General features: G+C 69.5%; 42 protein-coding genes and 1 tRNA gene. 14 read left to right on the top strand and 29 right to left on the bottom strand.

What is annotated here, in order from left to right; translation table 11 throughout:
- The 4 genes from DDE23_RS24080 to hrpB all read right to left on the bottom strand — a co-directional run.
- Positions 1–114: GTP-binding protein (locus tag DDE23_RS24080; RefSeq protein ID WP_157958049.1), on the bottom strand; the 114-nt coding region annotated here is incomplete at its 3' end.
- Between the two features lie 222 nt (positions 115–336).
- On the bottom strand, positions 337–1,029 hold the full coding sequence (locus DDE23_RS25245; RefSeq protein ID WP_157958116.1) for a hypothetical protein: 693 nt from the start codon (positions 1,027–1,029) through the stop codon (positions 337–339).
- 95 nt (positions 1,030–1,124) lie between these two features.
- Positions 1,125–3,437 (bottom strand): DNA topoisomerase IV subunit A, encoded by a 2,313-nt coding sequence (parC, locus tag DDE23_RS24070; protein ID WP_107755102.1) that lies wholly within the window; start codon positions 3,435–3,437, stop codon positions 1,125–1,127.
- Positions 3,438–3,667: 230 nt separating this feature from the next.
- Entirely contained in the window at positions 3,668–6,112 is a 2,445-nt protein-coding gene (gene hrpB, locus DDE23_RS24065) for an ATP-dependent helicase HrpB (protein ID WP_107755103.1), read from the bottom strand.
- A 315-nt stretch (positions 6,113–6,427) separates the two neighbouring features.
- Here hrpB and aroC point away from each other — a divergent pair, with 315 nt between their 5' ends.
- Both aroC and DDE23_RS24055 read left to right on the top strand, forming a co-directional pair.
- A complete protein-coding gene (gene aroC, locus DDE23_RS24060) occupies positions 6,428–7,531 on the top strand; it encodes a chorismate synthase (protein WP_107755104.1) in 1,104 nt (367 codons plus the stop codon).
- Positions 7,528–8,325 carry an HTD2 family dehydratase gene (locus DDE23_RS24055; protein ID WP_107755105.1) on the top strand — a complete coding sequence of 266 codons (798 nt, stop codon included), beginning with the start codon at positions 7,528–7,530 and terminating at the stop codon, positions 8,323–8,325. Before aroC ends, DDE23_RS24055 begins: the two co-directional genes overlap by 4 nt.
- A gap of 195 nt (positions 8,326–8,520) precedes the next feature.
- On the opposite strand, the gene DDE23_RS24050 is transcribed toward DDE23_RS24055, so the two are convergent.
- From DDE23_RS24050 to DDE23_RS24015, 7 genes are all read right to left on the bottom strand, one after another.
- Entirely contained in the window at positions 8,521–9,006 is a 486-nt protein-coding gene (locus tag DDE23_RS24050) for a GNAT family N-acetyltransferase (RefSeq protein WP_238150101.1), read from the bottom strand.
- A 36-nt stretch (positions 9,007–9,042) separates the two neighbouring features.
- Complete coding sequence (gene rpmB / locus DDE23_RS24045) at positions 9,043–9,324, bottom strand: 50S ribosomal protein L28 (RefSeq protein ID WP_107755107.1); 282 nt, start codon at positions 9,322–9,324, stop codon at positions 9,043–9,045.
- A 104-nt stretch (positions 9,325–9,428) separates the two neighbouring features.
- Positions 9,429–10,433: a methylmalonyl Co-A mutase-associated GTPase MeaB gene (meaB, locus tag DDE23_RS24040; protein WP_107755108.1), complete on the bottom strand. Its 1,005-nt coding sequence runs from the start codon at positions 10,431–10,433 to the stop codon at positions 9,429–9,431.
- A gap of 159 nt (positions 10,434–10,592) precedes the next feature.
- The gene (locus tag DDE23_RS24035; RefSeq protein WP_107755109.1) at positions 10,593–11,735 is read right to left on the bottom strand and encodes an LCCL domain-containing protein; all 1,143 of its coding nucleotides are present in this window, start codon (positions 11,733–11,735) and stop codon (positions 10,593–10,595) included.
- A 99-nt stretch (positions 11,736–11,834) separates the two neighbouring features.
- Positions 11,835–14,846 (bottom strand): LCCL domain-containing protein, encoded by a 3,012-nt coding sequence (locus DDE23_RS25460; RefSeq protein ID WP_202863319.1) that lies wholly within the window; start codon positions 14,844–14,846, stop codon positions 11,835–11,837.
- A 156-nt stretch (positions 14,847–15,002) separates the two neighbouring features.
- Positions 15,003–15,938, bottom strand: a complete 936-nt coding sequence (locus tag DDE23_RS24020) for a DMT family transporter (protein WP_238150100.1) — start codon at positions 15,936–15,938, stop codon at positions 15,003–15,005.
- Complete coding sequence (locus DDE23_RS24015) at positions 15,935–16,804, bottom strand: LysR family transcriptional regulator (protein WP_107755110.1); 870 nt, start codon at positions 16,802–16,804, stop codon at positions 15,935–15,937. Before DDE23_RS24015 ends, DDE23_RS24020 begins: the two co-directional genes overlap by 4 nt.
- Positions 16,805–16,938: 134 nt before the next feature.
- On the opposite strand from DDE23_RS24015, the gene pncA reads away from it, so the two are divergent.
- Positions 16,939–17,547 (top strand): bifunctional nicotinamidase/pyrazinamidase, encoded by a 609-nt coding sequence (gene pncA / locus DDE23_RS24010; protein ID WP_107755111.1) that lies wholly within the window; start codon positions 16,939–16,941, stop codon positions 17,545–17,547.
- Positions 17,548–17,751: 204 nt separating this feature from the next.
- On the opposite strand, the gene DDE23_RS24005 is transcribed toward pncA, so the two are convergent.
- The 4 genes from DDE23_RS24005 to metF form a co-directional block, all read right to left on the bottom strand.
- Positions 17,752–18,798 (bottom strand): HesA/MoeB/ThiF family protein, encoded by a 1,047-nt coding sequence (locus DDE23_RS24005; protein WP_107755112.1) that lies wholly within the window; start codon positions 18,796–18,798, stop codon positions 17,752–17,754.
- Positions 18,798–19,265, bottom strand: coding sequence for a dUTP diphosphatase (gene dut, locus DDE23_RS24000; protein ID WP_107755113.1), 468 nt, complete (start codon positions 19,263–19,265; stop codon positions 18,798–18,800). Before dut ends, DDE23_RS24005 begins: the two co-directional genes overlap by 1 nt.
- Positions 19,262–20,467 carry a bifunctional phosphopantothenoylcysteine decarboxylase/phosphopantothenate--cysteine ligase CoaBC gene (gene coaBC, locus DDE23_RS23995; RefSeq protein ID WP_107755114.1) on the bottom strand — a complete coding sequence of 402 codons (1,206 nt, stop codon included), beginning with the start codon at positions 20,465–20,467 and terminating at the stop codon, positions 19,262–19,264. Before coaBC ends, dut begins: the two co-directional genes overlap by 4 nt.
- Positions 20,468–20,638: 171 nt before the next feature.
- Positions 20,639–21,508, bottom strand: a complete 870-nt coding sequence (gene metF, locus DDE23_RS23990) for a methylenetetrahydrofolate reductase [NAD(P)H] (protein ID WP_107755115.1) — start codon at positions 21,506–21,508, stop codon at positions 20,639–20,641.
- Between the two features lie 90 nt (positions 21,509–21,598).
- On the opposite strand from metF, the gene DDE23_RS23985 reads away from it, so the two are divergent.
- The 4 genes from DDE23_RS23985 to DDE23_RS23970 all read left to right on the top strand — a co-directional run bounded on the left by DDE23_RS23985 (position 21,599) and on the right by DDE23_RS23970 (position 24,505).
- The gene (locus DDE23_RS23985; protein WP_107755116.1) at positions 21,599–22,504 is read left to right on the top strand and encodes a LysR family transcriptional regulator; all 906 of its coding nucleotides are present in this window, start codon (positions 21,599–21,601) and stop codon (positions 22,502–22,504) included.
- Between the two features lies 1 nt (position 22,505).
- Positions 22,506–23,192 carry an NAD-dependent deacylase gene (locus DDE23_RS23980; RefSeq protein ID WP_107755117.1) on the top strand — a complete coding sequence of 229 codons (687 nt, stop codon included), beginning with the start codon at positions 22,506–22,508 and terminating at the stop codon, positions 23,190–23,192.
- A gap of 78 nt (positions 23,193–23,270) precedes the next feature.
- Positions 23,271–24,110 (top strand): cyclase family protein, encoded by an 840-nt coding sequence (locus DDE23_RS23975; RefSeq protein WP_107755118.1) that lies wholly within the window; start codon positions 23,271–23,273, stop codon positions 24,108–24,110.
- Positions 24,110–24,505: a carboxymuconolactone decarboxylase family protein gene (locus DDE23_RS23970; protein WP_107755119.1), complete on the top strand. Its 396-nt coding sequence runs from the start codon at positions 24,110–24,112 to the stop codon at positions 24,503–24,505. The genes DDE23_RS23975 and DDE23_RS23970 overlap by 1 nt, the downstream gene beginning before the upstream one ends.
- A 99-nt stretch (positions 24,506–24,604) precedes the next feature.
- Here DDE23_RS23970 and DDE23_RS23965 read toward each other — a convergent pair whose 3' ends face one another.
- From DDE23_RS23965 to purE, 3 genes are all read right to left on the bottom strand, one after another.
- A complete protein-coding gene (locus DDE23_RS23965) occupies positions 24,605–25,576 on the bottom strand; it encodes a quinone oxidoreductase family protein (protein ID WP_107755120.1) in 972 nt (323 codons plus the stop codon).
- Between the two features lie 62 nt (positions 25,577–25,638).
- Positions 25,639–26,709: a 5-(carboxyamino)imidazole ribonucleotide synthase gene (locus DDE23_RS23960; RefSeq protein WP_107755121.1), complete on the bottom strand. Its 1,071-nt coding sequence runs from the start codon at positions 26,707–26,709 to the stop codon at positions 25,639–25,641.
- Positions 26,702–27,181, bottom strand: coding sequence for a 5-(carboxyamino)imidazole ribonucleotide mutase (gene purE, locus DDE23_RS23955; RefSeq protein WP_107755122.1), 480 nt, complete (start codon positions 27,179–27,181; stop codon positions 26,702–26,704). Before purE ends, DDE23_RS23960 begins: the two co-directional genes overlap by 8 nt.
- 111 nt (positions 27,182–27,292) lie before the next feature.
- Here purE and DDE23_RS23950 point away from each other — a divergent pair, with 111 nt between their 5' ends.
- Entirely contained in the window at positions 27,293–28,390 is a 1,098-nt protein-coding gene (locus tag DDE23_RS23950; RefSeq protein WP_107755123.1) for a THUMP domain-containing class I SAM-dependent RNA methyltransferase, read from the top strand.
- A 1-nt stretch (position 28,391) separates the two neighbouring features.
- On the opposite strand, the gene DDE23_RS23945 is transcribed toward DDE23_RS23950, so the two are convergent.
- From DDE23_RS23945 to DDE23_RS23935, 3 genes are all read right to left on the bottom strand, one after another.
- A complete protein-coding gene (locus tag DDE23_RS23945) occupies positions 28,392–28,931 on the bottom strand; it encodes a hypothetical protein (RefSeq protein ID WP_107755124.1) in 540 nt (179 codons plus the stop codon).
- 137 nt (positions 28,932–29,068) lie between these two features.
- Complete coding sequence (locus DDE23_RS23940; protein WP_107755125.1) at positions 29,069–29,500, bottom strand: hypothetical protein; 432 nt, start codon at positions 29,498–29,500, stop codon at positions 29,069–29,071.
- Positions 29,497–29,715 (bottom strand): YdcH family protein, encoded by a 219-nt coding sequence (locus DDE23_RS23935; RefSeq protein WP_107755126.1) that lies wholly within the window; start codon positions 29,713–29,715, stop codon positions 29,497–29,499. Before DDE23_RS23935 ends, DDE23_RS23940 begins: the two co-directional genes overlap by 4 nt.
- Positions 29,716–29,879: 164 nt before the next feature.
- Between DDE23_RS23935 and DDE23_RS23930 the strand changes: the two genes are divergently transcribed.
- Positions 29,880–30,293, top strand: a complete 414-nt coding sequence (locus tag DDE23_RS23930; protein WP_107755127.1) for an Hsp20 family protein — start codon at positions 29,880–29,882, stop codon at positions 30,291–30,293.
- Between the two features lie 12 nt (positions 30,294–30,305).
- The gene (locus tag DDE23_RS23925) at positions 30,306–30,527 is read left to right on the top strand and encodes a DUF1150 family protein (protein ID WP_107755128.1); all 222 of its coding nucleotides are present in this window, start codon (positions 30,306–30,308) and stop codon (positions 30,525–30,527) included.
- A 505-nt stretch (positions 30,528–31,032) separates the two neighbouring features.
- On the opposite strand, the gene DDE23_RS23920 is transcribed toward DDE23_RS23925, so the two are convergent.
- From DDE23_RS23920 to DDE23_RS23910, 3 genes are all read right to left on the bottom strand, one after another.
- The gene (locus tag DDE23_RS23920; protein ID WP_107755129.1) at positions 31,033–32,478 is read right to left on the bottom strand and encodes an aldehyde dehydrogenase; all 1,446 of its coding nucleotides are present in this window, start codon (positions 32,476–32,478) and stop codon (positions 31,033–31,035) included.
- Between the two features lie 32 nt (positions 32,479–32,510).
- Positions 32,511–33,296 (bottom strand): thiamine pyrophosphate-dependent enzyme, encoded by a 786-nt coding sequence (locus DDE23_RS23915; RefSeq protein WP_107755130.1) that lies wholly within the window; start codon positions 33,294–33,296, stop codon positions 32,511–32,513.
- A gap of 89 nt (positions 33,297–33,385) precedes the next feature.
- Positions 33,386–33,460: transfer RNA gene (locus tag DDE23_RS23910), tRNA-Phe, on the bottom strand.
- A gap of 142 nt (positions 33,461–33,602) precedes the next feature.
- Here DDE23_RS23910 and DDE23_RS23905 point away from each other — a divergent pair.
- The gene (locus tag DDE23_RS23905) at positions 33,603–34,520 is read left to right on the top strand and encodes a DMT family transporter (protein WP_107755131.1); all 918 of its coding nucleotides are present in this window, start codon (positions 33,603–33,605) and stop codon (positions 34,518–34,520) included.
- A gap of 49 nt (positions 34,521–34,569) precedes the next feature.
- Here DDE23_RS23905 and DDE23_RS23900 read toward each other — a convergent pair whose 3' ends face one another.
- The 4 genes from DDE23_RS23900 to serB form a co-directional block, all read right to left on the bottom strand.
- A complete protein-coding gene (locus DDE23_RS23900; protein WP_107755132.1) occupies positions 34,570–35,556 on the bottom strand; it encodes an alpha/beta hydrolase family protein in 987 nt (328 codons plus the stop codon).
- A gap of 108 nt (positions 35,557–35,664) precedes the next feature.
- Entirely contained in the window at positions 35,665–36,021 is a 357-nt protein-coding gene (locus tag DDE23_RS23895) for a glyoxalase superfamily protein (protein ID WP_107755133.1), read from the bottom strand.
- Complete coding sequence (locus DDE23_RS23890; protein ID WP_107755134.1) at positions 36,021–37,583, bottom strand: helicase HerA-like domain-containing protein; 1,563 nt, start codon at positions 37,581–37,583, stop codon at positions 36,021–36,023. Before DDE23_RS23890 ends, DDE23_RS23895 begins: the two co-directional genes overlap by 1 nt.
- 91 nt (positions 37,584–37,674) lie before the next feature.
- Positions 37,675–38,553 carry a phosphoserine phosphatase SerB gene (gene serB, locus DDE23_RS23885; protein WP_107755135.1) on the bottom strand — a complete coding sequence of 293 codons (879 nt, stop codon included), beginning with the start codon at positions 38,551–38,553 and terminating at the stop codon, positions 37,675–37,677.
- Between the two features lie 154 nt (positions 38,554–38,707).
- On the opposite strand from serB, the gene DDE23_RS23880 reads away from it, so the two are divergent.
- From DDE23_RS23880 to DDE23_RS23870, 3 genes are all read left to right on the top strand, one after another.
- Complete coding sequence (locus DDE23_RS23880; protein ID WP_107755136.1) at positions 38,708–39,865, top strand: phosphoserine transaminase; 1,158 nt, start codon at positions 38,708–38,710, stop codon at positions 39,863–39,865.
- A 99-nt stretch (positions 39,866–39,964) separates the two neighbouring features.
- On the top strand, positions 39,965–41,572 hold the full coding sequence (gene serA, locus DDE23_RS23875; protein WP_107755137.1) for a phosphoglycerate dehydrogenase: 1,608 nt from the start codon (positions 39,965–39,967) through the stop codon (positions 41,570–41,572).
- A 543-nt stretch (positions 41,573–42,115) separates the two neighbouring features.
- Positions 42,116–42,718, top strand: coding sequence for a dimethylsulfonioproprionate lyase family protein (locus DDE23_RS23870; RefSeq protein WP_107755138.1), 603 nt, complete (start codon positions 42,116–42,118; stop codon positions 42,716–42,718).
- A 3-nt stretch (positions 42,719–42,721) separates the two neighbouring features.
- On the opposite strand, the gene DDE23_RS23865 is transcribed toward DDE23_RS23870, so the two are convergent.
- The gene (locus DDE23_RS23865) at positions 42,722–43,678 is read right to left on the bottom strand and encodes a formylglycine-generating enzyme family protein (protein WP_238150099.1); all 957 of its coding nucleotides are present in this window, start codon (positions 43,676–43,678) and stop codon (positions 42,722–42,724) included.
- Positions 43,679–43,910: the final 232 nt, after the last annotated feature.

Raw genomic sequence — 43,910 nt, 5'->3', positions numbered from 1 at the left:
ATCGCCGAAGTATTTCGTGATCGCCGCGGTCAGCGTGGTCTTGCCGTGGTCAACGTGGCCGATCGTGCCGATGTTAACGTGCGGTTTCGTCCGTTCAAACTTTGCCTTCGCCATGATGGCTTCTCCTCGAGTCTAGGTCGGCGCGGCGGGGGGACCCCGCCCGTTCAGGTGTCGATCGCGGCGGGGATTACCCCGCGTTTCGGCGGGCCGCGTCGCGCGCGTCCTACTGGCCGAAACCGGAAAAATCAAGCGGGTTGGGACATTTCGGGCCGAGATTCCGCCTGTCCCGGGGCCCCGCCCGCCTGCCTGCCGGGACGGGGCCGGGGCGACGTCGCGTCAGCGCCGCCCGCAGGTCGCGGTGGCCCCGGTTTCAGCCCCCGCCGCGGCCGCGGTCGTGCCGGGCGCGGTGGGCGCGGCCGCCGGGGTCGGGGCGGGCGCCGTCGGTCCCGTGGTCTCGCGGGTTTCGGGCAGATCCCCGGGCTGGGTGAACCATTCGGGATGCTCGGCCAGCCAGGTTTCGATCCTCAGTGCCGCGTTCTGCGACAGCATGGTCATCTGTTCCTCGGCACTCATCGTCAGGCCGGAGCCGACGATGGCCGAGCCGCCCGCGCTTTCCAGCACGGTGAATTGCTGGGGTTCCTCGTTCAGCGGCCGTCCCAGCGCATCGTCCCAGACATTGGCCGAGACGATCAGCGCCGAGCGGGGCGAGGCGACCAGCGGGATGCCCGGCACGGCCAGCACATAGGCATCGAGATGCAGCGCCAGGTGATAGAGGCGGTCGCCCTCGTAGCGGCTGAAGCGGCGGTCGATCTCGTCGCGGATCCGGTCGGCGAAGACCTCGACATCGGCCTCGCGCGAGAGGGGGCCCTGCACCGCGTCATTGGTGGTGACGATGTTGTAGCACAGCCGGAAATCGCCCAGTTCAGGACGCATCACGCCGACATCCTCGCCACTGGCCGAACAGCCGGCGATCAGCGCCGCCAGGCCCAGCGGGGCCAGGGTTTTCGTCAGGAAGTGCGCAATCGCCATGGGAATCCCTTTCCTCGTCGGCAAAGGCTTAGCGGATCGGGGGTTTCATGGCAACGCCGGGGGGCGGACCCCCCGACTGCCCCGAAGCAGGACGCCTAGAACCTGTTGTCACGCGGGAAGCCGCGCGGGGCCATGCGTCCGGCGGTGGCGCGCTTGGCCAGCCATTCGCCGAGGTCGGTCTCGGTCCGGGTGCGCCCGGCCGGGTCCTTCCAGCTCAGCCCCTGGGCCAGGGTCAGCGTCGTCAGGTCCGACAGGCCGCCGTCCTTGAACTTCTGCAGCCTGACGCCCTTGCCGCGATTCATCTCGGGCAATTCGTCCAGCGCGAAGACCAGCATCTTGCGGTTCTCGCCGACGCAGGCGACGTGATCGCCCGAGACCGGCTTGCAGACCAGCGCCCGCGCCCCCTCGCGCAGGTTCAGCACCTGCTTGCCCGCCCGGGTCTGGGCCAGCAACTCGTCGCCGGGCACGATGAAGCCGTCACCATCGGTCGAGGCGACGATCATCCGCACCCCCGGCTGATGCACGAAGAGGTCGAGGATCTGCGCCTCGTTCGGCAGGTCGACCATCAGCCGCACCGGCTCGCCCATCCCCCGCCCGCCGGGCAGATTGGCGCCCAGCAGCGTGTAGAAGCGCCCGTTCGAGCCGAAAATGACGATCTTGTCCGTCGTCTCGGCATGCAGGGCGAAAGAGCCCTCGTCGCCGTCCTTGAACTTGAACTCGGTATCCAGCGCGACATGGCCCTTCATCGCCCGGATCCAGCCCATTTTCGAACAGACCACGGTGATCGGCTCGCGCTCGATCATCGCTTCGGGCGCCAGCACCTCGGCCTCGGCCGCCTCGGCGAAGGTCGAGCGCCGGGCACCCAGCCGCGTGCCCATGCCGAACTGGTCGCGCACCTTCTCCAGCTCCTGGGCGATGCGGGTCCATTGCAGGCCGGGATCGTCCAGCAGGTCCTGCAGCTCCTGACGTTCCTTCATCAGCTCGTCGCGCTCGCGCCTGAGCTCCATCTCCTCCAGCCGGCGCAGGCTGCGCAGGCGCATGTTGAGGATGGCTTCGGCCTGCACCTCGGTCAGTTCGCCATCCGACGCCGGGGGCGACTTGTAATCGGCCTCCGAGGTGGCGCGCTTGAATTTCCGGTCCCATTCCTCGCGCATCAGCGCGGCCTTGGGATCCTCGTCATAGCGGATGATGTCGATCACCCGGTCGAGGTTGAGGAAGGCGATGATGAAGCCTTCCAGCACTTCCAGCCGGTGGTCGATCTTGTCCAGCCGGTGCTGCGAGCGGCGCTGCAGCACCTCGCGCCGGTGGTCGAGGAAGGCGCGCAGCACTTCGCGCAGCGAACAGACCTTGGGGGTCCGGCCGTCGATCAGCACGTTCATGTTGAGCGAGAAGCGGATCTCCAGATCCGTCACCCGCATCAGCATGCCCATCATCTGTTCCGCGTCCACGTTCTTCGAGCGCGGCTCCAGCACGATGCGCACGTCATCGGCCGATTCGTCGCGGACATCGGCCAGAAGCGGCACCTTCTTCAGCTGGATGACCTCGGCCAGTTTCTCGATCAGCTTCGACTTCGGCACCTGATAGGGGATCTCGGTGACCACGACCTGCCAGGTGCCGCGGCCCAGATCCTCGACATTCCAGCGGGCGCGCAGGCGGAAGGCGCCGCGGCCGGTGCGATAGCTTTCCAGGATCGAGGCGCGCGGCTCCACGATCACCCCGCCGGTGGGGAAATCGGGGCCGGGGATCATCTCGACCAGATCCTCGTCGGGCAGGTCCGGGTTGCGGATCAGCGCCTGACAGCCGGTGACAAGCTCATCGAGGTTATGCGGCGGAATGTTGGTCGCCATGCCGACCGCGATGCCGCTGGAGCCATTGGCCAGCAGGTTCGGGAAAGCCGCCGGCAGGACGATCGGCTCTTCCAGCGTGCCGTCATAGTTCGGGCGGAAATCGACCGCGTTCTCGGCCAGGCCCTCCAGCAGCGCCTCGGCGGCGGCGGTCAGGCGGGCCTCGGTGTAGCGGCTGGCGGCGGGGTTGTCGCCGTCGATGTTGCCGAAGTTGCCCTGGCCATCAACCAGCGGATAGCGGACGTTGAAATCCTGCGCCAGACGCGCCATCGCGTCATAGATCGCCGCATCGCCATGGGGGTGATAATTGCCCATCACATCGCCCGAGATCTTGGCGGATTTGCGGAACCCGCCGCTGGCGGTCAGCCGCAGTTCCCGCATGGCGAACAGGATCCGCCGGTGGACCGGCTTCAACCCGTCGCGGGCATCGGGCAGCGCCCGGTGCATGATCGTCGACAGCGCGTATTGCAGATAGCGCTCGCCGAGGGCCCGGCGCAGGGGCTCGGCCAGGGGCGCGTCAAGCGGGGTCTCGATGGGGGGTTCTTCGGGGGGCGTATCGGTCATGGATCGGGTTTACCGCAGTCGCACGGCGGGGGAAATCGCGAATGACACGACGCCCGCCCCTCGTGTCATCTTTGTTCTCCAAATATCCTCGGGAGGATTTTCAAGGAGGGTGGAAAACCCTCCTTGAAGCAGGGGGTGCGGGGGGCGGCAGACCCCCGCCCTTTGCGTTCTCTGGGGGCGGTCGCACCCCGGTTCCGGTCGCCCGAGGGAACCGAGGGCGAAACCCCTCCCTACTTCCGCGGCTTCGCCCTGAGCGTGGGGTCCGCCTCGCGCGGGTTCTCCGGCCAGGGGTGGCGCGGGTATTGGCCGCGCATGTCCTTCCGCACATCGGCATAGGAGGTGTCCCAGAACCCCGGCAGATCGGTCGTCACCTGCACCGGCCGCTGCCCGGGGCTGAGCAGCGTGACCTTCAGGGGCAGCCGCTTCGGCCCGATCGCCGGATGCTCGGTCACGCCGAACATCTCCTGCAACCGCACGGCGATCTCGGGCTGGCCGCCCGAGTAATCAATCGGCACCCTGCGATCCAGCGGCGTCACGAAATGCGCGGGCGCCAGCCGGTCCAGCCGCTGCTGCTGCTCCCAATCCAATGCCTGCCGCAGGGCCTCGGTCAGGTCGAGCGCCTTCAGATCCTCGGCATTGCGCACCTTGGTCAGGAAGGGCAGCAAGATCGCCTCGCCCCGCGCCAGGATCCCCGCATCCGAGAGGTCGGGCAGATCCTCGCCCTCGGCCCGCAGCAACTCGACCCGGGCCTGCAGGCGGCGCGCGGCGGGCGACATCGCGCCCAGCCCCAGCGCCCTCAGCCCCTCCAGCGCGGCCCGGGCCCGGGCCTCGGCCGGGGCCTCCCAATGCCGTTCGGCCAGCACCAGCGCCCCCAGCATCTCGCGCGAGCGGGCCAGCACCCGCCCCTCGCGCGCCGACCATTCGCAGAGGTCGTGCCAGCGGATCTGCCCGGGGAACAGCGCCCTCAGCGCGGATTCCGGGATCGGCAGGGCCTGCCGGATCCGCGCCTCCCGCGAGTCGCCGTCCAGATCGGTCGCCACAATCAGCCGGGTCTGCGCCAAGGGATCGGCGGCGTCGAAGACCGCGCCCTTGCCGCCCGAGAGCAGGTAGCGCGGCGCTTCGCCCTTGCGCCTCAGGCCGATCCGGTCCGGGTAGGCCAGCGCCGCCATCTCGGCCGGATCCAGCCCCTGATCTCCGGGCGCCATGCGGGCGAGCCGCTTCGCCTCCACCCGGATGCGTTCCAGGGCCTCGCGCCTGAGCGGATACGAATGGTCGCGCTGATAACCCTTCGGGTCGTCGATGGCCTTCAGCCGCAGCGCCAGATCCGCGGGCGCCCCCTGCAAAGGGTCGCGGTCGGCGATCAGCGCGGCCAGCGGCGCCGCGCCCTTGCCCGCGCTGAGCAGCATATGCGCCAGCCGTGGATGCAGCGGCAGCGCGGCCATGGCCCGGCCGTGGCCGGTGATCCGCCCCGCCCCGTCCAACGCGCCCAGCTCCTGCAACAGCACCCGCGCCTCGGCCATCGGCCCGGGCGGCGGCGGGGTCAGAAAGGCGAGATCGGCCGATCCCCAGAGCGCCAGTTCCAGCGCCAGCCCGGCCAGATCCGCCGTCTCGATCTCGGGCGGCGCGAAGGCTTGCAGGGCGCCCTCCTGTCCCCGGGTCCAGAGCCGGTAGCAGATCCCCTCGGCCACCCGCCCGCCCCGGCCCCGCCGCTGCTCGGCCTCGGCGAGGCTGACGCGCTCCGTCACCAGCCGCGCCATGCCGGAATTGGGGTCGAACCGCGCCCGCCGCGCTTGCCCCGCATCGACCACGACGCGAATGTCGGGGATGGTCAGCGAGGTCTCGGCAATCGCCGTCGCCAGCACCAGCTTTCGACCCGAGGTCAGGGGCGCCAGCGCCGCCCGCTGCAGCGCGAAATCCATCGCGCCGTAGAGGGGCTGCAAGGCGACCCCCGGGGCGAGCCGCGGCGCCAGCAGGGCCGCCACCCGCCGGATCTCGCCCTCGCCAGGCAGAAAGACCAGCATCCCACCTTCGGTCTCGGCCAAGGCCCTCAGGGTCAGATCGGCCACCGCCTCGGGCAGCCGCGCCTTGGGCGGCAGCGGCGCGTCGAGCCAGCGGGTTTCGACCGGATAGGCCCGCCCCTCGGCGGTGAGCAGCGGCGCCCCGCCCAGCAGGGCGGCCACCGGCGCCGCGTCCAGCGTCGCCGACATGACCACCAGCCGCAGATCCTCGCGCAGCGCGCCCCGCGATTCGAGGACCAGCGCGAGGCCGAGATCGGCGTTGAGGCTGCGCTCGTGGAATTCGTCGAAGATCACCGCGCCGATTCCGTCGAGCGAGGGGTCGGATTGCAGCATCCGGGTCAGGATGCCCTCGGTCACCACCTCGATCCGGGTGGCCTTCGAGACCTTCGCCTCGCCCCGGATGCGGTAGCCGACCCGCTGGCCGACGGGCTCGCCCAGCGTCTCGGCCAGCCGCTCGGCCGCGGCCCGCGCCGCCAGCCGTCGGGGTTCCAGCATGACGATCCGGCCGGGCGTGTTGTCCAGCAAGGCAAGCGGCACCCGCGTCGTCTTCCCCGCCCCGGGCGGCGCCTGCAACACCGCCATGCCGCGCGCCGCCAAGGCCGCGACCAGATCGGGCAGCAGGGGGTCGATGGGCAGGGGCGGGCCGGGAAAGCGCATGGTCCGGTTATGCGCAGCGTGGGGACGGAAGGGAAGAGGCGGCGGGGCGCAGCCTCCCACCCGCCCACCCCGGCTGCGCCCCGCCGCCGGAACCGTCGCGCCCGTGGCAGGCCCCGGGGGGCCAGCCCCCCGGACCCCCCGGGATATTTGAAGAACGAAGATAACGGTTAGTGAATCCCTAACGCCCTTCTTTGTTCTCCAAATATCCTCGGGGGTCCGGGGGCAGACGGCCCCCGGGGCCGCCACAAGCGCCCACTTCACCCTTGAGCGCCGCCCCCCCGCCGGTTAGACGAAACCCGACCTGAGGGAGCCGCCATGTCGTTCAACACTTTCGGCCATCTGTTCCGCGTCACCACCTGGGGCGAATCGCACGGGCCGGCGCTGGGTGCCACCGTCGACGGCTGCCCGCCCGGCATTCCCCTGACCGAGGCCGACATCCAGCCCTGGCTCGACCGCCGCAAGCCCGGCCAGAACCGCTTCACCACCCAGCGGCGCGAGGCGGACGAGGTCGAGATCCTCTCGGGCGTCTACGAGGGCCGGACCACCGGCACGCCGATCCAGCTGATGATCCGCAACACCGACCAGCGGTCCAAGGATTACGGCACCATCGCCCAGACCTTCCGTCCCGGCCACGCCGACATCACCTATTGGCAGAAATACGGCATCCGCGATCCGCGCGGCGGCGGGCGGTCCTCGGCCCGCGAAACGGCGGCGCGGGTGGCGGCGGGCGGTGTCGCGCGGCAGGTGCTGGCGGCGCTGATGCCGGGGCTCCGCATCACCGGCTACATGGTGCAGATGGGCCCCCGCGCCATCGACCGTGCCCGCTTCGACGCCGCCGCCATCGAGGGCAATCCCTTCTGGTGCCCCGATCCCGCCACCGCCGACCTCTGGGCCGATGACCTCGACGCGCTCAGGAAGACCGGCAATTCGGTGGGCGCGACTGTCGAGGTCGTGGCCTCGGGCCTGCCCGCCGGGATCGGCGCGCCGCTCTATGCCAAGCTCGACAGCGAACTGGCCGCGGCGATGATGTCGATCAACGCCGTGAAGGGGGTTGAGATCGGCGCCGGCATGGGTGCCGCCGCCCTCACCGGGGTCGAGAATGCCGATGAGATCCGCATGGGCAACGATGGCCCGGTCTATGGGTCGAACCACGCGGGCGGCATCCTCGGCGGGATCTCTACCGGCCAGGATGTCGTGGTGCGCTTCGCGGTGAAACCGACCTCGTCGATCCTCACCCCGCGCCAATCCGTCACGCTGGACGGCCAGCCCGCCGAGGTGGTGACCAAGGGCCGCCACGACCCCTGCGTCGGTATCCGCGCCGTCCCGGTGGGCGAGGCGATGATGGCGCTGGTGATCCTCGACCAGTTGCTGCTGCACCGCGCCCAGGTCGGCGAGGGTCCGCGCGGGCGCATCGGATGAGCCCGAACGAGGAGGTCCGCGAAACCGTCGCCGCCTTCCCCGCCCGGGCCATGGCCGCGACGCTTGACCGCGCCGAATCCTTCGCCGACGGCGCCGCCTTGCCGCCGCTCTGGCACTGGTTCCATTGCCTGAAGCTCTACCCGATGGCCGAGGCCGGGGCGGATGGCCATCAGGCGCTGGGCCCCTTCCTGCCCGACCTCGGCCTGCCGCGGCGCATGTGGGCCGGCGGGCGTTTCACCTTCCACCGCCCGCTGACCATTGGCGCCGAGGTCACCCGACAGTCGCAGGTCCTGAACGTGGCGCAGAAGGAAGGGCGCTCGGGCCCCATCGCCTTCGTCACCGTGGCGCATCGCTGGAGCGACGCCGCGGGCCCCGTGATCGACGAGGAACAGGACATCGTCTACCGCCGCGCTGATGCTCCGCCCGGCGCCACGCAGCCCGCCCCCGGGGACGAGACGCTCAGCCGGACCCTGACCGCCGGGCCGGTGCTGCTCTTCCGCTACTCGGCGCTGACCTTCAACGGCCACCGCATCCATTACGACCGCGATTTCTGCGCGGCCGAGGGCTATGACGGGCTGGTGGTGCATGGCCCGCTGCTGGCCACGCTGCTCCTCGACCTGCTGCGCGTCGAGGGCGGGCGCCTGCCGTCGCGCTTCAGCTTCCGCGCCATGGCGCCGGTCACCGCCGACACCCCCTTCACTCTCTGCGCCCGGATCGAGGGCGAAACCGCCCGGCTCTGGGTCCGCCGCCAGGACGGCATTCAGGCGATGGACGCCACCGCCACCCTCGCCTGATCGCTTCTTTGCGCTGAAAATATCCTCGGGGGTTTCTCAAGGGGGTGGAAAACCCCCTTGAGCGGGGGGTGATCGGCGTCTCGGAAACGCGCCCGTGGCGCGTTTCAGCCGAGAACGCCGCGCCCGTGGCGCGGCCGGGAGCCGAGGGGGCGGCGCCCCCCGTTTGGTCGTCTGAGGCACGAGGGCGAAACCCCTCTACAGATCCTTGACGAAGAACACCCGGTCGAAGCCCTGATCCCGCCGCCGGTCGACCTGCCGGTATCCCAGATGCGGATAGAGGGTCAGGTTCCCGGTCATCGCCGCGTTGGTGTAGAGCCGGATCTCCCCCAGCCCTGCCGCGCGGCCCGCCGCTTCGGCGGCGCCGACCAGCGCCCGGCCCAGACCCCGGCCCGCGGCATCGGGGTGGACCGCCACGGCGTCGAGGTAGAGGTGATCGTCCTTCGGCCAGAAGGTCACGAAGCCCCGCACCGCGCCCTCCACCTCTGCCACCCGGGCGAAGCCCTGCGCCACCAGCGCCGCGTAATCCGCGTCCATCGGCGCCGGTCGCCGCCCGATCAGCGGCACATAGCGGGCATAGGCGGCTTCGGCGCAGGCGCGAATCGCGGCGAGGTCGTCGGGGGTGGCGGGGCGGATCATCGCCTCAGTGAAGCGCAGCGCTGGCAAAAGGAAAAGCCCCGCCAAAGCGGGGCCGTCCGATGCAAGGTGGCAGGCCTGAGATCAGGCAGCGGCCTTGGCGATTTCTTTCTTGATCGCCAGCGCGCGATCCGAAAGTTCCACGTCCTTCGCCTTGGCGAGGAAAGCGTCGAGGCCACCGCGGTGGTCGACCGAGCGCAGCGCCGAGGCGGTGATGCGCAGCTTGTACGACCGGCCCAGGGTCTCGGACGCCAGGGTCACGTCGACCAGATTCGGCAGGAAGCGCCGCTTGGTCTTGTTGTTGGCGTGGCTCACGTTGTTGCCCGACATCGGGCCCTTACCGGTCAGTTCGCAGCGGCGCGACATGGTGTCATCCTCGTCTCTGTCAGGCAGGCGCCGGTCGTGCAACCGGGGCTCCGTCAATCACAAAGGGCGCCGCCACGGCAGCACCCGAAATCTCGTCTGGCCTCTTAGGCGGATTCCCGGGGCGCGTCAAGGGCCGCAGAACCGCCCGCCAGCGTGGAAACCATCTGCCGGGCCGCGGCGCCCGGCGCCAGCGTGCCGCGGGCCACGCTTTCGGCCAGCGCCGCCATGCGGGCGCGGGCCTCGGGCGTGTCCAGAACCGCCAGCAGGGCCTGTTTCACCTCCTCGGCGAACCAGTGCCGTGCCTGGGCAGCGCGGCGCTCGTTCCAATGGCCCTTCTCGCGTCGCCAATTGGCCAGGGCGCGGATCTCGTCCCAGACGGCGCCCAGCCCGGCCTCGTGCAGGGCCGAGGCGGTCATCGCCTTGGGAAAGCCCGGCGCGTCCTGCGGCCGGGCCCTGAGCAGTCGCAGCGCGCCCGCGTAATCGGCGCAGGTGCGGGTGGCGGTGGATTTCAGCTCGCCATCGGCCTTGTTGACCACGATCAGATCCGCGGCCTCCATGATGCCGCGCTTCACGCCCTGCAATTCGTCGCCGCCCGCGGGTGCCAGCAGCAGGACGAAAATGTCCGAGAGTTCGGCCACCACCGTTTCCGACTGACCGACGCCCACCGTCTCGATCAGCACCACGTCGAAACCGGCCGCTTCGCACAGCGCCACCGCCTCGCGCGTGCGCCGGGCGACGCCGCCCAGATGCGACTGGCTGGGCGAGGGGCGGATGAAGGCGTTGGCGTGGCGCGACAGTCGCTCCATCCGCGTCTTGTCGCCCAGGATCGAGCCGCCGGTGCGCGCCGACGAGGGGTCGACGGCCAGCACGGCGATCTTCAGCCCGGCATCGGCCAGCATCAGGCCGAAGGATTCGATGAAGGTGGATTTGCCGACGCCCGGGGTGCCGGACAGACCGATTCGCAGGGCTTGCCGTCCGTGGCCTGCCAGCTCGGCCAACAGCGCCTGCGCCGCCTCCCGGTGATCGGCACGGGTCGATTCGACCAGCGTGATGGCCCGGGCCAGCGCCCGGCGGTCGGCGTTCAGGATGCTTTCGGCAAGATCGGTCATCGGCGGGCTTCTCTCACGGCAACGCCCCCTCATGCCCGCCGGGGCGCCGCAAGTCCAGTCCGGAGGCCCGCCGGGCGCATGTCCGCACCTCCCGATCCGCCCTGTGAAAGCGAAAGGGGCCCGTCGGGGCCCCTTCCGGTCTTCATGCCGACTGCAGGCTCACTTGCCAGCCGAGGGCTGCGCCGGGGCCGAGACGGCCGGGGCGGCGGGGAAGCTGTAGCTGCCCTGCCAGGTCCCGTAATTCGACGATTGCACGCCGTTCTGGGCCGAGCCGCTGTAGCTCTGCTCGCCCGGCAGGATCGTGACCTCGACGGGGCCGCTCTGGCCCGGCTGCAGGACGCCCGCATGCACGGCGGCGGTCGCCAGCGAGGAATCGTCGGTATAGGGGCCCGAGCCCCAGACCGAACCCGAGGTCGAGCCGGTCAGGAGGAAGGTCAGCGTCTGGCCCACGCGGTCGCGGTAGCTGGTCAGGTTGCCCGGATCGGCCATCGCCGCGGGCGCGGCGGCGGGAAAGCTGTAGCTGCCCGACCAGCTGCCGTAGTTCGACGATTGCACGCCGTTCTGGGTCGACCCGTTGTAGCTCTGCTGGCCCGGCAGGACGGTCACTTCGACCGGCGCGGTCTCGCCCGGGCGGATGACCCCGGCATGGACGGCGGCTGCGGCGACCGAGGAATCGTCGGTATAGACCCCCGAGCCCCAGACCGAGCCGCTGGTCGCACCGGTGACGGTGAAGGTCAGCGTCTGGCCGACCTGGCCGCGGTAGGTGGTCATGTTGCCGGGCGCGGGCGGATAGCCGGGCGCGGTGCCTGCCCCACCGCCGCCGCTGCCAGCCGACAGGATCAGCTGCGCCTCGCAGGTCGATTGGCCGAAGGTGCCGACCCAGATGTCATAGGCCCCGGCGGGGGCGCCGGGCAGGGTGATCGCCGGATTGAAGTTGCCGCCCTCGTCGTCGCTGAAATGCCAGGTGCCGGTGGCGTCGTTGATCAGAAGCACCGTGTCGCAGGTCGCCTCGACCCTGAGGGTCAGGTCCTGACGGGCGCTGTTGTCGGTGAAGCTGAAATCGAAATCCGGCTGGGTGATGACATAGCCATGCCCGGGCATCGGGCAGCCCGCCAGATCGACGTTGCCGCCCGCGATCACGCCCACGGCCTGCGGTCGGCCGAGGTCCTGCGCGGAATAGCTGATGGGCGTGCCGGTCAGGCTCCAGTCCGGGCAAGCCAGCGCGGCCGAGGCGCCGAAACCGGCGGAGAGGGTTACCAGCCCGAAGGCCAGCGGGCGGAGGGAAAGGGAAGACAGGGTCATGCGGTCTCTCTGTGAGGGGGCGGCCGCCTGGCGCGGCCGTCCGGTGGCTGTCTGTCGCGGGCCCCGGCCCAAAGGTTCAACCGGGGCCCGGCGCGGGGGTTACTTGCCACCCGCGGGCGGGGAGGCGGGCTGCGTCTCGAACCGGTAGCTGCCGCTCCATTGCCCGTAGGTCGCGCTCTGGACGCCGTTGCGGGTGCTGCCGGTATAGGATTGCTGCCCGGGCAGGACCGTCACGGCGACGGTCCCGGTCTGGCCGACCTGCAGAAGGCCGGCATGCACCGCGGCCCGCGCCAGGCGCGAATCGTCGGTATAGACATCCGAGCCCCAGACCGAGCCCGAGGTGGAGCCGGTGACCTCGAAATGCAGGGTGGTGCCGGTCTGGCCGCGATAGGCGGTCATGTTGCCGGGATCGGGAAGCACCTCGATTCCGCTGCCGCCGCTGGCCGGGGTGCAGATCACATCGGCCAGCGCGCCGCAGCCGTTCTGCTGGGTGCACAGCTGCATGCCGCCCAGAACCAGCGTCCGGCTGGCCGGAACCTGCCGCCAGAAGGCGGCCGTCCCGTGGCCCTGCTGCTGGCAGAAGGCATCGGCCGCGGGCTGGCCGCAATCGGCGGCATAGGTGCGGCACCAGTCGACCCGCTCGCCGTTCACCATCGGCTGCGGATACGAGATCCCCTGCGGCCGCGGCTGGATCGAGGAGAAGGTCTCGGCGCTGAGCGTCGCCTCGCAGGTGGCGGTGCCATAGGTGCCGACCCAGATGCCGTAGACCCCGGTCGGCGCATTCTCCAGCCTCAGGCGCGAGTTCAGCCCGTCGGCGTCGTCGTTGAAGCTCCAGCTGCCATCCGGCGCATGGACCAGCAGCACCGGGTCGCAGGCGGCCTCGACGCGGAATTCCAGCGCGTGATCGGGCAGGTTGCCGGTCAGCGTCAGCGAGAAATCCGGCTGCTGCACGGCATTGCCGTAGACATCGAGCCGCGGGCAATCGCGCAGGCCCAGATTGCCCCCGGCGACGACCGGGAAGCTCTGCGCGGTCCACAGGCCCTGCGCGTCATAGCTCAGCGTGGTGCCGGTCAGGCCGGGATCGGGGCAGGCGCCGGGCTTGTAGGGCGCGGGTGGGGGCTCCGGGGGCGCGGGCGGCGCCGGGGCGTAGCTTTGCAGCGCCAGCGAGGCGGCGCAGGTCTGCTGGCCATAGGTGCCGACCCAGATGTCATAGGCGCCTGGCCGGGCGGCGGCGATCCGCAGGGCCGAGTTCAGCCCGTTGGCATCGTCGTTGAAGGAATATTGCCCGTCCGGCCCATGGATCAGCAGCACCGGATCGCAGGTGCCGTCGACGCGGAATTCCAGATCGCTGTCGCCCGCGTTCTGGGTCAGCGTCAGGGTGAAATCGGGTCGCTCGGCCACCCGGCCATGCCCGGGCGCCGCCGCGCAGGCCGTGAGGTCCGCCGGGCCGCCCGCCGTCACCGGCACCGTTTGCGCGTTCAGCAGTTGCGCGGCGCTGTAGATCAGCGCGTTGCCGTTCAGCGCCGGGTTGGGGCAGAGCACGGGCAGCGGCTGGGGCTGGGGTTGCGGCTGGGGCTGGGGCAGCGGTTGCGGTTGCGGCAGAATCTGCCCCTGGGTCGAGGCGATCAGCGTCGCCTGGCAGCTCTGCTGGCCGAAGGTGCCGACCCAGATGTCATACGCGCCCGTCTGGGCGCCCTGGAAGCGCAGCTGGGGGTCCAGCCCGTTGGTGTCGTCGTTGAAGGCGTATTGCCCGTTCGGCCCGCGCACCAGCAGCACCGTGTCGCAGGTGCCGTCGACGCCCAGTTGCAGCGTGGCGTTCAGGGCGTTCTGGGTCAGGTTCAGGGTGAAATCGGGGTTCGGGGCGACACGGCCATGGCCCGGGACCTGGGCACAGGCGGCCAGATCCGCCGCCCCGCCCGCCACCACGCCATGGTTGCGCGGCGACAGCAGTTGCACCGCCGAATAGCTCAGCAACTGGCCATTGGCGGCCGGGTTGGGGCACAGCACGATCTGCGGCGGCTGGGGGATCTGCGGCGGTTGCAGGACCAGCCCGCCGACCGTCTCCAGCCGCAGCGTGGCGGCGCAGGTCTGGGCGCCAAAGGTGCCGACCCAGATGTCGTATTCCCCGGTCGCCGCCCCAGTCAGCCGCAGACGCGAGTTCAGCCCGTCGGCATCGTCGTTGAAATGCCATTGCCCGTCCGGCGCGCGAACCAGCAGCACCGGATCGCAGGTGCCGTCGGCGCGGATTTCCAGATCATAGTTCGGCAGGTTCTGCGTCAGGCTCAGGGTGAAATCGGCCCTGAGCGCGACATGGCCATGCCCGGGGACCGAGGCGCAGGCGTCAAGATCGACAGGGCCGCCAGCGGTCACGCCATGGCTCCGGGCCTGGCGCAGCTGCTGGGCGGCATAGCTCAGCGGCTGGCCGTTCAGCGCCGGATTCGGGCAGGCGACCAGCTGCGGCGCCAGCGGCAATTGCGGGATCTGGGGCAGTTGCGGGATCTGCGGCGTCAGCTGAGGGGTCTGGGGCGTGAGCTGGGGGATCAGCTGCGGAATGATCTGCTGGATCTGCGGCGGCAGCTGCGGGATCACCTGCGGCTGCGGCGCCGCCCCGCCGCCCGACGTCCGCATCTGCAAGGTCGCGGCGCAGGTTCCGGCGCCATAGCTGCCGACCCAGATGTCATATTCGCCGACCGCCGCCGCCGGGATCACCACCCGCGGATCAAGGCCGATGGCATCGTCGTTGAAGGACCAGCGCCCGTCCGGCCCGTTGACCAGCAGCACCGTGTCGCAGGTGCCGTCCACCCGCAACTCGAGGTCGTAGCCCGGGTTGTTGCGGGCGAAATTCAGGGTGAAATCGGGGCGGCTGATGACCCGTCCGCTGCCGGGAATGCCGGGGCAGGTGGCCAGATCGACATTGCCGCCGGCCGTGACGCTCTCGCTCTGGCCCTGCTGCAATTGCGCGCCGTTGTAGCGGATCATGTGGCCGTTCTGGCCCGGATCGGGGCAGGCGAGGGCGCTGGTGGCGAAGGTTGCGGCGATCAGGCCAAGGGTTCCCGCGCAAAGCGCGCGCAGGCGCCGACCGCCGGGCCGGCATCCAGGGAGAGGGAGCATCGCGTCCTCCTTGTATTGAATGGTCCGGTGCCGGGGCCCCGGGAATAAAGGTCGTCTGGAAAACGGAGGAATGCTGCGCCGGTCGCGGCGTGAAATCAAGGCATATGCGTGTGAACGGGCCCGGTTGGGCCGGTCAGGGGGAGCGGGCGGGCCGCGTTACGCCTGATCGCCCCTGAGCAGAATCAGAAGCGCCACCACGATCAGCGCCACGCCGGGCAGCACCACCCAGCCCGGCACGCCATGGCCGAGCGCCAGCTCCCACAGGATGATCCAGACCGGCGTTGCATAGGTATAGGCCATGACCTTGGACGCGGGCAGGCGCTGGGCGGCGAATTGCATGGCCGAGGCGGCGAAGGCGGTGGCGAAGACCGCCAGATAGGCCAGCGTCACCCAGACCCGCGCGGGCAGGGCGGCCCAGTCGGTGGCCAGAACCTCGGCCCAGCCCCAGGCAAGGAACAGCACGAATCCGAAGGCGGTGACCAGCGCCGCGGTGACCAGCGCGCTTTCGCCCCGGTTCAGCAGCCGCAGCATCGGCGCATAGACCGCGTGCAGCACGCAGCCGAGGAAATAGATCGCCTCGCCCGGCCCGATCTCGAGCCGCATCAGCGCGCCGGGATCGCCGCGGAAAATCACCCAGACCGCGCCCGCCGCGCCGACCGCCAGCGGCGCCGCCACCGCGGTCCGCAGCCGCTGGCCGAGCATCGGCCAGGCCAGCGCCGCGGTCATCAGCGGGGTCAGGGTGAAGACCGCGCCCGCGGCCAGCGGATGGGCGGTCTTCAGCCCCTCGAACATCAGGACGAAATAGCCGCCATAGAGCAGCGCCAGCAGGCCATAGCGCCAGGGCGCCGCCAGATCGGCCCGGGCAAAGCCGCGCCGCCCGGCCCGTCCGGCCCCGGGCAGAAGGGCGACCAGCAGCGCCAGCACCAGCGCCGCGCAGAGGAAGCGCACCGTGGTCAGCGGCACCGGGCCGATATCATTGGCCACCAGCGCGCCCAGGCTGAACGAGCCCGAGACGGCGGCCGAGAAGCCCAGCATCGCCGCATGGCCCTTCAGCGCCTCGGCGCGGCCCCGCATCCCGATGGCGGCGGTCATTGCTTCAGCGTGTCCTTGATGATGGTCACCGCCGCCTGAACCTTGGCGGTGCGGTGCAGGTCGACATGGGTCACCAGCCAGACGGTGAATTCCCATTCCGGGCGGCTGGGCATCACCTCGACCAGATCCGGCGCGTCGCTTTCGCCGTACCAGAAGCCCAGCCCCAGCCCGTCGGCCATCGCCGCGCGCCGCGCTGCCGCCTCGTTCGAGCGGAAGACGATGTGCGGCAGGGGTTTCTGACGCAAAAGCCATTGATCGAAGGGCGCGCGCGCATCCTCGACATCCTCGACGACGAACAGATGCTCCGCCAGTTCGGCATCGTCCCTGGGGGCGCCATGGCGGGCGATGTAGCCGGGGCTCGCATACAGCGCGACGGGGCAGCGCAGCAGGGGCTGGACCACGTTGTCGGGCTCGGTCGGGCGGCTGCCGGCGCGGACCGCCAGATGCGCCTCGCCATATTCCAGCCGGACCACGCGGCGCTCGGTCTCGACCCTGAGCGAGAGGTCGGGATAGCGGGTGTTCAGCTCGATCAGCGCCGGACGCAGGAGCGGCACGAGGCCGGGCAACGTGGTAATCACCAGATCGCCCTCGATGCCGCTGCCCGCGCCGGTGAGGCGGGTGCCGAGCTGGGCGAATTGCTCTTCGGTGACGCGGCCGACCTGGGCCAGGGCAGAGCCCGCCTCGGTCGGGGTATAGCCCCGCGCGTGGCGCTGGAACAGCTTGACGCCGAGCCGGGCCTCCAGCGCGTCGATATGGCGGATGACGGTGGCGTGGTGCACGCCCAGCGCCTCGGCCGCGCCGCTGACCGTGCCCGCGCGGGCCACATGCCAGGCGGTGCGGATCTCGTCCCAGGATTCGATGGCCATCTGTGCGTATCCCCAGCCTCGGCCGCATTCTGTGTATTTGGGCAGGGGGGTGCAAGGCGGTTTTCGGCCGGAACGCTTGACGCCGCAACGCAGAAGCCCTTTGATCCGCGCATCTTGCCGGAAGGAGGAGCGCCATGCAGGCCCCCGATCACGCCCTGATCGTCATCGATGTCCAGAACGATTTCTGCCCCGGCGGCGCGCTGGCGGTGGCCGAGGGCGATGCCGTCGTGGCGCCGATCAACGCGCTGCTGGGGGAGTTCGCGGTGCGGGTCCTGACCCAGGACTGGCACCCGGCGGACCATGCGTCCTTTGCCGACAACCATCCCGGCGCCGCGCCCTTTTCGGTCACGCAGATGCCCTACGGGCCGCAGGTCCTCTGGCCGCGCCATTGCGTGCAGGGCACGGCGGGGTCGGATTTTCACCCCGGGCTGCGCACCGATCCCGCCGATCTGGTGATCCGCAAGGGGTTCCGCCCCGAGATCGACAGCTATTCGGCGTTCTTCGAGAATGACCGGACGACGCCGACCGGGCTGGAGGGCTATCTGCGCAGCCGCGGCGTGACCAGGCTGACGCTCGCGGGCCTCGCCACCGATTTCTGCGTCGCCTATTCGGCGCTGGACGCGGCGCGTCTGGGATTTGCGGTGAGCGTGCGGCTCGACGCCTGCCGGGCCATCGACCTCGACGGCTCGCTGGCGACGGCGCTGGCCGAGATGCGGGCGGCGGGCGTCACCCTGCTGGGGTGAGGCACGTCGCCCTCGTGCCTCGGGCGACCGGTGGCGGGGGGCCAAGGTCCGGCCGCGCCACGGGCGCGGCGTTCGCGGCTGAAACGCGCCACTGGCGCGTTTCCGAGACGCCGCTCACCCCCGCACCCCCCGCCAAAGGGGGTTTTCCACCCCCTTTGGAAACCCCCGAGGATATTTGGAGAACAAAGATGAAAAGGGGGCAGTTCAGGCCTTGTGGCAGACCGGGCAGTCGGGGCGGGGCTTGATCGTGATGCGGCGGGTTTCGGCGTAAAGCCCGTCATAGATCAGCATGGCGCCCCTGAGGGGGTCACCCGCGCCGGTCAGCAGTTTCACCGCCTCCATCGCCATCATCGAACCCATGACACCGGGCAGCGGGGCGATGACCCCGGCCTCGGCGCAGCTGGGCACCAGCCCGGGCGCGGGCCGGGTCGGGAAGACGCATTCGAAACAGGGGCCGCCGCGGGCCGGGTCGTAAAGGGCGATCTGCCCCTCCCATTGGGTGATGGCGGCGGCGATCAGCGGTTTGCCGGTCTTCACCGCCACCCGGTTGGCCATGTAGCGGGTGTCGAAATTGTCGGTGCCGTCGAGGATCAGGTCATACTCGGCGAAGAGGTTTTCGGCCTCCGCCTCGGTCAGGCGGCGGTGATAGGGTTTCACGGTGATGAAGGGGTTCAGCGCCTCCATCTGTTCCTGCGCCGAGAAGACCTTGGGCATGCCGACCGTGCGGTCATTGTGGATGATCTGCCGTTGCAGGTTCGAGGATTCGACTGCATCGTCGTCGATCACCCCGATGGTGCCGACCCCCGCCGCCGCCAGATAGAGGAGCAGCGGCGAGCCGAGGCCCCCGGCGCCGATCACCAGCACCTTGGCCTCTTTCAGCTTGCGCTGGCCGGGGCCGCCCACCTCGCGCAGCATCATGTGGCGGGCGTAGCGGTTCAGCTCGGCCTCGGAGAAAAGCGGTTTCTTGACCTCGGGCATGGTCTGGGCCTCGTGCTGGCGCGCGCGTTTGCGCAGGGCCTGCAAGATCGCCCGATAGGCCCAGACGGCAAGGGCCAAGATCGCCAGCAACAGCCAGGGCCGCGCGTCGCCGCCGGTGCCCTGGCGGAAGGGATGCGCGGCGGGCAAGGCCAGATGCGCCAGAACCATCCCGGCCCAGATCGCCGCCAGAAAGGCCAGCCGCGCCTTCAGCGGCACGCCGAACACCCAGCCCAGCGTGAAGAGCACCCCGGCCAGGATCAGGACGACCAGCATCAGCCGCGCCCGGTCGAGCCGAAACCGCCGGCGCCGCGGCCGGTCTCGCCCAGCGCCTCGGTCAGCAGGAAGCGGCCCTGCACCACCGGGGCCACGACCATCTGGGCGATGCGCTCGCCGTGCTGGATCGTATAGGGCCGGTCCGAGAGGTTGATGAGCGGCACGCCCACCGGCCCGCGATAATCGCTGTCGATGGTCCCGGGCGTGTTGGGCAGGGTGATCCCGTGTTTCAGCGACAGGCCCGAGCGGGGGCGCACCTGGATCTCGTAGCCCTGCGGGATCTCGACGATCAGGCCCGTGGGAATCAGAGCCCGGTGCCAGGGGTCCAGCGTGAAGCCGGTGTCACGATCCTCGGGGCGCAGGTTGGCGCGGATGTCGGCCCCGGCGGACCCGGGGGTGGCATAGGCGGGCAGCTCGATGGCGGGATCGGCCCAGCCTTCGCGCAGGACCTTGATGAGGACACTCATTGCGGCTTTCCCGTGAGTTCGGTGGCGATGCGGGCGGCGAGACGGCGGGCGACCTCGTCCTTGGGCAGGCGGGGCCAGTCCTCAACCGAGCCCGCCGTGATGAGGTGGACGGCATTCTCGCTGCCGCCCATGATGCCCGTGGCGGGCGACACGTCATTGGCGACGATCCAGTCGCAGCCCTTGCGGGCGCGTTTGGCCTGGGCGTGTTCCACGACCTTCTCCGTCTCGGCGGCGAAACCCACGACCAGCGGCGGGCGCCCGGCGTGGCGGCTGATGGTGGCGAGGATGTCGGGGTTCTCGGCGAATTCCAGCACCGGCAGCGGCTGGCCGGCCTGTTTCTTCATCTTCTGCCCGGCCTCGTTCTTGACCCGCCAGTCGGCGACGGCGGCGGCAAAGACGGCGGCATCGGCAGGGAGCGCGGCGAGGGCGGCCGCTAGCATCTCGCGCGCGCTTTCGATCTTTACCACCGTCACGCCCGGGGGCGGCGGGGTGGTGGCGGGGCCGGTGACGAAGGTCACCCGGGCGCCGAGATCGCGCAGCGCGGCAGCGAGCGCGGTGCCTTGCTGACCCGAGGAACGGTTGGCGATGTAGCGCACCGGGTCGATGGGTTCATGCGTCGGGCCTGAGGTCACGAGGACATGCTTGCCCTTCAAGGGGCCGTCGCTGAGCGCGGTCTGGATCGCGGCGAGGATCGCCCGAGGCTCGGCCATCCGGCCCGGGCCATGCTCGCCACAGGCCATGTCGCCATGGTCCGGACCCACACTCAGGATGCCGTCAGCCAGCAGCGACCGGAGGTTGCGCTGGGTGGCGGGGTGTTCCCACATCCGCACGTTCATAGCGGGCGCGATCAGCACCCGCTTGTCGGTCGCCATCAGCAGGGTGGAAGCGAGGTCATTGGCCTGCCCGCCCGCCATCTTGGCCATCAGATCGGCGGTCGCGGGGGCCACGACCACCAGATCGGCCGCGCGCGACAGCTGGATATGCCCCATCTCGGCCTCGGCCGTCAGGTCGAAGAGGTCCTGATGCAGCGGCTCGCCGGCCAGCGCGGCGACCGACAGGGGGGTGACGAACTCCGCCCCCGCCCGGGTCAGCACCGGCGAGACGCTGGCGCCCACGCCTTTCAGCAGCCGGATCAGCTCCAGCGCCTTGTAGGCCGCGATGCCGCCGCCGATGATCAGAAGGATGCGCTTTCCGGCCAGCATGGGCGTCTCCGCTAGGACTGGCTCAGGTGTAGAAGCGGCGGCAGGGGATGGCAACCGGCCATGGTCGAGGCGACCGGCGCGCCGGGGCAGGCGGGTCAGAACCCACCCGCCCCGGCACCAAGACGACCGGCGGGCGCGCCTGCCCCCCGGCTGCCTGTCCTTCCGGCCCGCTCAGGCCACGTTCTGCAAGGCCACCTGCGGTTTCACCCCCAGCGCGAAACACACATCGCGCGTCAGATGCGCCTTGTTCAGCGTGTAGAAATGCAGGGCCGGCACGCCCTCTCCCAACAGCGTATCGCAAAGCTCGGTGCAGACCGCGGTGGCCAGCAATTGCTCGTGCCCGTCGCGTCCGGCCTTGACGAAGGCCTCGTCCAGCCAGCCGGGGATGGTGGCGCCGGTCGCCTGGGCGAAGCGGCGGATGCCCGCCCAGCCCTCGATCGGGATGATGCCGGGGATGATCCGGGCGGCGTCGATCCCGGCCTTCTCGGCGCGGTCGCGGAAGCGCAGGAAGGTCTCGGCCTCGAAGAAGAACTGGGTGATGGCGCTGTCCGCCCCGGCCTCGAACTTCTGCTTCAGCCAGTCGATGTCAGCGGCCTCATCCCGCGCCTCGGGGTGACGTTCGGGATAGGCGCCGACGCGGATCTTGAACTTGCCGGTGTCCTTCAGCGCCGCGATCAGCTCCAGCGAGGACGCGAACCCCTCGGGCCGGGCCGCGAAACCGCCCTGACCCTTCGGCGGATCGCCCCTGAGTGCCACCAGCTCGGTCACGCCCGCCGCCGCATAGCTTTCGGCAATCGCCAGCGTCTCGGCGCGGGTGGCATCGACGCAGGTCAGATGCGCCGCGACGTTCAGGGTGAACTCGCGCCCGATGGTGGTGACGGCCTCATGGGTCAGCTGCCGGGTGGTGCCGCCCGCGCCATAGGTCACCGACACGAAGTCGGGCCTGAGCGGCGCCAGCATGCGCACGGTTTCCCACAGGCGGAAGCTGGCTTCCAGCGTCTTGGGCGGGAAAAACTCGAACGAGATGCGCGGTGCGGGCATGATGGGGCTCCTTGTTGAGCCTCTTGTCGCATGCGCAGCATTGTGAGACAAATTCATTGTTTTCATCACGAACATGAGGCGGGCAGCATAATGCACCTGGAGTTTCGTCACCTCCGCACCATCCGCGCCATCCATCTGGCAGGCGGCGTGGCGCGCGCGGCCGATATCCTGAACATCACCCAATCGGCGCTGTCGCATCAGCTGAAAGGGCTGGAGGATCAGGCGGGGGTGGAGCTTTTCGCCCGCCGCACCAAGCCCCTGCGCCTGTCCGCCGCGGGCCTCAAGATGCTGAAACTGGCCGAGGAAGTCCTGCCCCGGGTCGAGGCGCTGGAAGAGGAATTCCGCGCCATGATCGCCGGCAAGATGGGCCGCCTGCACATCGCCATCGAATGCCACGCCTGTTTCGACTGGCTGTTCCCGGTGCTGGAACGCTTCCGCCACGCCTGGCCCGATGTGGACGTGGACATCCGCCCGAACCTCGCCTTCGCGGCGCTCAATGCGCTGGCGCGCGAGGAGGTGGATCTGGTGATCTCGTCGGACCCCGAGGAAATCCCCGGCATCACCTTCACGCCGCTTTTCGATTACGAGCCGCGCTTCATCGCCTCCTCCCAGCATCCCCTCGCCGCGAAACCCTTCATCGAAGCCGAGGATTTCCGCGACGAGGTGCTGCTCACCTATCCGATGGACCGCACGCGGCTCGACATCTTCACCGGCCTCCTGAACCCCGCCCGGGTGGAGCCCCGGCAGGTCAGGCCGATCGAGCTGACGGCGGTGATCCTGCTGCTGGTCGCCTCCAATCGCGGGGTGGCGGTGCTGCCGGACTGGGTGCTGCGCGAGGTGAAATATTCGACCGATTACGTCACCAAACCGGTGACCGAGGGGGGCCTCACCAAACGCCTCTATGCCGCGACGCGCGAGGAGGACACGGTCAAGCCCTTCATGGCCCATTTCCTGCGGCTCGCGCGGACCGAGCCGGTCAAGCTGCAACGGGCGTGAGATGCGGATCGTCATCCTCACCGGCGCCGGGATCTCGGCCGAAAGCGGGCTCGGCACCTTCCGCGACAAGGACGGGCTCTGGACGCAATACGACCTGAACGAGGTGGCGACGCCCGAGGGTTTCGCGAAGAACCCCCAGCTTGTGACGGATTTCTACAACGCCCGCCGCGCCAATTGCGCGAGCGCCCAGCCCAACGCCGCCCATGCGGCGCTGGCCCGGCTGGAGGCGGCGCTGCCCGGGCAGGTGACGCTGGTGACGCAGAACGTGGACGACCTGCACCAGCGCGCGGGCTCGCGCAACGTCATCCAGATGCACGGCGCACTGATGTCGGCGCTTTGCGCCGGTTGCGGCCACCGCTGGCCCGCGCCGCCCGTCATGGCCCTGACCGACCGCTGCCCCGCCTGCGGCCAGCCCCGCACCCGCCCCGATGTCGTCTGGTTCGGCGAGATCCCCTACCACATGGACGCCATCGCCGAGGCCGTCGAGACCTGCACCCATTTCACCGCCATCGGCACCTCGGGCCAGGTCTACCCGGCCGCCGGCCTCGCCGCCGAGGCCCGCCGGAATGGCGCCCATTGCACCGAACTGAACCTCGAACCCTCGGAGATCAGCCGCGTTTTCCAGACCCGCCGCTATGGCCCCGCCTCGCAGGTGGTGCCGGATTGGGTCGCCTCGCTCCTCGATTGACCAAATCGCCCCCGGCCCGCAGTCTGACCCGATGAACCGCCCGGCGAAACGAGGCGGAAGCAACCGGGAGATCGGATCATGTGCCATGCCTGCGTGATGGAAAGCGTGAAAGCGCGGATGCTGGGCGAGCCGCGGCTCGGCCGGCGTGACCTCTTCAAGGGGGCGCTGGGCCTCGCCGCCGCGGGCACCGTCGGCGCCGCCACCCTGCGCCCCGCCCCCGCCATGGCCCAGGTCCCGGGCGAGATGGCCGACATGACCCACACCCTGCACCCCGACTTCCCGACCTTCTTCGGCGATCAGCAATTCTGGGAAGAACAACTCTTCAACTTCGCCGAACACGGCTTCAACCTGAAGGAACTCAGGGTCAACGAACATACCGGGACCCATGTCGACAGCCCGATGCATTTCTCGGCCGACGGCATGTCGGTCGATGAGATCCCGGTCGACAAGCTGATCGTGCCGCTGGCGGTGGTCGATATCCGCGCCAAGGCGGCCGAGGATGCGGATACCCAGCTCACCCCCGACGACCTGCGCGCCTGGATCAGCGCCAATGGCCCGCTGCCCGCCGGGGCTTGCGTGGCGATGAACTCGGGCTGGGCCTCGAAGATCGACAGCCCCTCGTTCCGCAACGCCGATGACGGCGGCGCCATGCATTTCCCGGGCTTCCATGTCGAGGCCGTGCAGATGCTGATGGAAGAGGCCGATGTCTCGGGCATCGCCGTGGACACGCTGTCGCTGGATTTCGGCCTCTCCCCCGATTTCGCCACGCATTACGCCTGGCTGCCCTCGGGCCGCTGGGGCGTCGAATGCATCGCCAATCTCGACGCGGTGCCGGCCCTCGGCGCCACGCTGATTGTCGGCGCGCCGAAACACCGCCGCGGCACCGGCGGCCCGGCCCGCGTCTTCACGCTCTTCTGATGGCGACGGTTCCCCTGCTCACGGACGAGGCAGCGGATCCCGCCGCCCGCGCCGTCTTCGACGACATCCGCGCGAAGCGGCAGACCGATTACGTCAACAACTTCTGGCGCGCCTTGGCCCATGACCCGCCCCTGCTGGCCGCCACCTGGGACCGCCTGCAACAGGTCATGGCCCCGGGCGCGCTGGACCCGCTGGTCAAGGAACTGATCTATGTCGCGGTCAGCGTGACGAATGGCTGCGAATACTGCACCCATTCCCACACCGCCGCCGCCAGGGCCAAGGGCATGACCCCCGCGATGCACGCCGAACTCCTCGCGGTCATCGCCATGGCCGCCCAGACCAACGCGCTGGCCACCGCCCTGCAAGTCCCCACCGACGAGCGTTTCCAGACCTGATCATCATCTTGTCCCAAACACGCACGGGGGTTTCCAAAGGGGGAGCGTGCTCCCCCTTTGGCGAGGGGAGCGCGAGGGGGCGAGCAGCCCCCTCGCTTCTCACACCGTCAGGATCGTCGACCCCGTGGTCTTCCGCGCCTCCAACGCCTCATGCGCGGCGCGCACTTCCGCCAGCGGGAAGCGCTGGTCGATATGGATCCTCACATCCCCCGACAGCACCTTGTCGAACAGGTGCCGGGCGATGGCCTGACACGCCTCATGCGGGCCGATATGGGTGAACAGCGTCGGCCGCGTCACCTTCAGCGACTTCCCGGCCAGCGCCGCCAGCGAAAAGGCGGGCACGGGGCCCGAGGCGCTGCCGAACGAGATCATCATGCCCAAGGGCCTGAGGCTGTCGAGCGAGCCTTGCCAGGTCGTGGCCCCCACCGAATCCATCACCACATCGACGCCCTTGCCGCCGGTCAGCTCCATGACCCGCTTGGGGAAATCCTCGGTGGCGTAGTTGATCGCCTGCTCGGCGCCATTCTCCAGCGCCAGCGCGCATTTGGCGGCCGACCCCGCGGTGGCGATCAGATGGATGCCTTCCGAGCGCGCCCATTGGCAGGCGATCAGCCCGACGCCCCCGGCGGCGGCGTGGAACAGCACGGTGTCGCCCGCCTTCAGGGGCGTGGTGCGGTGGAACAGGTATTCCACCGTCATCCCCTTCAGCATCATCGCCGCGCCTTCCTCGAAGCTGATGCCTTCGGGCAGGGGGCAGACCTGCGCCGCGGGCATCACCCGCGCCTCGCAATAGGCGCCGGACACCGCGGCGGCATAGGCGGCGCGGTCGCCCACTTTCAGATGGGTCACGCCCTCGCCGACCGCCTCGACGATCCCGGCCGCCTCGCGCCCCAGCGCGGCGGGCATCTGCATCGGGTAGAGCCCCGAGCGCTGGTAGCAGTCGATGAAATTGAGCCCGATCGCCTTGTGGCGGATGCGGATCTCGCCCGGACCCGGATCGCCCACCGGACGGTCCACCAGTGTCAGGACTTCGGGCCCGCCATGGGCCTCGATGATGATGGTCTTTGCCATGCGCGGCCTCCCTCTTTGCCCGGAAAGATGGCCGGGCGGCGGGGTGGCGGCAAGGGGAAAGCTCAGCCCCGGGTGATCCGGTTCACATGGCCCATCTTGCGGCCCGGTCGCGGCGCGCCCTTGCCGTAGAGGTGGATCTGCACATCGGCGGCCTTCGCCAGCGCCGGCACCTTCGCCACATCCTCGCCGATCAGGTTCTCCATCACCACATCGGCATAGCGCTGCCCGTTGCCCAGCGGCCAGCCCGCCACGGCGCGGATATGCTGCTCGAACTGGTCGACGGTGCAGCCCGCCTGCGTCCAGTGGCCCGAGTTATGCACCCGCGGCGCGATCTCGTTGACCACGAGGCCCTTGGGCGTCACGAACAGCTCGACCCCCATCACCCCGACATAATCGAGCGCGTTCAGGATCTTGCCGGCCAGCAGGATGGCGTCCATGTGCTGCCCCGGCGCCAGACGGGCGGGGACGGTGGTGGTGCGCAGGATGCCCGCCTCGTGCAGGTTCTCGCCCGGATCGAAACAGGCGACCTCGCCCGTCACGCCCCGTGCGGCGATGACCGAGACCTCGTGCGAAAACTGCACGAAGCCCTCAAGGATCGCCTCCGCCCCGCCCATCTCGGCGTAAGCCGTCGCCGCGTCCCCGGGCCCCTTCAGCCGCGCCTGCCCCTTGCCGTCATAGCCCAGCCGCCGGGTCTTCAGGATGCCCTGCGGCCCGATCTCGGCCAGCGCCGCCTCCAGCGCGGCCAGCGTCGGCACGTCGCGATAGGGCGCGGTGGTCAGGCCCAGCCCGGTCAGGAAATCCTTTTCCGTCAGCCGGTCCTGCGACACCGCCAGCGCGCGCCGGTTCGGGCGCACCGGGCGCAGCGATTCCAGCAGGTCCAGCGTCGCCGCCGGGATGTTCTCGAATTCATAGGTGATGACATCGACCGAACCCGCGAAGGCGCGCAAGGCCACCTCGTCATCCCATTCCGCCGTCGTCACCGTCTCGGCGACATGGCCCGCCGGGGGCTCGGCGCCCGGGTCGTAGATATGGGTCCGCAGCCCCAGCCGCGAGGCCGCGACCGACAGCATCCGTCCCAGCTGCCCGCCGCCCAGAATGCCGATGGCCGCGCCCGGTTCCAGCGCCTCACTCATCGGTGGGCTCCTCGGCGATCGAAGCGCTCAGCGCGTCCCGCCAGGCATCGACCCGTGCGGCCAGCGCCGGGTCCGTCACCGCCAGGATCTGCGCCGCCATCAGCCCGGCATTCGCCCCGCCGCCGATGGCCATGGTGGCGACCGGAAAGCCCTTCGGCATCTGCACGATGGAATAGAGGCTGTCGACGCCCGCCAGCGCCCGGGTCTGGATCGGCACGCCCACCACCGGCACCCGGGTCTTGGACGCCATCATCCCCGGCAGATGCGCGGCCCCCCCGGCACCGGCGATGATCACCTTCAACCCGCGTTCGACGGCCGTCTTGCCATAGGACCAGAGCCGGTCCGGCGTGCGATGGGCGCTGACGATCTTCGCCTCATAGCTGATGCCCAGCTCATCGAGGATCGCCGCCGCCTCGCGCATCGTCGGCCAGTCCGACTGGCTGCCCATGATGATTCCGACGTCGACGGTCATCTGCCCCTCCGGGTTGCTTGCGCGCGCCCTAGCATGGACCAGGACCGATGCAAAGACGGGGCGCGTTGCAAAGACCCTCGCGGCGCCCGGGCTTTGCGGCTATGGGGGGGCATGATCGACAGCTTCTTCCTCGTCGCCGCCCCCGGGCTGGATGCCATTCTCGCCGACGAGGCGCGGGCGGCGGGTTTTCAGGGCGTGAGTGTGGTCCCCGGCGGGGTGACGGTTGCGGGCGGCTGGGCCGAGGTCTGGCGGGCCAATCTGGAGCTGAGGGGCGCGACCCGCGTGCTGGCCCGGATCGCCGAATTCCGGGCGATGCACCTCGCGCAACTCGACAAGCGGGCGCGCAAGGTCGACTGGGCGGCCCTGCTGCGCGCGGATGTCCCCGTGCGGGTCGAGGCCACCTGCCACAAATCCAAGATCTACCACCACAAGGCCGCCGCCCAGCGCGTCGAAACCGCGATCCGCGAGACCATCGGCGCGCCGATTGCCGCCGATGCGGGGCTTTCGGTCAAGGTGCGGATCGAGGATGACCTTTGCACCATCAGCCTCGATACCTCGGGCGAGTCGCTGCACAAGCGGGGGCACAAGCATTTCACCGGCAAGGCGCCGATGCGCGAGACGCTGGCCGCGCTGATCCTGCGGCAGATGGGCTTCGACGGGACGCAGGCGCTGGTCGATCCGATGTGCGGCTCGGGCACCTTCGTCATCGAGGCGGCCGAGACGGCGGCCGGGCTGCAACCGGGCCGGGACCGCGACTTCGCTTTCCAGCTGCTGAAAAGCTACGACGCCAAGGCTTTTGCCAAGCTGAAGAAAACCCCCGCCACCACGCCCGCGCTGCGCTTCTTCGGCTCGGACCGCGACCAAGGCGCCGTTCAGGGCGCCACGGCCAATGCCCAGCGGGCGGGGGTCGCCGACTGGTGCCGGTTCGACCGCAAGCCGGTCAGCGACCTGACCCCGCCCGAGGGGCTGCCGCCCGGCCTGATCGTGGTCAATCCGCCCTGGGGCGCGCGGATCGGCGACCGGAAGCTGCTGTTCGCGCTTTACGGCGCGTTGGGCAAGACGCTGGCCGAGCGGTTCCGCGGCTGGAAACTGGGCCTCGTCTCGCCCGACGCCGGGCTGGTGAAGGCCGCGGGCCTGAACCTCGCGGCCACCGAGCCCGCCATCGACATGGGCGGCACCCGGGTCACCCTCTGGCAGGGGGTTCTCTGAGCTATTTGCCCGCGGGCGCTCCGGCGTCATCGGCGGGCAGATCACCGATAGAGACGCAATCGCCCAGGAAAGCGTGCAGCGGCGCGCCGATCCCGTCCAGCGGCAGGGTTTCCGGCGCGCGCTCGTTCACGCGGTAGGTCAGGACGCCGCCGCGGCTGAGATCGGCCCAGAAGGGGTCGCTCAGCTCCAGCGCCAGCGAGACGCCCCAGATCCCTTCCTCGTGGCGAAAGACGCTGCCCTGCTCGACGAAGTCCCGCCCGCCCGCGTTCAGCACCACCGTGGCGCTGGCCTCATCCGCCAGCCCCTCGACATCGGCGCCCAGATCGACCGCGGCATAGATCCAGTTCGCCCCGATGGCGCAGGTCATCGAAGCCCGCATCGCGTCGGTTTCGGGGATGCCATAGACCAGCCCCAGATAGGTATCGAGCGGGTTCTCCGCCACATAGCGGTTGTAGATCCACTGCAAGTCCTCCTCCTGCGCCGCGGCAGAGAGGGGCAGAAGGGCGGCGAGGGCGCAGGGAAGGAAGAAGGCGCGCGTCATGGGAAATCTCCGAGGGCTGAAAGGCGGTCTTGAACGGACAGGCACCGCGCCCAATCCGCGCGGTCGGTGCCATCCTGCGCCGGTTCGCCGGTTCCCGCCAGTGTTTCGGCCGCCGCGCACCGGCTTGTGAGCGTGGCTCAGCCCCGGCAGGCGGTCAGGAAACCGGCGCCCGGCGCGGCGAAATCCGTCAGCGGCAGGGTCCAGCGCGCCAGCCCCGGCAGCGTGACGGCCAGCGCCGGGGCCGAAAGCAGCGCCGGCCAGAACGGGTCGTCTGCGGCCATCTCGGCCCGGATGCCGTCGAAGCCAGCCTCCCGAACCACCATCGCCGGAACCTCCCGCGTCAGGGCACCCGCGCCGAGCGTCGCGCTCAGCGCCGCCCCCGGCGCATGGGCACTGGCCGCGCGTGCCAGCCACAGCTCGACCCGCCCGGACCCCTCGTCGCAGAGAAAGGCGCTGCCCGCCGCGTCGAGGCGCAGCAGGGTGCCGCCCGCCACCGGCAGCCGCGCCAGCGTCCATCCCTGCGCCGGAAGCGGCAGGGCCAGCAGCAGCGCCAGGGCCAGCGGCCTCATGCGATGATGTCGGGGGTCAGCTCATCCTCGATGCGCTGGATCAGATCCTTCAGCGACAATTTGCGCTTTTTCAGGCGCTTCATCGCCAGCTCGTCGCCGGTGCCGCGGTCGTGCATCGCCGCGATCGCCTCGTCGAGGTCCCGGTGCTCGCGGCGGAGCACCTCGAGCCGGACGCGCAGCACCTCTTCATGGCTCAATTCGGTGGGGGCATTCATGGCTGCGACTCGATCCTGTTCCCCCCGACAATAGCGGCTTTCTGCCGTGCAAGCAAAGCCTTCGCGGCTCTTGCAGGGGAGCGCGGGCATGCCCATATCTTGGGGCGAGCCCGGTTTGCCGCCTGCGGGAACCGGGACTTATGTCGCTGCATCAGGACAGACCCATGACCAAATTCGCCTTCCCCTCGCATCCCCTGCTTCTGGGCTTCGAGCCGCTGGAGCGGCTGGTCGAACGAACCGCCCGCGCCGGGGCCGAGGGGTATCCGCCCTTCAACATCGAACTGGTCGAACCCAACCGTTTCGTGGTGACGCTGGCGGTCGCGGGTTTCGGCCCCGACGACATCGCCATCACGCTGGAAGACCGGCAATTGGTGATCCGCGGCCAGCAGGACGATCCGGGCGCCGAGCGGGTTTTCCTGCATCGCGGCATCGCCACGCGCCAGTTCCGCCGCGTCTTTGCGCTGGCCGAAGGGGTCGAAGTCTCGGGTGCAAGGCTCGACAACGGACTTCTCGAGGTTACCCTTGAGAGACGCGAGCCCGAGACCGTGGTGCGCACCATCCCCATCACCCGCGGCTGACAGGAGGCACAGATGCAAACTCCCTATCCCTTCGTCCCGGACGGCAAGATCGCCTATATCCGCCAGATCGACGTGGCCAATCTGCCGCAGGACATCCGCGCCCAGGTCCCCTCGGGGGCCGAGGTCTGGGGCGTCCATAACCACGAGGGCGAATGCCTGGCCCTGACCCAGGACCGCAGCACCGCCTTCTTCGTCGCGCGCGAAAACGACCTGGAGCCGGTCAGCGCGCATTGAGGGCGCTCCCCCCGGGCCGTGATATCCCCTGCCGCGCCCGGAGGCGTCGGCCTGTTCGGGCAGGGCAGGGGGGGGCACGCAGACCCGTCGAGCAAGGCCGTCGCTTCCCGCGGCGCCCGGGCCTGAAGCCGGGGCGTCCTGCCCTCGGCGCGACGGCACGTCACGATACCGGGCGGGGCGTCTTCGGTGCAGTGCTCGATGCCCGGGCGCAGGATGCCCCGGGCAAGCGCGGCACCTTCGCTGTCGGCATCCCGCCTGCGCCAGACGGGGGTGCGACAGAGCCGCGGGTTTCCCGCCTTCCCGAACCTCCAGCCCATTCCGGTAGGGGCGGCGCGAGACGCCCGCGGCTCTGACACTCGCTTGAGCCGCGGGCACCGCCACCCAGCGATTGATCCGGAAAGTCTTCGTCGCGGTGAACCTTCCTGCGGCGCTGGTCGGGGTCTTCCTGCCGCAAGCCTGCCCCCGGAAGGCAAAAGGCCCGGAGATCGCTACGGGCCCTCTGGTTTCAGAACGGGTAGTGCTGGTGCGGATCCTCGATCGTCACCCAGCGGATCGTGGTGAAGGCGTCGATCCCCGCCTTGCCGCCGAAGCGGCCATAGCCCGAGTTCTTGACCCCGCCGAAGGGCATCTGCGCATCGTCGGACACGGTCGGGCCGTTGATGTGGCAGATGCCGCTCTCGATCCGGTCGGCGACGGCCATCGCGCGCTGGATGTTCTGGCTGAAGACCGCGGCCGACAGCCCGTATTCGGTGTCGTTGGCCACCCGCACCGCCTCGTCGTCATCGGCCACGCGGATGATCGGCTTGACCGGGCCGAAGCTTTCTTCCTGATAGATCGTCATCTCGGCGCCGACATGGTCGATCAGCGTGGCGCTGACGACCGAGCCGTCGCGGCTGCCGCCCGCCGCGACCGTTCCGCCCTTGGCGGTGGCGTCGGCGATGATGCGGTCCATCTTTTCCGCGGCCTCGGGCGTGACCAGCGCGCCCAGAACCACCTGACCGCGCGGGTTGCCCGCGGGCAGCGCCTTGGTCTTGGCAGCCAGCGCCGCGACGAAGGCATCGGCGATGCCCTCGTGCACGATGATCCGCTCGGTCGACATGCAGATCTGGCCCTGGTTCATGAAGGCCCCGAAGGCGGCCGCATTCACCGCCCCCTCCAGATCCGCGTCATCGAGGATGACCAGCGGCGCCTTGCCGCCCAGTTCCAGCAGGACCGGCTTCAGATGCTCGGCGGCCTTGATGGCGACGATCCGGCCCACGCGGGTCGAGCCGGTGAAGTTGACATGCCGCACCGCGGGGGCGGCGATCAGGGCCGCGACGATCTCGGCCGCATCCTCGGGCGCGTTGGTGACGACGTTCAGCACGCCCGGCGGGAAACCGGCCTCGGTGAAGGCCTCGCCGATGGCGAGCTGCGTCGCGGGCGACAGTTCCGAGGCTTTCAGCACGACCGTGTTGCCGCAGGCGATCGCCATGGCCACGGCGCGCGTGCCCAGGATGACCGGCGCGTTCCAGGGCGCGATGCCGAGGCAGACGCCCAGCGGCTTGCGCTGCGCCATGGCCAGCATGCCGGGCTTGTTGGCCGGGATCACCTCGCCGGTGATCTGGGTGGTCATCGAGGCCGCCTCGCGCAGGATACCCGCCGCCAGCATGCAGTTGAAGCCGATCCAGGGGCCGGTCGCGCCGGTTTCGGCGATGGCGGTGGCGATGATGTCGGGGGTCTTGGCTTCCAGCCGGTCGGCGGCCTTGTTCAGCAGCGCGCGCCGCGCCGCCGGGCTGGTCGCGGCCCAGCCGGGGAAGGCCCGCGCGGCGGCATCGACCGCCCGCAACGCATCGGCCACCGACGCGGCCGGCGCTTCGGTGGCGACGTCGCCGGTAACCGGGTCACGGCGCGCGAAGCTGCGGCCGCCTTCGGCCTGCACATAGGCGCCGTCGACAAGCATAGAGATTTTCATGGATTTTTCCTCCAAGGCTTCGATGCAGACGATCAATCAGGACTGATCGCGATGTTCAAGAGGACCTGCCGTCGCTCCGTTCGGGCGCCGCGGATCGCGCGGTCAAGGGCCGCGGGCAGTTCGCGGCCCTCGGTGACGGTCGCGGTATGGGCGCGGCTGGCGGCGGCGGTCAGGGTGAAATCGGGGCTGGGGCGCAGGCTGCTCAGCGGCACGTCATTGGCCCGGTCGGCCTGTCCCCCGGGATAAAGGCCCAGCACCGACTGCCGCACGGCGCCCCATTCGCCGTTGTTCAGCACCAGCACGATCACCGGCAGCGCAGGCGCCTCGGCCACCTGATGACAGGCGCTGACCCAGGCCTTGGTCATCGGCCCGCCGCAGCCCTTCTCGGCGAGGGCGCGCAGGGCCGCCCGGTCGGCGGCGGCGGCTGTGGCGATCCGCGCCCGGCGTGCGTCCAGCACCGTGGCATCGCGCGGCTGTCCCGCCATTTCCGCGATCCGCGCCAACAAGGTCGGGGCGGTTTCCCCGGCCAGCGCCACATCCGAGGGGAAGTTGCGGATCAGCGTGCAGGTGAACAACGGGTCGGGCCCGGCTGGATCACCTTCACATCCGGGCGCGACGCGCCCCGGTCGGGCCACCAGTTCCGCCAGCACCGGACCGGCGCCGCGATAGAGCGCCTCGCCCTCCAGCGCCAGCCGGTCCCCCCGGCGCCGGATCACCAGCTTCGGCACGCCGCGCGACAGGTAGTGTTGCGGGCGGATGGGCCCGGCGATCTGCTTGAAACTCCGATCCGCTGCGACGCCATCGCGACCGGGGGCCAAAGGCCCTTCGACCGCGCATGGCCCACGACCAACGCCGCATCGGCCAGGGCAAGAGTGCCACTTGTCCTGCGTTATCAGGAAGTTGGAAATGGTGCCCAGGGGCGGAATCGAACCACCGACACGAGGATTTTCAATCCACTGCTCTACCCCTGAGCTACCCGGGCACCGGGGAAAGCATCGCTTTCGGGTGAGCGTGTCCTACGTCACGCCGCGAGCGGTGTCCAGAGGGAAATTGACGCTTTTCCGTGCCTTGCTCCTGCCCTCCGCCGATGGGATACTGCACCTGTTCAGAACCGAGGCGCCCCCATGCGACCGATCCGCGGAATCGTCTTCAAGCTGATCTCGGTCACGCTGTTCATCGTCATGTCGAGCCTGGTGAAATCGGTCTCGGACAGCATCCCGCCCGGTGAGACGGTCTTCTTCCGCTCGCTCTTTGCCATCCCGGTGATCCTGGCCTGGCTGGCCTTCCGGGGCGAGCTGCGCACCGGGCTCAAGGTCTCCAAACCGCTGGGGCATCTGTGGCGCGGCATGGTCGGGACCATGGCCATGGGCATGGGATTCGCCGCCCTCGCCTTCCTGCCCCTGCCCGAGGTCACCGCCATCGGCTATGCCGCGCCGCTGCTCGTGGTGATCTTCGCCTCGATGTTCCTGGGCGAGGAGGTGCGGCTCTTCCGCCTGACCGCGGTCTTCGCCGGGCTCGCCGGGGTGATGATCGTTCTTTCACCGCGCCTGACGCTGGGCAGCGACGTGGGCACAGCCGAGGCCCTGGGCGCCATGTTCGCCCTGACCGGCGCGGTCTGCGCGGCGCTGGCGCAGGTGACGGTCCGGCGGCTGGTGATGACCGAAGAGACCTCGGCCATCGTCTTCTGGTTCTCGATCACCGCCACGGGCCTCGCGCTCTTCACGCTGCCGTTCGGCTGGGCCCTGCCCACCCCGGCCGAGGCGGGGATCCTGGTGCTGACCGGGCTGATCGGCGGGGTCGGGCAGATCTTCTTGACCTCCAGCTACCGCGAAGCCGACGCCTCGCTGATCGCGCCCTTCGATTATGCCTCGATGCTGCTGGCCCTGGCGATCGGCTATTGGGTGTTTGGCGAGGTCCCGACCGGCACCATGCTGATCGGCGCCGCCATCGTCGTCTCGGCCGGGATCCTCATCATCTGGCGCGAGCGGCAATTGGGGCTGGAACGGGCCAAGCAGCGGAAGGCGATGACGCCGCAGGGATAGGGGCCCAGCCTGACGGTGGTTGATCTTGGCGAAGGGCCGGCGGTGCCGGTCAATCAGCGCCGGCCTGTTCCGCGCCCCCGCCGAGAAAGGATATCATCGCATCGGAAATTTCCTGATGGATGATCCGGCGTGCTTCCGGCGACTCGCCACAGAGCGAGGCCTCTCCCTCTTCCTCGAGCAGAATGGCCGGTCCGAGGTCCGTGCAGATTGCGAATGCGTCGACGATGGATGCCCCGGGAATGACAACCGCTTGAGGGATCTGGCCGTCTGCCGACGCGTTATCAGGGTTTCCCAGCGACATCCGCAGGGCGCTGACACCGGCAGGGACCGCGCCCAGCGCCGACAGATATTCCGGATTCACGGCGATCACCGAGGTGACACGAGGGTCCCGGGCCAGCCCTGCCAAGCCTTCCGGGCTGGTCTCAGACAGGTCCACGCCCTGTGCGTCATACCAGCCGCAATCCGGCTCTTCGGTTGCGCGGTCCGCAGAGCAGGAACGCAAGTAGCGCGCTGCGTCCATGTCGGCACCGGCAACGGAAAGGGCGGCCGTTGCGCCAAGGGCAAACCCGGCGACCGACACCCTGCTGCCATCAAGGCGCGGTCCCCATGTCTCGTCAGCCAGCACCAGATCGATGGCGCGGCGGATGTCCTGCGGTCTGCGCCATATCTCGTCCAGGGCAAGAGCCGCATTGTCCGGACGCGGCGCATTGACCTCGACGACAACATAGCCCGCCCGCGCGATGGAGGAGCTGAGCCAGGCGCCGGACTCCGCTGCGGATCGCAAGCCGCCGTGCGAAACCACCACCAAGGGGAGCGCGCCGTCTGGAAAGGCGGCATCCGGGGCGGCAAGAGCCCCTTCGAAGACCGGGTTGCCGCCGACGGTGCCCGAGGCCTGGTCTGCCGAAGGGTACCAGATCGACAGCGACAGCGGACGCTCCTCCACCGAGGTGTCGCGAAGTCGGACAAATCCTGCCGACGTCTCTGCGAGGCACGGTGCAGCGGCCACGATCAGGACCGAAGAAATGCCGAACTTCATGCCATGGCTCCCTGCGCGGACTGAAACATGGGCGCGCTGTAGCATGAGTTCATGGCAATGACAGCGTCGTCCGCAGCTCGGTCACCCGGCCAGCCGCGACCCAGCGCCTCACCCCTCCGACCAGAACACCAGCCTGTTCCCGAACGGATCACTCACCGCCATGTCGCGCGAGCCCCAGGGTTGGGCCTGAACCCCCGGCCGGGCGTTGGCATAGCCCTTGGCGTTCAGCGCCGCGCAGAAAGCGTCCACATCCGGCACCTCGATCCTGAGCGCCGCCCCCGGTGCCGCATCGCCGAAATGCTCGGAGAGATGCAGCACACATTCCCCCTGCCGCAGCCCCAGGTACAGCGGCAGGCCCGGCTCGAAGCGATGCTCGAAAACCACCTCGAAGCCCAGGAAACCGACGTAGAAGTCCCGCGCCCGGGCCTCGTCGAAACTGCGCAGGATCGGGACCGGCGGTTTCATCACCGGCCCCGGAACAACCCGCCCAGCACGCCCCGAACGATGGCGCTGCCGGCCCGCGTGCCGATGGAGCGGGCGACCGATTTGGTGAACGCGTCCATCACCGTATCCGACCGCGACGACCGGCTGCGCGAGGGCGAGGACCGCCGGCGCGGCGCGTCCTCCTCCTCGACCCGGCGCGAGCGCGAGGACCCGCCCGGCGAATAGCGCCGCCCGCGCGAATGCTCGTCCTCGCCGCGGTCCCGCTCGAACCTTTCGGCTTCGCGCGCGGCCTGGTCGGCGCGGCGCGCCAGCATCTCCTGCGCCGAATCGCGGTCGACGGCGGTGTCGTATTTCCCGGCCAGCGGCGAGGAAACGATCACCTGCCGCCGGATCGCCTCGTCGCAGGGGCCCATGGCGCTGGCCGGCGGGCGGATCAGCGTGCGTTCCACCACGCCCGGCACGCCCTTGGCCTCCAGAAACGAGGTCACGGCCTCGCCCACGCCCACCTCGCGGATCGCCGCCTCGGTGTCGAAGCGCGGGTTCGGCCGGTAGGTCTGCGCCGCCCGGCGCAGGGCCTGCTGGTCGCGCGCGGTGAAGGCGCGCAAAGCGTGCTGGACCCGGTTGCCCAGCTGGCCCAGCACATCCTCGGGCACGTCATCGGGGTTCTGGGTGATGAAATAGACGCCGACGCCCTTGGAACGGATCAGCCTCGCCACCTGCTGCACCTTGTCGACCAGCGCCTTGGGCGCCCCGTCGAACAACAGATGCGCCTCGTCGAAGAAGAACACCAGCTTCGGCTTTTCGGCATCGCCCACCTCGGGCAGTTCCTCGAACAGCTCGGACATCAGCCACAGCATGAAGGTGGCGTAAAGCCGGGGCGTCTCCATCAGCCGGGCAGCATGCAGGATGTTGACCCGGCCCTGACCCTGCGGCGTGGTCAGCATCAGGTCCTTGATGTCGAGCGCCGGTTCACCGAAGAAATTCGCCGCCCCCTGGTTTTCTAGCACCAGAAGCCGCCGCTGGATCGCCCCGATCGAGGCGGTGGTGACATTGCCATAGCGCGCCGACATCTCCTCGCGGTTCTCGGCTAGGAATTGCAGGATCGCCCGCAGATCGGCCAGATCGAGGATCGGCCAGCCCTGCTCGTCCGACAGCCGGAAAGCGACGTTGATGACCCCCTCCTGCGCCTCGGTCAGCTCCAGGATCCGCGACAGCAGCAAGGGCCCCATCTCGGCCATGGTGGTGCGCACGGGATGGCCGAACTGACCGAACAGGTCCCAGAACACCACCGGCATCGCCGCGTAACTCAGCGCGCCCAGGCCGATCTGGTCGGCGCGCTTCTGGAAGCTCTCGCGCGGCGTCCCCGCCACCGCCATCCCGCCCACGTCGCCCTTGATGTCGGTCAGGAAGACCGGGACGCCCGCCCGGCTGAATTCCTCGGCCATGATCTGCATGGTGATGGTCTTGCCGGTTCCGGTGGCGCCCGCGATCAGCCCGTGCCGATTGCCGTATTTCAGCAGCAATTCCTCGGGCTCTGCATAGCCCTCGCCGCCGCCGCCGATGAAAATGCTGTCCTGCGCCATGCCACCCGTCCCGGGGCCGCGCCCCTTCATTCTGCCTTCAATACGCTGCGGGGGTGCGGGGGTGCAAAACCCCCGCTTCCGCGCTCGCGGCTCAGACTGCCGCGAAATCCTCGCGCGCGTAACCCTGCAAATAGAGGAGCGCCGTCAGGTCGCCGTGATTCACCCTGAGCTCGCATTGCGCCGCGACCGAGGGCTTGGCGTGCAGCGCCACGCCCGAACCCGCCAGATGCAGCATGCCCAGATCGTTCGCCCCGTCGCCGACGGCGATCACCTCGGCGGGTGTGATCCCCAGCCTTGCGGTGATCTGTTCCAGCGCATCGACCTTGGCCTGTTTGCCGAGGATCGGCAGGCCGACCTTGCCGGTCAGGGCGCCGTTCTCCTCCAGGAGCGTATTCGCGCGGTTCTCGTCGAATCCCAGCGCCGCCGCCACCTTCGCGGTGAAGGCGGTGAACCCGCCCGAGACCAGCGCCGCATGGCCGCCGTGGGCCTTCATCGTGGCGATCAGCAGCTTGCCGCCGGGCATGTAGGTGATCCGCTCGGCCAGCACCTGGTCGATGACGCCGACGGGCAGACCCTTCAACAGCCCGACCCGCTCGTTCAGCGCCGATTCGAAATCCAATTCGCCGTTCATCGCCCGTGCGGTGATCCCCGCGACATGGGCGCCGACGCCCGCCATATCGGCCAGCTCGTCGATGCATTCCTGCTGGATCATGGTCGAATCCATATCGGCCAGCAGCATCGCCTTGCGCCGCCCCTCGGCCTTCTGGACGCAGAGGTCCACGCCCATCCCCTGCAGGTCGGCCCAGACCTCCCACTGTTTCGCCGGCCGCATCGACAGGTCGAATTCCGCAGCCACACCCGGCGCCAGCCAGCGCGCCGCGCCGCCGCCCCAGGCGTTGCGCAGGTTCTCCACCAGCGGCGCTTCCAGCACCGGGGTGGCGGGATTGGTCAGCAGGGTGGCGACATGCATGGGCGTGTTTCCGATGATGGACAGGCGACGTCGGTTTCGCGGCTTCAAGTGCCGCATTAGGCCAATAATCCCGCTTGCGCCAGTCAGGGCGCAGGAATATCAGCGACGGCGGGACACCCCTCCCCAACGAGGGGCGTTTATCTGGAAGGATACCATGACTGCTCTCGCTACCCCGGCCACGCGGCCGGCCAATCCGCGTTTCTCCTCGGGCCCCTGCGCCAAGATCCCCCAATTTTCGCTGGACATGCTGGCCGATGCGCCGCTCGGTCGCTCGCACCGCGCCGCCGTGGGCAAGTCCAAGCTGGCCGAGGCCATTGACCTGACCCGCGAGGTTCTGGGCGTGCCCGCCGATTACCGCATCGGCATCGTCCCCGGCTCGGACACCGGCGCCGTCGAGATGGCGCTCTGGTCGCTGCTGGGCGCCCGCCCGGTCGAGATGCTGGCCTGGGAAAGCTTCGGCGAAGGCTGGGTCACCGATGTGGTCAAGCAGCTGAAGATCGACGCCCTGGTCAAGAAGGCCCCCTATGGCCAGATCGTCGATTTCGCCACGGTCGATTTCGACAAGGACGTGGTCTTCACCTGGAACGGCACGACCTCGGGCGTGCGGGTGGCGAATGGCGACCTGATCCCGGCCGACCGTCAGGGCCTGACGATCTGCGACGCGACCTCGGCCGCCTTCGCCATGGACCTGCCCTGGGACAAGCTCGATGTCGTGACCTTCTCCTGGCAGAAGGTGCTGGGCGGCGAGGGTGCGCACGGGATGCTGATCCTGAGCCCTCGCGCCGTCGAACGGCTGGAAAGCTACACCCCGGCCTGGCCGCTGCCGAAGATCTTCCGCATGACCAAGGGCGGCAAGCTGATCGAGGGCATCTTCAAGGGCGAGACGATCAACACGCCCTCGATGCTGGCCGTTGAGGATTACCTCGTCGCGCTGAAATGGGCGCAATCGCTGGGCGGGCAGGCGGGGCTGATCGCCCGGGCCGAGGCCAATGCGAAAACCGTCTGGGATTTCTGCGCGCAAAAGCCCTGGCTCGCGAACCTGGCCGAGGATGCGGCCCATGCCTCGACCACCTCGGTCTGCCTGAAGTTCGTCGACGCCCGGATCACCGACGGCGCCGCCTTCGCCAAGGCCGTGGCCAAGCGGCTGGAGAAGGAAGGCGTGGCGCTGGACGTGGGCGCCTATCGCGACGCCCCGGCGGGCCTCAGGATCTGGTGCGGCTCGACGGTCGAGACCGCCGATGTCGCGGCCCTGATGCCCTGGCTGGAATGGGCCTTCGAGGCCGAGATCGCCGCGCTGGCGCAAGCCGCCTGAGTTCATGAAGGGACGGTGCGTGCAAGCACGCACCCTACCGCCCCCCGTAGGGTGCGTGCTTGCACGCACCACACCCCCCGACATTCAAGGAGCCCAGATATGGCCCCCCAGACGAAACCGCGCGTCCTCGTTTCCGATGCCCTCTCCGAAACCGCCGTCCAGATCTTCCGCGACCGCGGGGTCGAGGTCGATTACCTGCCCGCGCTGGGCAAGGACAAAGAGAAACTGCTCGAGATCATCGGCCAGTACGATGGCCTCGCCATCCGCTCGGCCACCAAGGTGACCGACAAGATCCTCGCCGCCGCGACCAACCTCAAGGTCATCGGCCGCGCGGGCATCGGCGTCGACAACGTCGATATTCCCGAGGCGTCGAAGAAGGGCATCATCGTGATGAACACCCCCTTCGGCAATTCGATCACCACCGCCGAACACGCCATCGCCATGATGTTCGCCGTTGCCCGCCAGATCCCCGAGGCCAATGCCTCGACCCACGAAGGCAAGTGGGAAAAATCGAAATTCATGGGCGTTGAACTCTTCAACAAGACCCTGGGCGTGATCGGGGCGGGCAACATCGGCGGCATCGTCTGCGACCGCGCCGTCGGCCTGAAGATGAAGGTCGTGGCCTACGATCCCTTCCTCTCGGACGAGCGCGCCAAGCAGCTGGGCGTGACCAAGGTCGAGCTGGACGAGCTGCTGGCCCGCGCTGATTTCATCACGCTGCACGTGCCGATGACCGACAAGACCCGCAACATCCTGTCGCGCGAGAACCTCGCCAAGACCAAGAAGGGCGTGCGGATCATCAACTGCGCCCGCGGTGGCCTCATTGACGAGGACGCGCTGGTCGAAGCGCTGAACTCGGGCCACGTCGCCGGGGCCGCGCTCGATGTCTTCGCCGTCGAGCCCGCCAAGGAGAGCCCGCTCTTCAACCTGCCGAACGTGGTCTGCACGCCGCACCTCGGCGCTTCGACCACCGAAGCGCAGGAGAACGTCGCCCTGCAGGTGGCCGAGCAGATGTCGGACTACCTGCTGACCGGCGCCGTCTCGAACGCGCTGAACATGCCGTCCGTCACCGCCGAGGAAGCCGCCGTCATGGGCCCCTGGATCAAGCTGGCCGGGCATCTGGGCAACTTCGCGGGGCAAATGACCGACGAGCCGATCCGCGCCATCAACGTGCTCTATGATGGCGTCGTCTCGGACATGAACCTCAAGGCGCTGGATTGCGCGGTGATCGCCGGGATCCTGAAATCGGCCAACCCGGACGTTAACCTCGTCTCGGCGCCCATCGTGGCGAAAGAGCGGGGCATCAAGGTCTCGACCACCACGCAGGACAAGGCCGGGGCCTTCGACGGCTACATCAAGCTGACCATCGTGACGGACAAGCGCGAGCGGTCGCTGGCCGGGACCGTCTTCTCGGATGGCAAGCCGCGCTTCATCCAGATCAAGGGCATCAACATCGACGCCGAGATCGGCGAGCACATGCTCTACACGACCAACGAGGACGTGCCGGGGATCATCGGCCTCCTGGGCATGACCATGGGCAAGAACGGCGTCAACATCGCCAACTTCACCCTCGGCCGTTCGGCCGCCGGTCAGGACGCGATCGCGCTCTTGTACCTCGATCAGGCCATCGACCCGAAAGTGGTCGAGACGCTGGAATCGACGGGGATGTTCCAGCAGGTGCATCCGCTGAAGTTCGAGGTCGCCTGATCGACGGTGCGGTCGGCCCCGGTTGCCCGGGGCCGCTCACGCGGGAAAACACTCCACCGGAGCGCTTTCTGATCCGCGCTCGTCCAGCAGGCCCGTCCGCTGACCTTCGAGGTCGCCTGACCTCAGGAAAAGCCCCGCTCCGGCGGGGCTTTTTCATGGGGGATGGTGGGGTGGAACTCCACCCTACGGGTCGAGGGCGAGAGGCCGCGCACCAACGCAAGCCGGGCAAGCGCCGGACCGTGGGATGGCGCCGCAACGCCGGTCAGCCTGCGCTTCATGGTTCGGCCCGCTTCCAGACCCGGTTCGGAGCGGGTGGCAGCCAAAGCGCCAGCCCGCCGGGACGGGCCGGCGCTTGCCCGGCGCCTTCGGCTTGTTCCGGGCAAGCAAAGATCACCCGCCAATGGCCACCCGTAGGGTGCGTGCTCGCACGCACCAACCTCCCCCGGGACGAAAACCGCATCCGGCCTGTCGCAATCGGGCGCGCGCCCTCTCCAAGGCAGGCGCAGAAAACCCGCATCCTCCCCACAGCCCGGAGACCCTGCAATGCGCGATCCTGACCTCGACCGCCTGCTCGTCGCCCTCGCCGATCTCTGGCGCGCCGAACCCCGGCCCGAGGCCGAGGCCACCGCCCGGGCCCTGACCGCCACGCAGATCGCCACGCCCCTCCGCCCCGGTCCGCCCGGTCCCCATGACGCCGCGATCCGCGCGCTGCTCAGCGGCAAGGGTCCGCTGGCCGAAGCCACGCTCGCCCTCTTCGACCGCCTGCCCTGGGGCACCAACCCGGTCGATGCACAGGTGGGCCCCTATGCCGCGATCTTCGCCGTGGCCGAGCTTCTGGGCCCCGACGGCCCGATCCCGGCGCCCGACCTGCGGATGGGCTTCTTCTATCAGGCGCCCGGCACCTATTACCCGCCCCACAACCACGACGCCGACGAGACCTATGTGATCCTCGCCGGCTCGGCCCTCTGGACGGCGGGCGAGGACACGCGGCTGCGCGGCGCGGGCGAGGTGATCCACCACCCCTCGCGCCTGCCCCATGCCTTCGCCACCGGACCCGAGGGGCTCTTCGCGCTCTGGCGCTGGAGCGGCGACATCAACACCCATTCCTACGGCTTCACCGAGGCTCCGGTGCCGGGCGTGGCCTGACCCTCAACCCGCCAGCCGCATCCCCATATGCCCGGTCGAGCTGTCCGGCGTGTTATGGGTCCGCGAATGCACCTGATAGCGTTCGCAATAGCTGACGTGACACAGGTAGGATCCGCCCCGGATCACATAGCCCGGCCCCTCGGCCGGTCCCTGGGGGTCGCGCGGCGGCAGCGTGCCGTCGCCCCGGGGCAGGGGGCCGAACCGCGTCCCGGTCCATTCCCAGACATTGCCGGTCAGGGTGTGAAAGCCATAGGCATTGGGCGGGAAATGATCGGCCGGGCAGGTGCCGACGAACCCGTCGTCCGCGCTGTTCACCCGGGGAAACTCGCCCTGCCAGGTGTTGTGGCGATGGCCCGAGGCCGGGACCAGATCGTTGCCCCAGGGAAAGCGCGCGTGTTTCAGCCCGCCGCGCGCCGCGAATTCCCACTCGGCCTCGGTCGGCAGCCTGAGGCCCAGATACTCGGCCATGGCCTGCGCATCGAACCAGCTCAGATGCACGGCCGGATGGTCGGGCTTCTCGCGCCAGTCGGACCCGGGCCCGTCCGGCGCGGCCCAGCTCGCACCGCCCACCGCCCGCCACCAGGGCGTCTGCGGCGGATGCTCGACATAGCCCAGCGGGTCGGCCAGAAACAGGTGAAAGACAAAGGACCAGCCCTCGCGCTCGGCCACCGTCCTGTACCCCGATTCCTCGGCGAAGGCGGCCCACAGGCGGTTGGTCACGCTGGTTCGCCCCAGCCGGAAGGGCGAGACGAAGACCCGCCGCCGGGGGCTGTCCATGTCGTCGGGGTAGCGGCCCTTGGCCGCGCCCATGTCGAAGAACCCGCCCTTCAGCGCGATCAGCCCGGCCTCGACCTCGGCCCGCAGGGCGTCGGAGGCACGCCGGGTCAGCGCCGGGGTCGCCAGCGCCTCGGGCATGGCCCGCCCGGACCCGGCCGGGGCGCAACAGGATTTGCCGTCCATCGATCCCTCCATCCTGCCCCTGTCCTGCACCCGGGCGCGCGAAAAGGCAACGGGCGGCCCCCGAAGGAACCGCCCGCGCCACAGGTCCGGATGGGGAGGGGTTCTACCACCCGAACAGGAGGGTGAGTCCGGTCTGTCCGCCGTTTTGGCTGACGGCGGCGTTGGTGTTCTGGCCGAACTGGAAGAGGCCATAGGCGTTGTTGCCGCCGGTCTGGCTGACGGTGCCGGTATG

The organism is Pararhodobacter aggregans (assembly GCF_003075525.1).
In the GTDB taxonomy this organism is placed as follows: Bacteria; Pseudomonadota; Alphaproteobacteria; order Rhodobacterales; family Rhodobacteraceae; genus Pararhodobacter; species Pararhodobacter aggregans.
This window is presented reverse-complemented; position numbering and strand designations above follow the sequence as displayed.

Bases quoted from the DNA above. Each gene is read 5' to 3' on its own strand.
- DDE23_RS25245 (WP_157958116.1), bottom strand. From the start codon at position 1,029: ATGGCGATTGCGCACTTCCTGACGAAAACCCTGGCCCCGCTGGGCCTG.
- parC (WP_107755102.1), bottom strand. From the start codon at position 3,437: ATGACCGATACGCCCCCCGAAGAACCCCCCATCGAGACCCCGCTTGAC.
- hrpB (WP_107755103.1), bottom strand. From the start codon at position 6,112: ATGCGCTTTCCCGGCCCGCCCCTGCCCATCGACCCCCTGCTGCCCGAT.
- aroC (WP_107755104.1), top strand. From the start codon at position 6,428: ATGTCGTTCAACACTTTCGGCCATCTGTTCCGCGTCACCACCTGGGGC.
- DDE23_RS24055 (WP_107755105.1), top strand. From the start codon at position 7,528: ATGAGCCCGAACGAGGAGGTCCGCGAAACCGTCGCCGCCTTCCCCGCC.
- rpmB (WP_107755107.1), bottom strand. From the start codon at position 9,324: ATGTCGCGCCGCTGCGAACTGACCGGTAAGGGCCCGATGTCGGGCAAC.
- meaB (WP_107755108.1), bottom strand. From the start codon at position 10,433: ATGACCGATCTTGCCGAAAGCATCCTGAACGCCGACCGCCGGGCGCTG.
- DDE23_RS24035 (WP_107755109.1), bottom strand. From the start codon at position 11,735: ATGACCCTGTCTTCCCTTTCCCTCCGCCCGCTGGCCTTCGGGCTGGTA.
- DDE23_RS25460 (WP_202863319.1), bottom strand. From the start codon at position 14,846: ATGCTCCCTCTCCCTGGATGCCGGCCCGGCGGTCGGCGCCTGCGCGCG.
- DDE23_RS24020 (WP_238150100.1), bottom strand. From the start codon at position 15,938: ATGACCGCCGCCATCGGGATGCGGGGCCGCGCCGAGGCGCTGAAGGGC.
- DDE23_RS24015 (WP_107755110.1), bottom strand. From the start codon at position 16,804: ATGGCCATCGAATCCTGGGACGAGATCCGCACCGCCTGGCATGTGGCC.
- pncA (WP_107755111.1), top strand. From the start codon at position 16,939: ATGCAGGCCCCCGATCACGCCCTGATCGTCATCGATGTCCAGAACGAT.
- DDE23_RS24005 (WP_107755112.1), bottom strand. From the start codon at position 18,798: ATGCTGGTCGTCCTGATCCTGGCCGGGGTGCTCTTCACGCTGGGCTGG.
- dut (WP_107755113.1), bottom strand. From the start codon at position 19,265: ATGAGTGTCCTCATCAAGGTCCTGCGCGAAGGCTGGGCCGATCCCGCC.
- coaBC (WP_107755114.1), bottom strand. From the start codon at position 20,467: ATGCTGGCCGGAAAGCGCATCCTTCTGATCATCGGCGGCGGCATCGCG.
- metF (WP_107755115.1), bottom strand. From the start codon at position 21,508: ATGCCCGCACCGCGCATCTCGTTCGAGTTTTTCCCGCCCAAGACGCTG.
- DDE23_RS23985 (WP_107755116.1), top strand. From the start codon at position 21,599: ATGCACCTGGAGTTTCGTCACCTCCGCACCATCCGCGCCATCCATCTG.
- DDE23_RS23980 (WP_107755117.1), top strand. From the start codon at position 22,506: ATGCGGATCGTCATCCTCACCGGCGCCGGGATCTCGGCCGAAAGCGGG.
- DDE23_RS23975 (WP_107755118.1), top strand. From the start codon at position 23,271: ATGTGCCATGCCTGCGTGATGGAAAGCGTGAAAGCGCGGATGCTGGGC.
- DDE23_RS23970 (WP_107755119.1), top strand. From the start codon at position 24,110: ATGGCGACGGTTCCCCTGCTCACGGACGAGGCAGCGGATCCCGCCGCC.
- DDE23_RS23965 (WP_107755120.1), bottom strand. From the start codon at position 25,576: ATGGCAAAGACCATCATCATCGAGGCCCATGGCGGGCCCGAAGTCCTG.
- DDE23_RS23960 (WP_107755121.1), bottom strand. From the start codon at position 26,709: ATGAGTGAGGCGCTGGAACCGGGCGCGGCCATCGGCATTCTGGGCGGC.
- purE (WP_107755122.1), bottom strand. From the start codon at position 27,181: ATGACCGTCGACGTCGGAATCATCATGGGCAGCCAGTCGGACTGGCCG.
- DDE23_RS23950 (WP_107755123.1), top strand. From the start codon at position 27,293: ATGATCGACAGCTTCTTCCTCGTCGCCGCCCCCGGGCTGGATGCCATT.
- DDE23_RS23945 (WP_107755124.1), bottom strand. From the start codon at position 28,931: ATGACGCGCGCCTTCTTCCTTCCCTGCGCCCTCGCCGCCCTTCTGCCC.
- DDE23_RS23940 (WP_107755125.1), bottom strand. From the start codon at position 29,500: ATGAGGCCGCTGGCCCTGGCGCTGCTGCTGGCCCTGCCGCTTCCGGCG.
- DDE23_RS23935 (WP_107755126.1), bottom strand. From the start codon at position 29,715: ATGAATGCCCCCACCGAATTGAGCCATGAAGAGGTGCTGCGCGTCCGG.
- DDE23_RS23930 (WP_107755127.1), top strand. From the start codon at position 29,880: ATGACCAAATTCGCCTTCCCCTCGCATCCCCTGCTTCTGGGCTTCGAG.
- DDE23_RS23925 (WP_107755128.1), top strand. From the start codon at position 30,306: ATGCAAACTCCCTATCCCTTCGTCCCGGACGGCAAGATCGCCTATATC.
- DDE23_RS23920 (WP_107755129.1), bottom strand. From the start codon at position 32,478: ATGAAAATCTCTATGCTTGTCGACGGCGCCTATGTGCAGGCCGAAGGC.
- DDE23_RS23905 (WP_107755131.1), top strand. From the start codon at position 33,603: ATGCGACCGATCCGCGGAATCGTCTTCAAGCTGATCTCGGTCACGCTG.
- DDE23_RS23900 (WP_107755132.1), bottom strand. From the start codon at position 35,556: ATGAAGTTCGGCATTTCTTCGGTCCTGATCGTGGCCGCTGCACCGTGC.
- DDE23_RS23895 (WP_107755133.1), bottom strand. From the start codon at position 36,021: ATGAAACCGCCGGTCCCGATCCTGCGCAGTTTCGACGAGGCCCGGGCG.
- DDE23_RS23890 (WP_107755134.1), bottom strand. From the start codon at position 37,583: ATGGCGCAGGACAGCATTTTCATCGGCGGCGGCGGCGAGGGCTATGCA.
- serB (WP_107755135.1), bottom strand. From the start codon at position 38,553: ATGCATGTCGCCACCCTGCTGACCAATCCCGCCACCCCGGTGCTGGAA.
- DDE23_RS23880 (WP_107755136.1), top strand. From the start codon at position 38,708: ATGACTGCTCTCGCTACCCCGGCCACGCGGCCGGCCAATCCGCGTTTC.
- serA (WP_107755137.1), top strand. From the start codon at position 39,965: ATGGCCCCCCAGACGAAACCGCGCGTCCTCGTTTCCGATGCCCTCTCC.
- DDE23_RS23870 (WP_107755138.1), top strand. From the start codon at position 42,116: ATGCGCGATCCTGACCTCGACCGCCTGCTCGTCGCCCTCGCCGATCTC.
- DDE23_RS23865 (WP_238150099.1), bottom strand. From the start codon at position 43,678: ATGGACGGCAAATCCTGTTGCGCCCCGGCCGGGTCCGGGCGGGCCATG.